This window comes from Phenylobacterium sp. (assembly GCF_046291545.1).
In the GTDB taxonomy this organism is placed as follows: Bacteria; Pseudomonadota; Alphaproteobacteria; order Caulobacterales; family Caulobacteraceae; genus Phenylobacterium.
Window position 1 is genome coordinate 52,630 of sequence record NZ_JBKBSM010000007.1, and the last position, 53,102, is coordinate 105,731.

Consider the following 53,102-nt stretch of genomic DNA (forward strand, 5'->3'; position numbering starts at 1 on the left):
CGTCCACCGTGGCCCACAGCGCCGCCTCGGCCAGCAGAATCGACTCCAGTCCGGCGTCCAGTTCGTCCTCGTGCAGGATCAGCCGGGGATCGGGGGCCACGCTCACGCTTCAGAGTCCATTTTGTTTGACGTGGCGCGCCCGCGGGTCTGTAAGGGGGGCGCATTGAAAGGAGGCTTTTCGCCTATGTCTCTCGTTCCCTTCGACGATCGCGACGGTTGGATCTGGCTGGATGGCCAGTTCGTGCCCTGGCGCGAGGCGAAGGTGCACGTATTGACCCACGGCCTCCACTACGCCTCGGCGGTGTTCGAAGGCGAGCGGATGTACGGGGGCGAGATCTTCAAGCTGACGGAGCATACCGAGCGTCTGTTCAAGTCGGCCGAAATCCTCGACTTCAAAATCCCGTTCACGGTGGCCGAGATCGACCAGGCCTGCAAGGAGACCTGCGCCCGCAACGGCCTGACCGACGCCTACATCCGCCCCATCGCCTGGCGCGGCAGCGAGATGATCGGCGTCTCCGCCCAGAACACCAGGATCCATGTGGCGATCGCCGTGTGGGACTGGCCGAGCTACTTCAGCCCCGAGGAAAAGGCCAAGGGAATCCGTATGTGCTGGGCCAAGTACAAGCGGCCCTCGCCGGAGACCGAGCCGGTACACGCCAAGGCCACGGGCCTCTACATGATCTGCACCATCTCCAAGCACGCCGCGGAGAAGGACGGGTACACCGACGCCATGATGCTCGACTACCGCGGCTACGTGGCCGAGAGCACCGGGTCCAACGTGTTCTTCGTGAAGGACGGGGTCCTGCACACGCCGACCCCCGACTGCTTCCTGAACGGGATCACGCGCCAGTCGGTGATCGCCCTGGCCCGCTCCAAGGGCTTCGAGGTGGTGGAGCGGCACATCAAGCCGGAGGAGCTGGCCGGCTTCTCCGAATGCTTCGTGGTCGGCACCGCCGCCGAGGTGACCCCGGTCGCCGAGATCGGCGAGTACCGCTTCAAGCCGGGCGACATCTCGCTCAGCCTGATGGACGACTACGCCAAGATGGTCCGCCGCGAGCTCGTGGCCGCCTGATCGGCGCCTAGTCCCTGCAATCGAGGGCCGCCGGCGACGGCGGCCCTTTTTGCGGTCCGGCCCCGGCGGCGGTCCGGCGCAGGAGCAGGTAGAGGGCGCATCCGGTCAGGATCGCGATGGCGATCGGCACGGACTTCAGCTTGGTCAAGAGGGCCAGGACCGGGACCAGCCAGAGCAGGAGCGCCGGGATCGGCGCCAGGGGCGTGACCGCGCCGGGCCGCGGCGGGCCCAGGAACACGGCGGCCATCACCGGGGCGGCGATCGCCAGGTCGTAGTAGTTCGCATAGGGCTGGGCGACGAGCAGGGCCAGGAGCGGGGGCAGGAGGTCCGCGGGCTCGCCGCCGCCGCCGCGCAGCCGGCGCGCGCCCAGCCAGACGACGGCGGCGCTCACCGCGTACTGCAAGGCCCAGCTCAGATCGGAGCCGAGGCCGATCCGGCGGAACCCGAGATAGGGCGACAGGGCCGTGCTGAGGTTCTGGAACACGAAGTTCGACAAGAGCGAGGTCTGGTAGGGCAGGATCTGGGCGACATAGCCCCGCCACAGGTCCAGGCCGAACAGGGCCACCGACAGGCCCAGCAGGGCCAGGCCCGGCGGGATCGACCACAGGACCGCCCGCCAGCGCCCGGCCAGCAGCAGCATCAGGCCGAGCGCCACCGCCATCTGCGGCTTGACCGCGATCAGCGCCAGGCACAGGCCCGCCCGGGCCGGCCGCGCCTCGGCGTACTTCAGGGCGTAGGTCGCGCCGAACGCCAGGAACCCGCCGAACTGGCCGGCGACCACCATGATGGCGGCGGCCGGGGAGATGCAGGCGGCCAGGGCGATGCGGTTGTCGGAGGTGACCAGCCGCGCGCTCGCCCAGAGCGCCGCCAGGTTCAACCCCGTCCAGGCCAGCAGGGCCGGCGCATAGGGCAGAGCGCCGAAGGGGGCCAGCAACGGCAGGATCGGCGGCGGATAGGAGAAGACGAACAGGTCGTCGGTGAAGTGGAAGAGCGCCCGGGCGGCCTCGTCGTAGCGGGCCAGGTCGACGAGCACCTCCGCCCGTCCCTCCAGGGCCACGCGCCCACCCATCCAGAAGTTCAGGAAGTCGCGGCCGAACGGCAGCACCACGGCGAAATCGGGGGTGGTGAGGAGGATGCCGGCGTAGGCCATGGCGCTCAGCAGCACGCCGAGCGCCACCAGCATGATCCGGTCGGTCCGTCCGAACTCTGCGTTCCGCGCCACTGCCGTCTCCGGGCGGTGAGAAGGCGGCGACCCGGGGCCGTCACGCCGCGGGCCCCCGGTCAGGACCCGCAGCCCAGGCGTACGGCCGAGCTCTTTAGCAAGGGTTGATGAAGCGCCCCGGCGCTACGCTAGATCAGCCAGGTTTCCGGCCGCGGATGGGCCTCGTCCCGCGCCAGATAGATCACGCCGATGACGCAGCGGACGATGAACCACACGCCGACCAGGCTCAGGATCAGCCCGCCCAGGAGCAGCGGCGGAATTCCCACGAGGACGAAGGACAGCGGAATCCCCACGGCGACGAGCAGGCCGCCGATGACGCACCAGGCCAGACCCATCCAGAAGGTGCGGATGAGGAAGTCGTAGTGGGTGCGCATCTTCGGCCCGGCCCCGTCCTTGCTGACGTAGGCCAGGATCAGGCCGAGCACGACGGTCAGCCCGTTGGAGACGCCCACCAGATAGAGGGCGTAAACCACGGCCGGCAGGATCTTGTCCTCGCTGGCCGTCTGCGGCGCGGGATCGGCGGCGACCGGATCGCTCATGGGGCCCTCCTTCTGGAAACCACGCCCATGATGTGGACGGTTTTTCCGTGAGCGCCAGTTTAATTCGAGTCCATGTTGCGCCGGCGGGGCGACCGAAGCGGCCCCTTCAGCCCCGAACGACGGTGATCTCGACCCCCGCCGCCGCGGCGTCGGGCGCCAGGGCCAAGGGCTTTTCCACCCGCACGCGGGCGCGGGTCACCCGCGGGTCGGACAGGCACGAGCGGGCCAGGCGCTCGGCGAAGGTCTCGACCAGGGAGATGTGGCCGGAGGCGGCGATCTGGCGGGCCGCCTCGGCGATGGTCTCGTAGTTCACCGTCTCCGCCAGGCGCTCGGCGCCGGCGGTCGGCACGTCCAGTTCGGCGTCGATCACCAGGGGCTGGCTGCGGCCCATCTCGCGGTCGTAGACGCCGATGTTCGCCTCGACCCGCAGGCCGGTGACGAACACCTTGGTCATGACCGTGTGGATCAACGCCGCCGCCATCTCCGCCTCCTCGGCGGCGCGGAGCGGGGCGCTCACGGCTGACCCCAGTGTTCGGGCGGCAGAAGGTCGTTGAGGCTGGGGTCGGCCCGGCGGGCCCAGGCCCCCGGCGCCCAGCCGCCGCCGTCCGCCTCCCAGTCGGCGGCGCAGAGCACGACGCGGTTGGTCGGCGTCTCCTGGATCGCCACCCGCTCGGCCGTGAACACACCGCCGTCGGCCGCCAGGAACGCCTGCAGCTTCAGCAGGAAGGCCACGGCCAGGGCCTCGGTGGTCGGATCGCCCTCGAACACCATCAGCCGCTTCACGAGGTCCGGCTCATGCTCGCGGAAATGGCCGATCAGCGGATCGGCCGCGTTCACCTGGAAGGCGTGGTCGACCTGGCCGTCGATCCAGCGGTGCCAGCGGCCCTTGGCCAGTTCGAAGGAGGCCGCCATGTTGGAGCCGCCCAGATCCAGCGGCCGCGCGGGCTTCAGCCGCACGGTCACGACCTCGTCGTGGCCATGGGGCGTGCGGCACTTGGACGTGGGATCGCCAAGCAGGCGGTGCGCCATCGAATAGCGCCGCGAGAACTCCAGACGAACGACCATGTCGGGCTCAGGCGCCGGAGGGCGAATCGGGGGCGGCGGACAAGAAATCGGCTCCTACGCACGCCGGGCCAGGTGCTGACCGGCGTCGACGGCGATCATCTGGCCCGTCACCGACGTAGCGTCAATGAGGTAGCGGAGCGCATGCCCGATCTCGGCGGGATCGACGCTGCGCTGCAACAGGGTCGAGGCGACCTCGCGCTCGAAATCGTCACCCTGCTGGTGGATCGAGGGCAGGGTCGGGCCCGGCCCGATGGCGTTGACCCGGACCCGCGGCGCCAGGGCCTGGGCCATCATCTGCGTCGCCGCCCACAGCGCCGCCTTGCTCACCGAATAGCTGAAGAACTCCGGCGTCGGCCGCCAGACCCGCTGGTCCAGGATGTTGACGATCAGCCCGGTGCGCCCGGCCGGCACCCGCCGGGCGAAGGCCTGGGCCAGGATCAGGGGCGCGCGCAGGTTGGTTTCCAGGTGCGCGTCCCAGGACGCCCGGTTCATGGTGGCGAAGGCGTCGTCCTCGAACACCGACGCCGAATTGACCAGCAGGGTGACGGGGCCAAGCTCGGTCTCGGCGTTGCTGACGAGCGGGGCGGTGGCCGCCTCCTGGCGCAGGTCGCAGGCCAGAAGCGTGGCCTTGCGTCCGCGCGCGCGGACTTCCGCCGCGGCGGTCTCGGCGTCGTCGTCGATCATGCGGCAGTGGATGGCGACGTCGAAGCCTGCGTCGGCGCAGGCCAGCACCATGGCGCGGCCCAGGCGTCGCGCGCCGCCGGTGATCAGGGCCGCGCCCCGCTCCCGGTCAGGCAACGGAGCCGCACCCTGCCGGCGGCGGGGCCCGCCGCATGGACTCAGTCGAGCCGGCCAAACTCATAGAGGTTCAGCGCGCCCATCACGACGAGGAAGGCGAGGACGATGAGGATCGCGTTCACGAGCGGCTCCCTGAAGGTTTCGCCTGGGCTTTAGCGAGGGTTTCCGCTCGCGGCAAGCTTGTCGAAAGGCCGCCCGGCGGGCCAAGGTTCCCGCCAGACGCCCCAAGGCGCACGCGAAGGAGGACGCCCATGCCGCTCGCCGCCATCCCAACGGCCGAGATCCAGAAGATCGCCGTCGGCGTCGACCGGCCCGAGGACGTCGTCGTCGGTCCAGACGGTCGAGTGTTCGCCGCCGACCACCAGTGCGCCGTCGCCGAGATCTTTCCGGACGGCTCGTTCAAGCGTCTGGGCCCCCAGCGGGGCGCGCCGAACGGGATCAACATGGACCGGCAGGGCCGCATCGTCATCGCCAACTTCGGCATCTACGACCGCCAGGAAGGACCGCTCGAGCGTTTCGATCCGGCCACCGGCGCCCGCGAGGTGTTGCTGGACGAGGTGGGCGGGCGGCGGCTCACCTCGGCGAACTATCCGGTGATCGACCGCAGCGGCGCCATCTGGTGCGCCAACTCCACCCATGCAGAGACCTGGCCGCAGGCGCTGGACGGCCGCGCCGACGGCTTCATCTTCGTGCTGCGGCCCGACGGGTCGGCGCAGATCGTCGCCGAGGGGCTGAAGTTCCCGAACGGCATGGCGATGTCGGCGGACGAGCGCTTCCTCTACTGCGCCCAGACGAGCGGCGCGGACGTGCTGCGCTTCCCGATGCTGGAGGGCTGGCGCCTGGGCCCCGGCGAACGCTACGGGCCGGTGCTGGGCAAGCTGCAGAACCCCGCCGAGCCGGGGGTGGACCACAACGAGCTCGGCTACACCGACGGGGTCGGCCTCGACGCCGAGGGCAACCTGTGGGTCTGCCTGCCGGCGGCGAACAAGGTGGTGGCGATCACCCCCTCCGGCGCGGTGACGACGGTGATCCACGATCCGTCGGGGGAGACGGTCAACCATCCGACCAACGTCACCTGGGGCGGTCCGGACCTGAAGGACCTCTACATCGGCTCGATCCGGGCGAATTATGTCCTGAAGGCCCGCAGCCCGGTTGCGGGACAGCCCCACGTGCATCAACTGTAGCGCGGGCAGGGGCTTCCCCCCCTGAACGCTGATAACTAAAATGCTTGTTTGAAGCCGGGCGGGACCTCGCGCCGGTGATCCGAACGAACGAAACGAACCGAAACGGTCCAGGAGGACGTCATGCGCGAGTACCTCAAATTCTACATCGACGGCCAATGGGTCGATCCGGTCGAGCTGAAGACGCTGGACGTCATCAACCCGGCCACCGAAGAGGTCTGCGGCAAGATCGCCCTCGGTTCCGCCGCCGACGTCGACAAGGCGGTCAAGGCCGCCCGCAAGGCGTTCAAGACCTGGTCGCTGGCCTCGCGTGAAGAGCGCCTGGACACGCTCAACCGCATCCTGGCCGAATACCAGAAGCGCTTCGGCGACCTCGCCACCGCCGTGACCGAGGAAATGGGCGCCCCGGCCTCGCTCGCCCAGCGGGCCCAGGTGCCGATCGGCATGGGCCATCTCGGCACCGCCATCAACGTGCTGAAGGACTTCGAGTTCGAGGAGCTGCGCGGCTCCACGATGATCCGCAAGGAGCCGATCGGCGTCTGCAGCTTCATCACCCCCTGGAACTGGCCGCTGAACCAGATCGTCTGCAAGGTGGCCCCGGCCATCGCGACGGGCTGCACCATGGTGCTGAAGCCTTCTGAAGTGGCGCCGTTCTCCGGTCAGATTTTCGCCGAGATCATGCATGCGGCCGGCGTGCCGGCGGGCGTGTTCAACCTGGTCCACGGCGACGGCCTGGGCGTGGGCGTGCCGCTCTCCAGCCACCCGGACGTGGACATGGTGTCCTTCACCGGCTCGACCCGGGCCGGCATCGAGGTGGCCAAGAACGCCGCCCCGACCGTCAAGCGCGTCTCCCAGGAACTGGGCGGCAAGAGCCCGAACATCGTCCTGGACGACTCCGTGTTCGCCAAGAGCGTCGCCCGCGGCGTCGCCACGGTGATGAACAATTCCGGCCAGTCCTGCAACGCGCCGACCCGCATGCTCGTGCCGTCCAAGCGCATGGACGAGGCGATCGCCGTGGCCAAGGAAGCCGCCGCCCAGGTCACGGTCGGCGACCCGAACGGCAACAGCCAGCTCGGCCCGGTGGTCTCCGAGGCGCAGTTCAACAAGATCCAGGGCCTGATCCAGAAGGGCATCGACGAGGGCGCCACCCTGGTCGCCGGCGGCGTCGGCCGCCCCGAAGGCCTCGACAAGGGCTACTATGTGAAGCCCACGGTGTTCGCCAACGTCACCAACGACATGACGATCGCCCGCGAGGAGATCTTCGGCCCGGTGCTGTCGATCCTCGGCTACGACAACCTCGACCAGGCCGTCGAGATCGGCAACGACACCGAGTACGGCCTCGCGGCCTATGTGAACGGGGCCGACATCGAGGAAGCCCGCCGCCTGGCGGCCAAGCTTCGCGCCGGTCAGGTGATCATCAACGGCGCCAGCGACATGATGGCGCCGTTCGGCGGCTACAAGATGAGCGGCAACGGGCGCGAGTGGGGCGACTTCGCCTTCCACGACTTCCTGGAGATCAAGGCGGTCATCGGCTACGCGCCGAAGGAAGCCGCGGAGTAAGACGCTTACCTGCGTCCTGGGCGGGAAGGCCGAAGCGCCTCCCGCCCGGTCCGTACGGGCCGAAGCCCCAACGAGGGCGCAACCGAGGTGGGAGGAAGCGGCCATGGCCGCAGCGATCGAGTGCTTGGCCGACCTGGTCCGCAGGCATGGCGCCGAGAGGCCGAACGCCGAGGCGATGTGGTTCGAGGGCCGCTCGACCAGCTACGCCGAGCTGGACCGCCTGTCCTCCCAGTGCGCCAACGCCCTGATCGCCGCCGGCGTGCAGCCGGGCGAGCGCGTAGGCGTCCTGGCCAAGGGCTCGGACGACTTCTTCGTCCTCTGGTTCGGATGCCTGAAGGCCCGGGCCTGCCTCACCCCGGTGAACTGGCGCCTGGCGCCCCCCGAGATCGCCTTCATCGTCAAGGACGCCGGCTGCAGACTCCTGGTCTGCGGCGCGGACTACGCCGCGGTGGTTGAGGGGCTGGGCGAGGCCTGCCCCGACCTGAAGACCGTGGTGCAGTTCGAATTCGGCCACGCCGCCTGGCCGGCCTTCCGCGACTGGATCGCCGCGGCCCCCGACGGGGACCCCCGGCTGGCGAGCCGTCCCGACGACGACGCGATCCAGCTCTACACCTCCGGCACCACCGGCCTGCCCAAGGGCGTGCAGCTGACCGAGGCCAACTACATGGCGGTCTTCGCCTCGGCCGGCGAGGCCTGGGGCCGGTTCGAGCCGGGCGAGGTGGTGCTGGTGGCGATGCCGCTGTTCCACGTGGCCGGCGCCAACATGGGCATGCTGAGCTTCCTGCACGGAGCCAAGGCGGTGATCCTGCGCGAGGTCGATCCCGCCGCGATCCTGCGCCTGATCGGCGAGCACGGGATCAAGCACGCCTTCCTGGTGCCGGCGCTGATCAACATGCTTCTGCAGCACCCCGACCTTGCGGCCTCGGACCTGACCACCCTGGAGAAGGTCTATTACGGGGCCTCCCCGATCGCCGAGGACGTGCTGCTGCGCGCCCAGAAGGCGTTCGGCGCCGGCTTCACCCAGCTTTACGGCCTCACCGAGACAATCGGTGGCGGCGCCTTCCTGTCCCCCGAGGCGCATGACCCGGCGCTGGGCAAGCTGCGCTCCTGCGGCGTCGCCGCGCCGGGCTACGAGCTGCGGGTGCGGATCGGCGAGCGGGATGCGGGGCCGCACGAAGTGGGCGAAATCCAGATCCGGTCGGCGGGGGTGATGAAGGGCTACTGGAACCGCCCCGACGCCACGGCCGAGGCGATCGACGCCGAGGGCTGGTTCAAGACCGGCGACGCCGGCTTCTTCGACGCCGACGGCTACCTGCACATCCACGACCGAGTGAAGGACATGATCGTGTCCGGCGGCGAGAACGTCTATCCGGCCGAGGTCGAGAACGCCCTGTTCTCCCATCCCGCCGTCGCCGACGCGGCGGTGATCGGCGTGCCCGACGAACGCTGGGGCGAGGCGGTCAAGGCGATGGTGGTCCTGCGGCCGGGCGCCGAGGCCAGCGCCGAGGAGATCATCGCCCACTGCCGCACCCAGATCGCCGGCTACAAGACGCCCAAGACGGTCGACTTCGTCGACGCCCTGCCCCGCAACCCCTCCGGCAAGGTGCTGCGGCGCGAGCTCCGCGCCCCCTTCTGGCAGGGCCGCGGGCGGCAGGTGGCCTGATCCCCGAACTCTTTTCCCACAGACGGATGCACAGATGGACCCGCACCTGAAGGCGATGCTCGACGACCTGGCGGCTCAGGCCGCGGGCCAGGAGATGCCGCTCCTCGACATGATCCCGCCGGCCATGGTGCGGGCCAACTACCAGGCCCAGCGGGTGGCCACCAACCAGGGCGCGCCCAAGACGGTGGCGACCCGGGACATCACCATCGAGGGCCCCGCCGGCCCGATCCCGGCCCGGCTCTACACGCCCCAGGGCGCGGCGGCCGTCACCCCCGGGCTCGTCTACTATCACGGCGGCGGCTTCGTGATCGGCGACCTGGAGACCCACGACGGACATTGCCGGCGCCTGGCCGACTTCGCCGGCGTCCGCGTCCTGGCCGTGGACTACCGTCTGGCGCCCGAGCACCCGTTCCCGGCCGGCCACGACGACGCCCTGGCCGCGGTCAAGTGGGCCTTCGACCACGCCGCCGAGATCGGCTTCGACCCGGCGAAGATCGCCGTCGGCGGCTGCTCGGCCGGGGGCAACCTGGCCGCCTCGGTGGCCATCGACCTGAAGGACGACCCCAAGCGGCGCATCGCCTTCCAGCTCCTGCTCTATCCCGGCATCTGGCCGGAGGAAGAGACCCAGTCGCGCAAGGAGCTGGACGGTCCGCTCCTGACCAAGGAGGTGCTGGCCTGGTTCGAGAAGCATCTGGCCGCTGACGGCCATCCGCAGGTCGCCCGCGTCGCCCTGGGCCGCGTGAAGGACCTCGGCGGCCTGCCGCCGGCGCTGATCGTCACCGCCGGCTACGATCCGCTCAAGGACGAGGGCCGCGACTACGCCGAGCGGCTGAACGCGGCCGGCGTCGCCGCCGCCCACGTGGAGTACCCGGATATGGTCCACGATTTCTACATCCTGGGCGATGTGTCCCCCGCCGTCGTCGAGGCGGCCAAGGAGACGGCGGCGACCCTGAAGACCGCCCTGGCCTGAGGCCGAGGCCGGCGCAGGCGCGTTCGCCGATCAGGCGTCCGCGCTTGCCCCGCCGGTCCGGCGGGCCCATGTGAAGCGATGCCCGTTTCCGCAGCCTATCGCCCCGATCCGCAGTTTCCTGCGCTCGGGCCGGAGTTCGCCGACCCGGTCGCCGCGGCCGATTTTCCGCTGACCATCCTGCGCTACCGCAACGATCGCGCGGCGCGCACCGTGGGTCTGGACACCCTCACCGACGCCGAATGGATCGCCCACTTCGGCCGCTTCCAGCCCCTGCCGGAGAACATCGATCCGCCGCTGGCCCTGCGCTACCACGGCCATCAGTTCCGCGTGTACAACCCCGAGCTTGGCGACGGGCGGGGCTTTCTGTTCGCCCAGATGCGCGAGGCCGGGAGCGGCCGGCTGCTCGACCTCGGCACCAAGGGCTCGGGCCAGACGCCCTGGTCGCGCCAGGGGGACGGGCGGCTCACCCTGAAGGGCGGGGTGCGCGAGGTGCTCGCCACCGCCATGCTTGAGGCCCTCGGCGTCCCGACCTCGAAGTCCTTCTCGCTGGTGGAGACCGGCGAGGCGCTGTGGCGCAGCGACGAGCCGAGCCCGACGCGGGCCGCGGTGCTGACCCGCCTGTCCCACAGCCATGTCCGCTTCGGCTCGTTCCAGCGCCACGCCTATTTCGAGGCGGCCGACCGGATCGGCGCGCTGACCGACTACTGCATCGCCCAGTTCTATCCGCAGCTTTCCGACGCGCCGGACCGGGCCGCGGCGCTGCTGCAGGCGGCGACGGAGCGGATGGCGCACCTGGCCGGCCGCTGGATGGCCGCCGGCTTCGTCCACGGCGTGCTTAACACCGACAACATGAACATCACCGGCGAGAGCTTCGACTACGGGCCCTACCGGTTCCTGCCGCGCAACGACCCCAACTTCACGGCGGCCTATTTCGACCAGACCGGCCTCTACAGCTTCGGCCGCCAGGCCGAGGCGGTGTTCTGGAACCTGCAGCAGCTCGGCGGCGCGTTCACCCTGGTGACCGAGCGCGAGCCGCTGGTGACCGTGCTGAACGGGTTCCCCCCCGCCTATCGGGGGGCGCTGACCAGCGCCATGTTGAACCGGCTGGGCGTGAAGGTCCGCGGCGACGAGCGCGATCCGGACCTGGTGAACGCCGCCTTCCGCGCCCTGGCGTCCGGGGGCGAGCGCCTGCGCTGGGAGCCGTTCTTCTTCGACTGGTTCTGCGCCAACGAGGCCCGGGCGATGGCGGGGCCGAGGGCCGACCTCTACGGCCAGGAGGCCTTCGCCGACTTCCGCCGCCTGCTTGCCCAGGCCGAGCCGGAGCGGCCCGAGCGGCTGCAGGCCGACTATTTCGCCCGTCCGGAGCCGGAGGAACTGCTCTACGACGAGATCGAGGCGATCTGGGCGCCGATCGACGAGCGCGACGACTGGTCGGCGTTCGAGGCCAAACTGGACGCCATCGAGACCGCCCGCCAGGCCTGGGACCTGCGCGACTGAGGCCTGCTCAGGCCCGCCGCCCGCGCGACGCCCACTGGGCCAGGACGACGCCGCTGAGCGCCACGGCGCCGCCCAGCGCCTGCCAGGGCCCCAGCGCCTCGTTGAACAGCATCCAGCCGAGGATCGCCGCCACCACGGGCTGCACCAGCACCACCACCGAGGCGGTGGAGGTGGGCAGCCGCCCCAGCGCCCAGGCGATCGCCCCCTGGCCGGCCACGTGCACGACGCCCAGGCCGACGCACGCCAGCCAGCCGCCGAGGCTGGCCGGCGTCAACCGCTCGCCCAGCAGCAGCGCGGCGGCCAGCAGCATCACCATGGAGGCCAGGGTGGACCAGAACATCACCCGCATGGCCCCTTCGACCTGCCGGGCGCGGCCGATCGCCAGCATGTAGAGCGCATACCAGACCGCGGTGGCCGCCGAGAGCAGGTCGCCCACCAGCGGCGCCTTGCCGGGCGCGTCGCCCTTGGCCGCGGCCATGATCCAGGCCCCGGAGACGGCGACGGCCACCGCCACCAGGAACAGCCGCTCTGGCCGCTGCTTGAAGACCAGCCAGGCGATGCCGGTGACGATCAGCGGCGTCAGGTTGGCCAGCACCGTGGCGTTGGCCACCGAGGTGAATGTGATCCCATAGTGCCAGAACGCTAGGTCCAGCGAGAACATGGCCCCGGCGATCAGAACCGGGCGGCTCGGCGCGGCGAAGGCGTTCGGCGCGGCCCGTGCACTCATCACCGCCAGGATCGGCAGGGCGAAGACCATGCGCCAGAAGCCGGTGGCCGCCGGGCCGGCGTCGGCCAGCCGCACCAGGATCGGCACCGTCCCGATGACGCAGGCGCCGCCGACCAGGGCGGCCAGGCCGGCCCATCGCGCCTGCTGCGGCGTTTCGGCGATCTCAGTCAAAGCCCAGCTCCCTCCGAAGCGCCCGAGGCTGGACGCCCCGCGCCCGAAGCTCCCGCAGGGTCTCGGCCCGGTCGCGCTTGGCGAAGCGCTTGCCGTCGGGCCCGGTCAGCAGCCGGTGATGGCGATAGACCGGCTCGGGCAGATCGAGCAAGGCCTGCAGCAGCCGCTGGACGTGCGCGGCCTCGAAGAGGTCGCAGCCGCGGATCACGTGGGTGACGCCCTGCAGGGCGTCGTCGACGGTGACGGCCAGGTGGTAGGCGACGCCGACGTCCTTGCGCGCCAGCACCACGTCGCCGCCCAGTTCCGGACGCGCCGGGATGAGCCCGTGCTCGCCGTCGGGTCCGGCGCCCTCCTCCACGAAGCTCAGGCCGCCGAAGCCGCCCAGCCGCGCGCGGGCGGCGGAGAGCGACAGGCGCCAGGCGAACGGGGCGCCGGCCGCCAGGCGCTCGGCCTCCTCGTCCGGCGGCAGCGGGGCGCCGGCGAAGGCCTCCATCGCCCCGTGGGGCGCGCTGGCGATCGCCTCGGCCACCTCCCTGCGGGTGCGAAAGCAGCGATAGACCAGACCCTCGGCCTGCAGCCGGTCGAGCGCGGCCATGTAGTCGTCCATGTGCTCGGACTGGCGGCGCACCGGCGTCTCCCAGTCCAGGCCGAGCCAGGCGAGGTCCTCGAAGATCGCCGCCTCGAACTCGGGCCGGCGGCGGGTGGCGTCGATGTCCTCGATCCGCAGCAGGAAGCGCCCGTCCGCCGCGCGCGCGGCCGCGTGGGCGGTCAGCGCCGAAAAGGCGTGCCCCCGGTGCAGAAAGCCGGTGGGGGAGGGGGCGAAGCGGGTGGTGAAGCGGGCGGCCACGCCCTGCGGTCTAGTCGCCCAGGCCGCGGGCGAACAGGCCCATGTGCTCGAAGACGCCGCGCAGGAAGGCTTCCTCTCCGCCCAGGGCGGTCTTCAGGCGCTCGAACTGCTTGAAGCCGGCCATCTCGGCCAGGCCGTGCGCCGCGCACCAGGCCGCGACCGTCGCCAGTTCGATGCCGACCTCGTCGGAAGGATCGGCCCCCGCCGCGATCAGGGTGTCGCGGACCCGGCAATAGGCGCTGTCGTTGTCGGCGTGCAGGTGCTCGGGCAGGTCTTCCTTGTCGCGCGAGCAGTCGTACATCACCCGGTAGAGGGCGGGGTTGTCGCGGGCGAAGCAGACATAGGCCACGCCCAGGGCGGCCATCACCTCGCGCATGGAGTTCGCGCCGTCCCGGGCCGCCGCCAGCGCGGCGTCGAGCATCTCCCAGCCCTCGTGGGCCACGGCGTCGAGCAGTTCGGCCTTGTCCTTGAAGTGATGGTAGGGCGCCGCCGGGCTGACCCCCGCCTCGCGGGCCACGGCCCGCAGCGAAAGGGCCGACGGGCCTTCGGACTCCAGCAGCCGGCGGGCGGCGTCGATCAGGGCGCGGCGGAGGTCGCCGTGATGATAGGGCCGGGATTCGGCGGCTGCAGTTTCTCTCATAGCGGTCACTCTAAATCTCAATCTGGGCGCCGTAAAGATATCTTGACGCCGTTCAGATCATTGCTATCTTAGCATCGTTCAAATGACAAAACCCCTGCTCCCCCTGGGGTTCCAACTAAAAGGTGTGTGTCATGTCTCTCGCTCGTCTCTCCTTCTTCGAACGGCTCTTCGACCGGGCCGCCGCTCCGGTGTTCCTCGCCCTCGGCGCGGCCCTGACGGCCAGCGTGCTGGCCCTCTGAGCCTGTCACAACGAACCCGCCAAGGGGCCCTTCGGGGTCCCTTTTTCTTTGGGCGGAACGCGGGCGAGCGCCCGGCTCCCGGAGCTATTCATTTCTGCATATCGATACAGTGTAAATCTATATCTATACAGTGCTTAGATGTGTGCTATCTGAACGGTGTCCAGATGGACCAGCCCGACGCCGAGGCGTCGATCAACCTTCAGGAGCCGACCATGTCCCGCATCCAAACCCCCCGCTTCGCCGGCCTCATCGACCGCATCAGCCCGGTCGTCCTGGTGTTCATCAGCCTGGCCGTCGCCGGCGCCACCGCCGTCGGCGCCTGAGCCCGTGCCGTCGGGCCGCCTCCAGGGCGCGACAATCGCGCCGGCGCGCGTCGGAGTCATGGAGATGTCGTGGAATCTCTCCTATGTTTCCGACGCGCCGAGGCTCGCAGCCCGCGATTCCCTCGTCCGCCATTCGCGAAGGGGGGGCTGTCTTCAGTCTCTTTGCGTATTCCATAGGGGCCGCGGGCCCCGACCAAGGGGTCGGCCATGCAGGTGCTTAGTCATCCGCCGTCCGGCTGGCCCGCCCTCGTGCTCAACGCCGACTACCGCCCGCTGAGCTACTATCCCCTGTCGCTGTGGCCGTGGCAGGAGGTGATCAAGGCGGTGTTCCTGGATCGCGTCGACGTCGTCTCGACCTACGACCAGGTGGTCCACTCGCCGTCCTTCCAGATGCGCCTGCCGAGCGTGGTTTCGCTCAAGCACTACGTGGCCCAGGACCGGCCGCCGGCTTTCACCCGCTTCAACCTGTTCCTGCGCGACAGCTTCGCCTGCCAGTACTGCTCGGCCGCCGAGGATCTGACCTTCGACCACGTGATCCCGCGCTCCCGCGGCGGGCGCACCACCTGGGAGAACATCGTCACCGCCTGCGCCCGCTGCAACCTGACCAAAGGCGGGCGCACCCCGCGCGAGGCCGGCATGCACCCGTTCGTCCAGCCCCGCCGCCCCTCGGCCCACGAGCTGCAGGACCGCGGCCGCCGCTTCCCGCCGAACCACCTGCACGAAAGCTGGCTCGACTACCTCTACTGGGACATCGAGCTGGAGGCGTAGGGGCGGCCGGGCCGCGACCGGCGCGGAATTTGCTGCGATAGAGGGACCGGCGCATCCGCCGGACGACGCAGGCTCCCCGACCTTTCGATGACCACCTTCCTGGACTACGCCGCGCGCGGCGCGAACGCCTGGTGGCGCTACGCCCTGGGACTTGCGCTGACCTTCGTCTTCGCCATCGGGCTGGGCGCGGTGGTCACCGCCGGGCTGATGGCGGCGCGGGCGCTGCCCGACGACATCGCCGAGCGCATGCTCGATCCCGGCCGGCCCATCGCCTTCTTCCTGGCCACCGGCGTGATGTTCGGCGTGGTCGCCGTCGCCCTGCTGGCGGCGGTGCGCCTCGCCCATGGCAAGCGCTTCGGCGACCTGGTCGGCGCCTGGTCGTGGCGGGCCTGGCTGCGCGGGGCGGGGATCTGGGCGGTGGTGCTCGTCCTCGCCGCGCTCCTCGACTTCGCCATCGCCCCGTCCGGCTTCTCGGTGTCGGCCGATGCGCGCACGCCGATGCTGGTCGCCGTCGCCCTGCCGGCGCTCATGGTGCAGACCTTCGCCGAGGAGCTTCTGTTCCGCGGCTACCTCACCCAGGGCCTGCTGCTGGCCACCCGCCGCCTGGCGCCGACCGCCCTCGTCAGCGGCCTGATCTTCGGCGCCGTCCACATCCCCAACGGCGCGCCCCACGCGGCCAGCGCTACGGTCTTCGGCGTCGTGCTGGCGGTGATCGCCATTCGCACCGGCGGCGTCGCCTTCACCAGCGGCCTGCACCTGGCCAACAACCTCTTCGCCGCGGTGGTGCTGGTCTCCAGCGGCGACACCTTCGCCAGCACGCCCGGACTGTTCACCCAGGCCACGCCGCATCTGATGTGGTGGGACGCGGCCGTGGGGGCGGTGGGGCTCGTGGTGGTGGCGGTCTTCTTCAGCGGGCCGCGGGCCTCGTCCGGACGCTGAGCCGACCGGGCGGCGTCAACCCTAAGCAACCCGTATCACGCCCGAGAATTCATGGTTAACGAGGTATGAATTCGATGGACGAAACCGGCCGCATGGGTCCTTATGTCCTGAATTGGCGAGGGGACGTCGATGCAGAGGCTCAAGCAGGTAGCACCCTTTCTCCTGATCGGACCGATCAGCGGGCCGCTGCTTGCCGGCGCGGTCATTAACTATCGCGAGGGCCGCCCCGTCCTGGGCTCGATGTATTCGATCGCCTTCGTGCAGTACCTGTTCCTGCTGCCGGCCCTGACCGCCAAGCTCGGCGTCAACCTGTTCTAGGCGCCGGCCTCAGCGGAAGGCGTAGAGCCCCGGCCGCGCCTCCGCCTCGCCGCCATCCACGATCTCGAGCCGCGCGCGCCGCGCCCCGCAGGTGCAGCGCAGCCGCGGTTCCAACCGCTCCAGCGGCGCGCCGGCCAGGCCCTGCGCCACCCACGGCGCCAGGTCGACTTCGGCCGCGGCGCCGCAGCCGGGGGTCTCGCACCGGGCCTGCAGCCGCCAGCCGGGTGGCAGGTCATGGGGCAGCACCGGTCCGTTGAAGGCCTTGGGAGCGGAGCCTGTGGTCAGTGATCGATGCAGCATGGTCGCGATCTCCGTTTCCCGAACAAAAGCAGAACATTGGCGCGGCCGCGACTCCGCCCCGGCTGTGGACCTGCCTATGCGCAACCCTGCGGCGGCGGTCCTGGTCGAGGCGAAAGGCGGAGCGCATCGGAATGCGCGGCCATGGTGCGGGGATTCTGGTTCGGCCCGAACAGGCTTCAGCGGCGCCGGCGCCGGGTCCTGACCCAGGTCGACACCTTGTCTTCGACGCTGGGCCAGACCAGCAGGCCCACGAAGAACAGAATGATGGCGTACCAGAACAGCAAGGGGCGTCTCGCGCTAGGAGGGGCGGTCCATGACCCTCATAACGCCCAGACATGTCAAGGCGATGAGCCCGCCGGGCGATTGTTGATCGCGCCTCAGGAGGTCGCGCGTTCCGGGGCGGCCCCGTCCGCGATCACCGCCTCTCCGAGCGGAAGCTTCAGCCGGCAATGCAGGCCCTCGGGCGCGAATTCGCTGTGCACCGATCCGCCGAAGCCGCGCAGCGCCCCGTCCTTGAGGCGGGTGCCGAAGCCGGCCCGGCCCGGGCGTCCGATCGGCGGGCCGCCCCGCTCCACCCAGTCGATCAGCAGCGCGTCCTCGGCGATGCGCCAGTCGATCGACACCGTGCCCCCGTCGCGGGACAGGGCGCCGTACTTGGCCGCGTTGGTCGACAGCTCGTGCAGCACCATCACCATGTTGATGGCCAGCTCCGGTTGCAGCCGCACGGCGAGCCGCGGCCCGGAGGTGCGCACCGCCTCGGTCCTGAACGGCTCCAGCGCCACCTCCAGCACCTCCGACAGGTCCGGCGTCTGCCAGGAGGTGCGGATCAGGAGCTCGTGTCCGCGGGCCAGGGACAGGAGCCGGTCCTGGAACGCCTCGCGGAACTGGCGCATGTCGTTGCGGCTGGCCCGCAGCGTGTGGCTGACGATGGCCTGGACGGTGGCCAGGTTGTTCTTCACCCGGTGGTTCAGCTCGGCCAGCATCAGGTCCTGGCGTTCGCGCGCGTTCACCTGATCGGTGATGTCCTGGGCGGTGCCCAGCAGGCGCACCGGCCGCCCGTCGGCGTCCAGGATCGCCCGCGCCGCGCCGCGCACCCAGCGCGTGCGGCCGTCGCGCGCGACCGTGCGATGCTCGACCACGTAGCTGCCGTCGTTCTCGCCGGCCACCGTCGCCTCATAGGCCGCCCGCACGGCCGGGAAGTCCTCCGGATGGATCCGGCTGGCGTAGGTGGCGAAGTCTATGGGATCGTCGGAGGCCACGCCGAACAGCTGGCGGGTCGGCTCGTCCCAGTCCACCCGATCGGCGCGGATGTCGTACTCCCAGATGCCCAGGCCCGTAGCCTCCAGCGCCAGGGCCAGGCGCGCGCTCTGCGCCTCGGCCAGTTCCTGGGCGCGGCGCTGATCGGTGATGTCCACGATCACGAAGGACAGGCGCGGGCGGTCGCCCGGGATCGGCGAATAGGAGCCGAGGTACCATCCGCGCCGTCCGGCGACGTTGCGCGCGGCGTATTCCACCATCGTCGGGCCGCCGGCGGCGTAGCTCTTGCGCAGGCTCGCCATGCGCGCGGCGATCACGTCCTCGGGAAAGCCGAGGTCGCGGCAGGTCAGGCCGACGAGGCCGCCCTCGGCGAGGCCGTGAAACGCTTCGGCCGTGCGGTTGGCCAGCACGTAGCGGTAGTCGTCGTCCAGCAACTCCACGACGCCGGCGATGACGTTGGCCGAATCCAGCATGGCGCGGAGCGGCGCTTCGCCGCCCGACCAGTCCAACGCGCCGTCCCCGAATTCGGCCATCCGCGTTCCGTCGCCTCGTCCCCTCGCCAGCTTTCCGCTCTTATCGCGCGTGCGCAACCGGGCGTTGCCTTGCGCCGCATTACATCATCACCGGCGAATGTCGCAGAAATTCCGTCGCGCCTTGGCCTGGAAGGCGACAGCGCCGGCCCTGGGCCTCTCAGGACAATTTGTCGCGCCCTTCCGCCCAGCGCCCGGCGAAGGCGTAGAGCGGCGCGAATGCATCCAGGAGTTCCCGGCCCAGGGGGGTGAGCTCGTACCCCGACCCCGCCTGCAACTGGACGAGCCCGGCCTCCCGCAGTTCCGACAGCCGCGCCTGCAGCACCGTGGGCGAGGCCTCGTCGCAGGCCGCCCGCAGGGCCCGGGAGGTGAGCGGCCGCTCGCGCAGCTCCCAGACGATCCGCAGGGTCCAGCGCCGGCCCAGCAGGTCGAGCAGGGCCATGATCTGCCGGCCGGTGGCCGATCCCCTCACGGGGCCTTGGATCTTCGGCACGCCGCCTCCTGCTTGCCATGTGCTACGGAATGTGTAGCAATTGCGCTATCGAAACTGTAGCGAAAAGGCCGCGCCATGCCAAGGATCGCCCCGCTGGAACCGCCGTATGCGCCCCAGATCAAGGCCCACTTCGACGCCATCATGCCCCCGGGCGCCGATCCGCTCGTGCTGTTCCGCACCCTGGCGACGGGCGAGCGCGCCTGGCGCAAGTTCCGCGCCGGCTCGCTGCTGGACCGCGGGCCCCTCGGCCTGCGCGACCGCGAGATCGTCATCGACCGCACGTGCGCGCTCGCGGGCTGCGAGTACGAGTGGGGCGTCCACGTCTCGGCCTTCGCCGAGGCGGCGAGGCTGACGCCGCAGCAAGTGCGGGCGACGGTGCTTTCGCCGCCGGACGACGCCTGTTGGTCCCCAGGCGAACAGGCGCTGATCGCCGCGGTCGACGCCCTGCACGCACGGGCGGCCCTCAGCGACGACGAGTTCGCCGGCCTGGCCGCCCATTACGACACCGAGCAGATCTTGGAGGTGCTGCTGCTCTGCGGCTTCTATCGGACCGTCGCCTATGTCGCGAACGGCCTGGACCTGCCGCTGGAGCCGGGCGCCGCCCGCTTCCCGCCTGGGGTCAGACCTTCTCGCTGATCTTGATGGCCGCGCGGCAGCCGGCGCGGATCACGGCCGACAGCACCGCGTAGCCGGGGGCTTCCCGCGCGCCTTCCTCGACGGCGAGGTCGCGGTGGGCCAGCTCCTCGTCGCGGAAGCGCGAGAGCTCGGCGGCGAGGTCCGGCTCGCGGCCCTCCAGCTCGGCGATCTGGCCGGCGTAGTGGCCCTCGATCACGCTCTCCACCGCCTCGGTGCAGGCGTGGGCGGCCTTGGGCCCCATCAGGGCGGTGCCGGCGCCCAGGGCGAAGGCCGCAAGCCGCCACACCGGCGTCATCGCCGTCGGCCGCACCCCGTGCTCAGTGAGGAGCGCATCGAAACGGGCCAGGTGCACCGCCTCGTGGCCTTCCATCTCGGCGAGCTGGTCGGCGATCCGCTCCTGGCCCTTCGCCTGGCTCAGCACCGCGCGCTGGCCGCGATAGATGTGCACCGCGCCCAGTTCCCCGGCGTGGTCCACGCGCAGGATCTCGGCCAGGCGGGCGGCGACGCCGCCGGGACCGGGGCGGGGAGGGATCGGCGCTTGGCTCATCGCTTGGTCCTTTCACGCAGGACGGCGGCCAGGCTCATCAGGGCCAGGCCCAGGGAAATCACCGCGTTCCAGCCGGCCATGGAGAGGCCGGCGAACACCCAGGGGGCTTCGTCGCAGGCCGGCGGCTTGATCTCGTCGCCCCGCAGGAGTCCGGCCATGGCCTCGGCGCTGGCGCCTCCGCCGGCCGACGCGCAGGCGGTGGGGCCGGGCCAGAACTTCCACTCCGCCCCGGCGTGATAGACGGCCACGCCCATGCCCACCAGGAAGATCAGGCCCAGGAGCGCGTTGAAGCCCAGCCGCCAGCGCTCGCCGCGGGGCAGGCGGGTGACGACCATGCCGGCCGCCGCGACAGCCGCCGCGACCCAGTAGACCTCCCGCTGGCGCAGGCACAGCGTGCAGGGGGCGAGGCCGCCGAAGGTCTGGAAGGCGTGGGCGATCGCCAGCATCGCGGCCGACGCCGCCAGGGCGCTGAGGCGCCAGCGATCGAGGATGGGATTGAGGAGCCTGCGCATCTGGCCTGGATATGAGCGCAAAACGCGCCTCAGCCCAAGAGCTTCACGGCCACGACGGCGCCGATCAGCAGGACCACGCCAACGGCGGTGTAGATGCCGAGCCTGCGCTCGACCTCCTCGCGGATGGCCGGGCCGAAGTACTTGAGCAGGGTGGCGGTCAGGAAGAACCGCGCGCCGCGGGTGACCACCGAGGCCCAGATGAAGGTGAAGAGGTCGAACTGGGCCAGGCCCGAGGCGATCGTCACCAGCTTGTAGGGGATCGGCGTCAGGCCCTTGATCAGGATGACCCACAGCCCCCACTGGGCGAACCAGGCCTGGAACACCTCCGGCCCCTCCGGATGGCCCATCAGCCGCAGCAGGAAGTGGCCGACCGGCTCTAGGTAGAAGCCGATGGCGTAGCCGAGCAGGCCGCCGAGCACCGAGGCCACGGTGCAAAGCCCGGCGTAGAAATAGGCCCGGTCCGGCCGCGCCAGCACCATCGGCGCCAGCATCACGTCCGGGGGCACCGGGAAAAACGAGCTCTCCGTGAACGACACGGCGAACAGGCCGGCGGGGGCGTGGCGCGATCCGGCCAGGCCCATCACCCAGTCGTAGGTCTTGCGAAGCATCGGCGGTCCAGACGAGGGGGAGCTCTCAAATTCCCTAGCTAGAGCAATTTGCGGGCCGGCGTCAGGCCAGAAGCGACGACAAGGGAGCCAGCCGCTCTGGCGCGCATTTAGTTTCATATGATACGAATTGCGCCAAAGGAGACTTGCCGATGAACGTTTCGGTCCAGACGCCCGCCGCGCGCGACCTGTTCGAAAACCCGCTCGGCACCGACGGCTTCGAGTTCGTGGAGTTCACCTCGCCCGAGCCCGAGCGCCTGAAGGGCCTCTTCGAGCTGATGGGCTTCACCGCCGTCGCCCGCCACCGGTCCAAGAACGTGCTGCGCTTCCGCCAGGGCGACATCAACTTCATCCTGAACATGGAGCCGTCGGGCCAGCCGGCCGAGTTCCGCGCCGTCCACGGCCCCTCGGCCAACGCCATGGCCTTCCGCGTGCGCGACGCCGCCCGGGCCCTGAAGCTCGCCGTCGAGCGCGGCGCAAAGCCCGTGCAGGGACCGGTCGGGCCGATGGAGCTGAACATCCCCGCGATCGAGGGGATCGGCGGCTCCAACCTATATCTGGTCGACCGCTACGGAGCCCAGGAAATCTACGACGTGGACTTCGTGCCCATCGCGGGGGCGGACGAGGCCGAGGCGCGCCAGGGGGTCGGCCTGACCTACATCGACCACCTGACGCACAACGTGTTCCGCGGGAACATGGCCACCTGGGCCGGCCTCTACGAGCGCATCTTCAATTTCCGGGAGATCCGCTACTTCGACATCGAGGGCGCCCAGACCGGCCTGTTCTCCAAGGCCATGACCAGCCCCTGCGGCAAGATCCGCATCCCGCTCAACGAGAGCCAGGACGACCACTCCCAGATCGAGGAGTTCCTGCGCGACTACCACGGCGAGGGAATCCAGCACGTGGCCCTGGGGACGGACGACATCTTCGCCGCGGTGGAGGCGATGCGCGAGCGGGGCGTGCGCTTCCAGGACACGCCCGACACCTACTACGAACAGCTCGACGCCCGCGTCCCCGGCCATGGGGAAAACCTGCAAAGGCTGGCCGCCGACCGGATCCTGGTGGACGGCGCGCCCACCGAGGGCCAGGGTCTGCTCCTGCAGATCTTCACGGAGAACATGATCGGACCGATCTTCTTCGAGCTGATCCAGCGCAAGGGCAACGAGGGCTTCGGCGAGGGCAACTTCAAGGCGCTGTTCGAGTCCATCGAGCTCGACCAGATCCGCCGGGGGGTCCTGCCGGCCAAGGACGGCTGATGCGGCGTATCGGGATCGCTCTGGTCTTGGCGGTGGCGGGAATGGCGAGTTCGGGCGGGGCCCAGGCGGCTCCGAAATGGGCGATCGTGGCGCATGGCGGGGCGGGCGTGATCGAGCGCGGCCAGCTCAGTCCCGAGCAGGAGGCGGCCTACCGGCGGTCCATGGCCCTCGCCGCCGAGGCTGGAGCCGTCCTCCTGCGCAACGGCGGCTCGGCCCTGGACGCCGTCGAGGCGGCGATCAAGGTGCTGGAGGACGACCCGCTGTTCAACGCCGGCCGCGGCGCGGTCTTCACCGCCGAAGGCCGCAACGAGCTCGACGCCGCGATCATGGACGGCCGCACCCTGGCGGCCGGCGCCGTGGCCGGCGTCACCCGCACGCGCCATCCGATCGCCCTGGCCCGCGCGGTCATGGAGCGCTCGCCGCACGTGATGCTGCAGGGGGAGGGCGCAGACGCCTTCTCCAGGGCCATGGGGCTGGAGCAGGCCGACCCCGCCTTCTTCTTCACCCAGCGCCGCTGGCGTTCCCTGGAAAAGGCCCTGGGCGCCCAGCGCCTGCCGATCCCCGAGCCGCCCCCGGGCGCCGGCGCTCCGCGGCCGAGCGACGAACTCGTACACGACGAAGGCAAGCACGGCACCGTCGGCGTCGTCGCCCTGGACGTGCGCGGCGACGTGGCCGCCGGCACCTCGACCGGGGGCACCACCGCCAAGCGGTGGGGCCGGGTGGGGGACAGCCCCGTCGTCGGGGCAGGCACCTACGCGTCCAATCGCTCCTGCGCGGTGTCCGGCACCGGCACGGGCGAGTACTTCATCCGCCTGACCGTGGCCCGGGAGATCTGCGCCCTGGTCGAGCACAAGGGCCTCAGCCTGCAGGCCGCCGCCGACCAGGTGGTGCAGCGCGAACTCACCGCTCTCGGCGGCGACGGCGGGGTGATCGCCGTGGCGCCCGACGGCCAGATCGCCTGGAGCTTCAACACCTCGGGCATGTACCGCGCCGCCGCCGCCGAGGGGCGGCCGCTCAGCGTGGGCATCTACAAGGACGAACCGTGATGGCCAACCGCAACTGGATTCCCGTGCGCGGCGCCCAGGGCCGCCATTCGCGCCAGGCGCACGCCGACCTTCCCGACGGCGCCTTTGAGCGGGAGATCTCCAAGGAGGGGTTCTTCGGCCCGGCGGCCTTCATCTACCACCGCCATCCGCCGACCGGCTGGGTCGGCTTCGAAGGGCCGCTGCGCCCGCGCGCCTTCGACCTGAATCGCCTGAACGAGGCCGCGGCCTCGCCCTGGAGCGCCCCGGTGGTGCTGCACAACGCGGCGGTGGAGATCCGCTTCTGGGCGCTCGCCGCCCCCATGCCTTCGCTCGCCCGCAACGCCGACGGCGACCAGCTCCTCTTTATCCACCGCGGGCGCGGCGAGCTGTTCTGCGACTATGGCCGGCTGGAGGTGCGCGCCGGCGACTACCTCTACCTGCCGCGGGGGACCATGTGGCGCCTGGCGCCCGCCGAGCCCATGTCGATCCTGATGATCCAGGCGACCAACACCCACTTCACCCTGCCGGACAAGGGCCTGCTGGGCGGCCACGCCCTGTTCGACCCGGCGCTGCTGGACACCCCCGCCCTGGACGAGGCCTTCCGCGCCCAGCAGGAGGCGCCGGGCGAGCACAGGGTCGAGATCAAGAAGCGCGGCCAGGTCTCGGTCGTGACCTATCCCTACAATCCGCTGGACGCGGTCGGCTGGCGCGGCGACCTGGCGCCGGTGCGGCTGAACGTGGCCGACTTCCGACCCGTGGCCAGCCATCGCTACCACCTGCCGCCGAGCGTGCACACGACCTTCCTGTCGGACCGCTTCGTCGTCTGCACCTTCGCCCCGCGGCCCTTCGAGACCGATCCCGGCGCGTTGAAGGTGCCGTTCTTCCACAACAACGACGACTATGACGAAGTGCTGTTCTACCACGCCGGCGACTTCTTCAGCCGCGACCACATCGAGGCGGGGATGATGACCTTCCATCCGTCCGGCTTCACCCATGGCCCGCACCCCAAGGCGCTGAAGAACATGCTGGTGCAGACCAAACCCGCCACCGACGAATACGCCGTGATGATCGACACCCGCGATCCGCTCGAGGTCGGCGACGCGGCCCAGGTGGTGGAGAACCCCGACTATGTGAACAGCTGGAGGCCCGCCCCGTGACCCTGCTGCGCGCCATGTCCGGACGGCGGGCCTAGCCATGGCCGGAGCCGAATTCCACCAGGACCTGAACGCGGCGGCGGCCGAGGAGCTGGCGCGGGCCTGCACCCTCAGCTGGCGCCAGCTTTCGGAGCTGGCGCCCTGGGGCGATTCCTACGAGGGCTTCACCCCGCTCGGCCGCACGGTGACCTTCGAGCGCAACTACCTCTGGGAAGGCGAGCCCGGCGGCGGCATCCGCATCGAGGTCAACGTCTTCGAGCCCGAGGCCTTTGAGGACGGCGCCCAGGCCACCTGCGTCGTCGATGTTCCCCAAGACGAGATCCGGCAATGAAACTGGCGTCCCTCAAAGGCGGCCGCGACGGGCGGCTGGTGGTGGTCTCGACGGACCTCGCCTGGTGCGCGCCGGCCGATGCGATCGCCCCGACCCTGCAGGCGGCGCTCGACGACTGGGCGCGGTGCGAGCCGCTGCTGCGCGGCCTGTCCGAAAGCCTGGAGCACGGCGCAGTCCCGCGCGAGCGCTTCCACGAGCACGACGCCGCAAGCCCGCTGCCGCGGGCCTACCAGTGGGCTGACGGCTCGGCCTATGTGAACCACGTCGACCTCGTCCGCCGCGCCCGCGGGGCCCAGATGCCCGAGAGCTTCTGGACCGATCCGTTGATGTACCAGGGCGGCTCGGACGGCTTCCTGGCGCCGCGCGACCCGATCCCCCTGGCCGACGAAGCCTGGGGCTGCGACATGGAAGGCGAGGTGGCTGTGATCACCGGCGACGTGCCCCAGGGCGTGACGCCGGAGGCGGCGCTGGACTGCATCCGCCTGGTCCTGCTGTGCAACGACGTGTCCCTGCGCGAGCTGATCCCCGCCGAGCTCGCCAAGAACTTCGGCTTCTTCCAGTCCAAGCCCGCCTCGGCCTTCTCGCCCGTTGCGGTGACGCCCGACGCCCTGGGGCCGGCCTGGCGCGAGGGCAGGCTGCACGGGGCCCTCGAGGTGGAGCTGAACGGCGCACCCCTGGGTCGAGCGGACGCCGGCGTCGACATGACCTTCGATTTCGGCCGGCTCGTCGCCCATGCGGCCAAGACCCGCGCCCTGGCGGCCGGCACGATCATCGGCTCGGGAACGGTGTCGAACCGCGGGGCGGATGGAAGTCCAGGAAAATCAATCGCCGAAGGCGGATTGGGCTATTCCTGCATCGCCGAACTGCGTTCGGTGGAGGCCATTGCCCATGGAGCGCCCACGACCCCGTTCCTGCGGTACGGGGATCGCGTAAGGATTGAAATGCGCGACGCGCGCCGCCACTCAATCTTTGGCGCCATCGAACAGGAGGTCGTTCGGCGATGACCGCTCACCCGCGACCTGCCGACGCCGAGACCGTCCAGTCGGACCTGAAGCTCGACGACTATCTGCCCTACCGGCTTTCGGTCGCCTCCAACGCGGTGAGCAGCCTGATCGCGCGGGCCTACGAGGACCGCTTCGGCCTGACCATCCCCCAGTGGCGGCTGATCTGCGTCTTGGCCGAGGACGGGCCGATGACCCAGGGCGCGATCGTCACCCGCACGGTGATGGACAAGGTGACGGTCAGCCGCGCCGCCCAGGGCCTGGCCCGCCGCCGGCTGATCGAGCGGGCCGAGCATCACGCCGACGGGCGCTCGCACATTCTGGCTCTCAGCCGCGAGGGCGCGCGCCTGCACGGCGAGATCGCCCCCCTGGCCCTGGCCTATGAGGCAGCCCTGATCTCGGGCCTCGCGCCGGCCGAGGTCGCCTTGCTGAAACGGCTGCTCATGCGGCTGCAGGGCGCGGCCAACGCGCTCGCTGGCGAGGGCGGCGTCGTCCGCTGAAGAGGCGGTTCTGGCCTCAGGCGACCGCGTCGACGGGGCGCACGCCCCAGCGATGGGAGCCCTCGCCGAAGCGCAGGTGGAAGCCGTAGGCCTGCCGCCGCGCCTCGTTGCGCCAGTTCTCCTCGAAACTGGAGATCACGGCGGCCTCCAGCTCCTCGGGGATCTGCCTCACGTCGTGGCCCATGGTGCGGGCCACCTGTTCGATGACCACTTGGCGGTGGGCTTCTCCACCCAGCGCAAGCAGCGCCTCACGAACCCGTCTAGCCAGGGCCTGGCGGCCTTGCGACCGCTTGGCGGCAGGCTGCGTGTTGTCCGAGGCTTGATCGGCGATCTTTCTCATGACGCCCCCCAGGTTGCATTTCACCTGATTAGCGTAGGGTTAAGGCGAGAATTAGGCATATTCGGCGCGTTAACCATGATTGCGGGGTGAAATTTGCCCCAAATTGTCGCGGGCAAGCCTCCGCAACCGCTCCCGGAGGCCATCTTAGGATTGCATATCGCCTGCGACGCCCGCTGTGCGTTCACCATGAGGAGCCCCGCGACAGCAAATGTGGCGACTTTGCGCCGGGGCCGGCCGCCGTCAGCCTCCGCCGAGGGCGACGGCGGTCTGGTAGACGATGAGCGAGGCCAGATAGGCCAAGGAGAACATGTAGACGAACATGACCCCCGGCCAGACCCAGCTGTTGGTCTCGCGCTTCACCACGCCCAGGGTCGCGGCGCACTGGGGCGCGAATACGTACCAGGCCAGGAACGACAGCCCCATGGCCAAGGACCAGTCCTGCGCCAGCACGGTGGCCAGGGTCCCCGGCTGGTTCTCGGCGTCGCCCACGGCGTAGAGCGTGCCGAGGGTGGCCACCGCCACCTCGCGCGCGGCCATGCCGGGCACCAGGGAGACGGCCATCTGCCAGTTGAAGCCGATGGGGGCTAGCAGCGGCTGGATCGCATTGCCGATGATCCCGGCGAAGCTGTAGTCGATCGCCGGGTCCGTCGCGCCCTCCGGCGCCGAAGGGAAGGTCGACAGCACCCAGATCACGATGTTGAGCGGCAGGATGATGCGGCCGGCCCGGCTGATGAAGATCTGCGCCCGCTGCAACAGGTTGCGCGCGACGGTTTCGGCGTCCGGAAGCTTGTAGGTCGGCAGCTCCATCAGGAACGGCTCCACCGCGCCGCGCCAGAACACCTTGCGGATCACGAACGAGACGGCGAGCGCGCTGAGGATGCCGGCGGCGTAGAGGCCGAACATCACCAGTCCCTGCAGGTTGACGAAGCCCCAGACGGTCCGGTTCGGGATGAAGGCGGCGATGATGAGGGTGTAGACCGGAATCCGCGCCGAACAGGTCATCAGAGGGGCGACCAGGATCGTGGTCAGCCGGTCGCGCTTGGCGTCGATCACCCGCGCCGACATGATTCCCGGAATCGCGCAGGCGAAGCTGGAAAGCAGGGGGATGAAGGCCCGCCCGTGCAGGCCCGCCCCGCCCATGATCCGGTCCATCAGGAACGCGGCCCGGGCCATGTAGCCGAAGTCTTCCAGGAGGATGATGAACAGGAACAGGACCAGGATCTGCGGCAGGAACACCAGCACGCTGCCGACCCCGGAGATCACCCCGTCGACGATCAGGCTCTGCAGGAGGCCGTCCGGCAGCACCTGCGCCGTCAGCCCGCCGAGGGCGGCGAAGCCGGCCTCGATGGCGTCCATCGCCGGGGTCGCCCAACTGAACACCGCCTGGAACATCGTGAACAGCAGGGCCAGCAGGATCGCCAGGCCCCACACCGGGTGCAGCAGCACCGAGTCCACCTTGCCGGTGAAGGTGTCAGGATGCTCGGGCGGGCGCACGTGGGCGCGCAGGATGCGTTGGGCTTCCTTGTGGGCGTTGCGGATCTCGGCGGCGTCCAGGGCGTGCCAGCGGCTTTCGCCGGCCAGGGCGCCGGACGCGATCAGCTCGTCCACCTGGCGCAGGAGGTCCTCGACCCCGCGCTTGCGCGTGGCCACGGTGGTCACGATCGGCGCGCCGATCTCCCGCGACAGGCCCTCCAGGTCGATGCGCAGCCCCTGGCGCTGGGCGATGTCGTACATGTTGAGCGCCAGGACCAGCGGGCGGCCCACCGCCTTCAGCTCCAGGATCAGGCGCAGCACCAGGCGCAGGTTGGTGGCGTCGGCCACGCAGACCACCACGTCGGGCGGCGTCTCCCCCGCCAGCCGGCCCAGCACCGCATCGCGGGTGACCGCTTCGTCGGGGCTGCGCGCGCGCAGGGAATAGGTGCCCGGCAGGTCCAGGATGTACAGACTGCGGCCGCCGGGGGTGGTGGCCACACCTTCCTTGCGCTCAACGGTCACGCCGGCGTAGTTCGCCACCTTCTGGCGGCTGCCGGTCAGGGCGTTGAACAGCGCGGTCTTGCCTGAATTGGGATTGCCGACCAGGGCGACGCGGGCCGGCGTAAGCACAGCCTCGGTCATGGACGCGGAGCGTCCAGCATCAGCCACACGTCCTCGGCGTCGCGTCGGCGCAAGGCCACCCGCATGTCGTCCAGGCGCACGGCGATCGGGTCGCGGCGGATCGCGCCCTCGTGGATCAGCGTCACCCGCGCCCCCTCCACGAAGCCGAACTCCAGCAGGCGCCGCTGCAGCTCGTGCACGTCCACGCCGTGGTCGGCCGGATGGCTCTCGGCCCGCACCTCGACGATCACGCCGGAGTCGCCCGGCGAGGCCTCGCTCAGGCGCACCAGGACGCCGGCCGGCGTGGCGGCGTCACGGGCCTCGGCGGCGCGCATATCGTTCATCCGGTCGTCCTGAGCTCGGAAGTGGGGAGAATAGCCTGCGAACGATTATCAATTACGGCCTCCGCCGCGGGAAGGCAACCCGGCGATTGGACGCATAGCCGCTGGGGCCGGATCGACGCCTTGCGCTGAATCAAGGCGCGCCTGGGCGCGGGGGGCTATCAAACCCACCGTGGCGCAGCACCTATCGTCGGTATGCGCTTCGAGAGACCTGTCATGACCCCGACCCTCGCCCTGCGTCGCCTGGCCCCCTTCGACCTCGCCCCGCCGGCGTCCCTGGACCTGGACGCCAGGCTCTGCGCGATCTTCCGCCGCATCGGCCGCCGGCGCACGGCCGCCTCCGCGCCGGTCGAGGTGACGCCCGCCCGCCGCCCCACCCGCGAGGAGGTCGTCAGCGCCGCCCAGCGGGGCCTGCCGGCGGCGGTCGATCCGCGCGCCTCCTGAAGGGCCGCCGCCGCGTTGACCCGGCGGCGCGCTTGGCTAGATTGCGCGCCCGCCCTGTGCCCCAGTGGCGAAATGGTAGACGCGGCAGACTCAAAATCTGCTTTCCGCGAGGGAGTGCTGGTTCGAGTCCGGCCTGGGGCACCATGACAGGCTGGCGAGGGCCGATCCGGCTTCAGCCGTCCGCCGGCTCGCCCTCCTCGTTTCCGCCCTCCTCGTTTCCGCCCTCCTCGTTTCCGCCCTCCACCTGCACGTCCTCGCCCAGGGCGTTCTTCAGGTAGAGGACCTTGGTCAGGGTGTGGATCATCACCAGCAGCGGCGTGGCCAGGATGATCCCGGGCGAGCCGAACAGGATGCCGAAGGCGACCACGGCGGTGAGAGTCAGGAACGGCGGCAGGTTCACCGCCCTGCGCTGGATGAACGGATAGATCAGGTTGCCTTCGAGCTGCTGGACGACGACGTACATCAGGATCGTCCAGGCGATCATCTGCGGGCCGAACTGAACCGACAGCAGCACCCCGGGAATCGAGCCGGCGATGGTGCCGACGATCGGCACGAAGGCGGCCAGGCCCGCCAGCAGCCCCAGGGCGCCGGGGGAGGGAAGGCCGATGATCCAGGCGCCCAGGGCCGTCAGCACCCCCACCACCAGCATGTCGGCCAAGGTGCCGACCAGCCACAGCTTCAAGGCCCGGCCGGTGGCGTCCATCGCTTCGCGGGCCGGCGCCCTGGGGCCGTGCGGCAGAAGCCGCAGGAAACCGTCCCGCGCCTGGGCGGGCTTGGCGGCGAGGAACGCGCCGATGACGATCACCAGCAGGATGTTGGCCGTGGCGCCCACCGCGGTCAGCGCCGCGCCGCCGATTCGCCCGGCCACCCCGTTCAGGCTCGAGGCGAGCCACCCGGGCGACTGCAGCTCCTCGGCGATGCGCTCGCCGAAGGGCAGGCTCGCCAGCCGCCCCCGCAACTCCTGCACGGAATTGGGCAGCATGTCCTTCAGGCTGCGCACCTGGTCGGCCATCAGGGCGCTCGCCAGCCAGACCGCCGCGGCGAGCACGGCCACGATCAGCACTCCGGCGCCGGCCAGCGCCAGGCCGCCCTTCAGATGCAGGCGCTGCTCCAGGGGGTCGGCCACGCTGCGCAGGATCACGGCGACGATCACCGCGCCGAAGATCAGCAGGAGCACGCTCGTCAGCTGCCACAGGAGCAGCATGGCCGCGACCACGGCGGCCACGAACAGGGTGCGGGCGACAAAGCGGCCGTCGAGTCCGTCGGCGGCCATGGCTCAGGCCGTCTGGGGGCTGGGGAGCGGACCAGGGCTCCGCGGCTGGCGGTCCGGCTTCGGGATCGGTCTGTGGATCGGCGCCATGTCTTCCTCTCGCCCGCTCGCCGGCGGCCCGGCGGCTTCGAGGACCGGAACACCGGCGCCGGAGGCCGGTTCCGGCAGGCGCCGGGAAGTCAGTCGGCTTCGATGATGGCGCGGATGCGTGCGGCCAGCTCGTCGATGGCGAACGGCTTGCTGAGCACGTGCATCCCCGGCTCGAGCTGTGTGTGGGACAGGCTGGCGTTTTCCGCGTAGCCGGTGATGAAAAGCACCTTCAGCCCGGGCCGAAGGGCCCGCGCCGCGTCGGCCATCTGCTTGCCGTTCATGCCGCCCGGCAGGCCGACGTCGGTGATCAAGAGGTCGATGTCGACGTCCGAGGCGAGCACCTTGAGCCCGGCTCCGGCGTCGGGGGCCTCGATGGCCTTGTAGTCGAGCTCGGCCAGGGTGTCGCCGACCAGCATGCGGACCGTCGCCTCGTCGTCGACGATCAGCACCGTCTCCCCGTCCTTGGCCTTGGGAAGCAGCCGGCGGGGGCGGGCGGCGGCCTCCGCCTCCGCCTCGCCGTGGTGGCGCGGCAGGTAGATCGAGACGGTCGTTCCCAGACCGGGCTCCGACCTGATCTGCACCTGGCCGTCGGACTGCTTGGCGAAGCCGTAGATCATCGAAAGCCCAAGGCCCGTGCCCTTGCCGGGGGGCTTGGTGGTGAAGAACGGGTCGAAGGCCCGCGCCAGGACGTCGGGCGGCATGCCCGCGCCCGTGTCGCTCACGCTCAGCACCACGTATTCGCCTTCAGCCATGTCGAGCATCGCCGCCGCCGCGGAGTCGATGGCCGCGTTGGCTGTCCGGATCACCACGGCGCCGCCGTCGGCCATGGCGTCGCGGGCGTTGAGGCACAGGTTCAGCACCGCGTTCTCGAGCTGGTTCGGATCGCAGAAGCAGGTCCAGAGCCCCGCCTCGAAGGCGGTCTCGATCTCCACCTGCGGCCCGACCGAACGTCGCAGCAGGTCCTCCAGCCCGACCACCAGGCGGCTGGCGTCGACCGCCTTGGGCTCCAGCGTCTGGCGGCGGGAAAAGGCCAGCAGCCGGTGGGTCAGGGTCGCCGCGCGCGAAGCGGCGCCCTGGGCGGCGGAGATGTAGCGGTCCAGCTCGTCGTAGCGCTGCTGGGCCAGCCGGGTCTTCATCAGGTCCAGGCTGCCGGTGATGCCCGTGAGCAGGTTGTTGAAGTCGTGCGCCAGGCCGCCTGTGAGCTGGCCGACGGCCTCCATCTTCTGGGCCTGGAACAGCGCCTGCTGCGAGCGTTCCAGCTCGAGCTGCGCCTCGCGCCGCTCGGTCAGGTCGCGGGTGACCTTGGCGAAGCCGATCATCCGGCCGTCGTCGTCGTGGATCGCGTCGATCACCACGCCGGCCCAGAAGCGTGTGCCGTCCTTGCGCCGCCGCCATCCCTCGGCTGTGAACCGGCCTTCCCGACGCGCCGTCTCCAGCGCCCGCTCGGGCGCGCCGGCGGCGGCCTCCTCCTCGGTGTAGAAGCGCGAGAAGTGCTCGCCCAGGATCTCGCTGGCCGTGTAGCCCTTAATCCGCTGGGCGCCCGCATTCCAGCTCTCCACCCGTCCGTTGAGGTCGAGCATGAAGATGGCGTAGTCGCTCACCCCCTGGACCAGCAGCCGGAAACTGCGCTCGTACTCCAGCGCCTCCAGGGCGGCGGCGTGCTGGTCGGTCATGTCCCGGGTGATCTTCGCGAAGCCGACGGTTTCGCCGTTCTCGCGGATGGGATCGATGACCACGGCGGCCCAGAACCGGCTGCCGTCCTTGCGTAGGCGCCAGCCCTCGGCGATGAAGCGGCCGTCCTGGGCCGCGCGCTCCAGGGCCTTCTGCGGCAGCCCCGCCTCGCGGTCTTCAGGCGTGTAGAAGCGCGAGAAGTGCGAGCCGATGATCTCGGCGGCCGAATAGCCCTTGATCCGTTCGGCGCCGGGGTTCCAGCTCGAGACCCGCCCGTCGAGGCTGAGCATGTAGATGGCGTAGTCGACCACCGACTGCACCAAGCGCTCGTATATGTTCACGTCCAGCGTGCCGCGTCCCTGTTCGATATCCGCCAACACGCTCTGCTCTGTCCTGAACTTGCCGCCACCCTGCTTCTCGCGAACGTGGCGGCGGACAATTGGTTTCCGCGCCGCTGCGGCCATCCCCACTATTTCGCGAATCCCGCGCGCCTACAACTCGAGCGCCCAGTGCGGCGCGATGCGGCGAAGGCCTGTATGATGCCGCGCTGGCGGCCGTGGAATCGGGTTGAATTTGAGCAAGGACAAGCCCCTGTCTCGTTGGATTCGCCGCGCGGCCCGTTTCCCGCGGCTCGGTCCGGGCCTCATCACCGGCGCGGCCGACGACGATCCCAGCGGCATCGCCACCTATTCGCAGGCGGGGGCCCAGTTCGGCCTCAACATGCTCTGGACCATCCCCCTGACCTATCCGCTGATGTCGGCGATGCAGATGGCCAGCGCGCGGATCGGCAGGGTCACCGGCCGGGGACTGGCCGCCAACCTGCGGCGGATCCTGCCGTCCTGGGCGGTGACCGCCCTGGTGGGCCTGCTGTTCGTGGCGAACACCATCAACATCGGCGCCGACCTCGCGGCCATGGGCGCGGCGGCCGAACTGGTCCTCGGATGGGGCCAGTACGTCTTCACCCTGGGATTCGCAGCCTTGTCGCTGGGCCTGCAGATCCTCGTGCCCTACCACCGCTACGTCCGCTTCCTGAAGTGGCTGACGCTGGCGCTGTTCGCCTATTTCGGCGTGGTGCTGAGCATGAACATCGACTGGGGCGAGGTCGCCGCCCGGACGGTGGCGCCGCGCCTGGAGCTGACCGCGGCCACCGCCACCGTCGTCGTGGCGGTCTTCGGCACCACGATCAGTCCCTATCTGCTCTTCTGGCAGGCTTCGGAGGAGGTGGAGGAGGGCGAGGGCGACCCCACCACCGGCCCGCTGCTGGAGCATCCGGAGGATGCGCCGGAACAGCTCAACCGTATCCGGTGGGACACCTACCTGGGCATGGCCTTCTCCAACCTGGTCGCCTTCGCGATCATGCTGACGGCCGCCGTCACCCTGCATGCGGCGGGCGCCGCCGGCATCGAGACCTCGGCGGACGCGGCGCAGGCGCTGCGCCCGATCGCCGGCGACTTCGCCTTCGCCCTTTTCAGCCTGGGCGTCATCGGCACGGGCCTCCTGGCGGTCCCGGTCCTGGCCGGGTCGGCCGCCTACGCCGTCTGCGAGGCGCGGGGATGGAAGATCGGGCTCGAGCACAAGCCGCGGGAGGCGGTGGGCTTCTACACGGTGATCGGCCTGGCCGTGCTGGTCGGGGTGCTCGTGGTCTATTCGCCCGTCACGCCCATCCAGGCCCTGTTCTGGAGCGCGGTGGCCAACGGCGTGATTTCCGTGCCGCTGATGGCGGCGATGATGGTCGTGGTCTCGCACCGCGGCGCTATGGGCCGCTTCGTCGCCCCCGCGCCCCTGGTGGTCACCGGATGGGCCGCGACCGCCTGCATGGCCGGCGCGGTGGTCCTGATGTTCGTGCTGCGCTAGGCCCTCGTCAGCCGGCCCCAACGCGCAAAACCCCCGGCGCCGGGGCGCCGAGGGCGGATGCGTCGGGCCTTGGGCCGATGCTTAGTCGAAGACCTGCAGGTTGGTCGCCGAGGTCTTGCCGGTGCGGCGGTCCTGGGTCAGCTCGAAGCTGACGCGCTGGCCTTCGTTCAGGCCGCGCAGGCCGGCCTGCTCCACCGCCGAAATGTGCACGAAGACGTCGCCGCCGCCGCCCGACGGCTGGATGAAGCCGAAGCCCTTCACCGGGTTGAACCACTTCACCACCCCTTCGCCGGCGCCCAGGCTCGGGCCGCCGCCGCCGCCGCCGCCGCCGCCGCCGTAGGACGAATCGCGGTCGAAGCTGCGCTGCGGGCGATCGAACGAGCGTTGCGGGCGCCGGGCCGGGCCGCCCGAGGCGAGCACGCGCAGGTCGGTCGCGGCCATCTTGCCGGAACGGCGGTCCTGCTCGAGTTCGAAGGAAACTTGATCGCCGTCGTTCAGGCCCTGGAGGCCCGACCGTTCCACGGCCGAGATATGCACGAACACGTCAGCGCCGCCGTCGTCAGGGGAGATGAAGCCAAACCCCTTGGCGCTATTGAAGAATTTGACGGTGCCGGTAGCCATGCCTTCATTCCACTTGAGCCAGCCGCGGCTGGCGTGCGTTCAAACTGACGTGCTGATTACAGGCCGCAGCGCTTGCGCACCAGAGGGTATGCGCTGGCGCGCCCCCAGAAACGTCACAGTCGATGCATGCGGGGCGCCCTTTGTCTTCTTCGAAAAGCTGGCGATGTTCGGCTAAGCGAAGCAATGCCGCCGCTCATCCTGGCGGCGGCGGAACAGGTCCACATCCCATGTCGCGTCGCGCCAAGTCCCCATCGGCCGAAAGGCCCGCCGCCAGCCGGCGTTCGATCTTCCTGGCCACCCCCTGCTACGGGGGCATGGCCAGCATCAACTACATGCGCTCGGTGCTGGACCTGCAGGCCGCCTGCGCGGAGCGGGGCGTGGGCCTGGAGGTGTTCCTGGGAGGCGGCGACGCCCTGATCACCCGCGCCCGCGGCATGATGGCCGCCAAGTTCCTGAACGAGACGAAGGCCACGCACCTGTTCTTCGTGGACGCCGACATCGGCTTTCGACCCGAGCAGGTCTTCCGCCTGCTGGACCACGACGCCGACGTCGTGGGCGGGGTCTATCCCACCAAGCGGATCGACTGGGACAAGGCCCGCGCCGCGGCCCAGGCGGGCCTGAAGGACCTGCAGGCCGCCTCCCTCGGCTATGTGGTGCGCTTCATTCCGAGCCCCACCAACAGCGTCGAACTGGATGACGACGGCTTTGGGCCGGTGTCCTACGTCGGCACCGGCTTCATGATGATCCGGCGCGAGGCGATGGCGCGGGTCTGCGCCGCCCATCCCGAGCTGCGCGCCAGACACGGCGACATGACCGGCGCGACCGCCGCCGAGGCGGTGATGGTGTTCGACACCATGATCGAGCCCGAGACCGGCGAGTATCTCTCGGAGGACTACGCCTTCTGCCGCCGCTGGCGCGACCTGGGCGGGGAGATCAAGGCCGACTTCAGGAGCCGCCTCACCCACGTCGGCCATGCAGCCTATTCAGGCAGTCTGATCGACGCCCAGGCCCGCTGATCGCCCACGCTTGCCTCGCCGCGCCCGGCGGCTAGGGAAGGGGACATGCAGAGCCACGCCTTCACCCACCGCCACGCCGTCGCCGCCGACATCGCCGCCATCACGCCCCTGATGGACGCCGCCATCCGCGACCTGCTGCGGCCCTACCTGCCGGCCGAGGGCGTCGCCGCCTCGTTCGAGATCATGGGGCTGGACACCCAGTTGATCGCAGACGGCACCTATCACGTGGTCGAGGCCGAGGGGCAGGTGGTCGGCTGCGGCGGCTGGAGCCGGCGGGCCACCCTGTTCGGCGGGGACCATAGCGCCGGTCGCGACGCGGCCCTTCTGGATCCGGCGCACGAGCCGGCGCGGGTCCGCGCGATGTACACCCACCCGGCGTGGACCCGGCGGGGGATCGGCCGGCTGATCCTGGACCTGTGCGAGGCCGAGGCCGCCGCCGAGGGCTTCGCCGCCTGCGAACTGGCCGCCACCCTGGCGGGCGAGCCGCTTTACCGCGCCTGCGGCTACGTCGAGGTGGAGCGCTTCTCGGCCGACACCTCTACCGGCGTCGCCGTACCGCTGATCCGCATGCGCAAGGCGATCTGAGCCGACGAAAAAGGGGCGGCCCGAAGGCCGCCCCCGCTCGAGCGCGCGCGCTGGAGGCTCAGAACTTCGCCGCGACCTTGGCGTAGTAGAAGCCCCCCTGCCAGTCGACCAGGGAGTCGGACCGGTAGATCCGGCCGTTCGTCCCCGACTCGCCCGTGGCGTCCGGCGCCGGGTACTCGTCGAAGATGTTCCGCGCCCCGACCGTGAGCGTGTAGGTGTCGTCGATGTCCCAGGTGACGTCGAGGTCGAACTGGACCTCCGGATCCCACTCCTGGATGATCGGGTTGCTGACGCTGAACATGTTCTTGTACGGGCCGTAGATGTTGGCCCGGCCCAGGATCGTCACCGGGCCGATGTGGTGCGTCGCCGACAGCACGCTCTTCCAGTACGGGTCGGCGTGCTTGAAGTCGTAGACGTACTCGCCGTCGAAGAACACGCGGGTCTGGCCCGTGGAGTCGACGAACTGCTTCACCGTGTCGACGATCTTCTGATTGTAGTTGAACGAGGCCGAGAAGTCGGTCGTCTGGCCGTTCGCCCACTCGTGCTGGTAGGTCGCCACGATGTCCAGGCCGGCGACCTTGGCGTCGAACGCGTTCTGGAAGAACGTGATCTGGCCGATGGTGTCGGCGCCGGGAATGCCGGCGGCGATCATGGCGGCCTGGATCGACGAGGTCACGGTGATCGGGGTGATCCCGTAGAACATGTCGTCGATGGTGATGTAGTAGGCGTCGACGGTCAGGTCCAAGCCGAAGGGCAGGCTGGAGGTGATCCCGAGGGTCACGCTCTTGGCCTTTTCCGGGTCGAGTTCCTTGGCGCCGAGGTACTGGGCGACCGGGTTGGTCGCCGGGAACAGGCCCTGGGCCACCGGCTGGCCGTTGTTCACCACCGTGGACACCACCGTCGTGAACTGCTGGCCCGGCGTGGGGGCGCGGAAGCCCGTGCCCACCGAGCCGCGGAGGGCGAAGGCGTCGCTGAACTCGAAGCGGCCGGCCAGCTTGAAGTCGACCGTGGAGCCGAAGTCGGAGAAGTTCTCGCCGCGCAGCGAGGCCTGCACGAACAGCCTATCGGTCACGTCGGCGCTGGCGTCGACATAGGCCGCGTAGCTGTCGCGCTCCAGGCTGCCCGAATAGAGCGGGGGATAGCCGGGGAAGCCGTTCGAGCCGACGCCGAGGACCTTGTAGACGGGGTCGGAGGCGCTGGCGCAGTTGATGCCCATGTTCTGCGGCGCGGTCGACCGAAGCGTCCGCTGCGAGACGGTCGCCTCGTTGGTGCAGAAGTCATAGGGGTCGGCCACCGCGTAGACGCCGGCGATGTAGGAGTCGGTGTCGCCCGTGACGATCTCATACCCCTCGTTGCGGTACTCGGCGCCGAAGGCGATGAACACCGGCTCGGAGGTGAACCCGGTCTTCCACTCGTAGGTGAAGTCGGCGTTGACCGCGTATTCGTCCGCGATCAGGTCGCCGGGATGGAACTCGGTCGGCGAGGCTGGGCCCATGGAGAAGTTGACCGTGTCGGTCAGCTTGTACTCGATCTTGTTGTTGCCGTAGCGGGCGCTCAGGTCATAGCCGAGGCCCTCGCCGATCGTGCCCTTGTAGCCGGCCGTCAGGCTGTAGTCGGTCACATCGCCGAAGAACTGGGGAGTGAAGCCCAGCGGGAAGATCGAGTTGGCGCGCCAGAGCGAGCCGTCCGCCAGGCGCACGTAGTCGTCCAGCTGGTTGGTCGAGGCGCCGACGTCGATCGGGTTGCGGTAGTTGAAGTCTTCCTTCTGGTGGCTCTGCGAGTAGTTGGCGAAGGCGTAGAGCTCCGAGCCGTTGCCGAAGGTGTAGCCGCCGTTGACGAAGCTGCGGAACGCCTTGGTGTCGAGCTGGCCCCACTTCTGCAGGACGCTGGGCTTGGTCGGGTCCCAGCCGACGGAGGCGGCGTAGGCGGCCGTCGCGGCGTTGGTGCCGAAGGTCTGGGCGCAGAAGCCGACCGACTGGTTCGGGATGCCGACGTTGCAGTACTGGCGGCCGCGGGAGGTCGGCTGTTCGGTGATGTACTCGAACGAGGCGCTGAGGAAGCCGGAATCGCCCAGCTTGAAGCCCTTGTTGCCGGTCACCGTGATCAGGTCGCCGTCGCCTTCATAGTACTGGCCGGCCATGACCGACAGCGAACCGCCGCTGTCGTTGTCCTTCAGGATGAAGTTGATGACCCCGGCCACGGCGTCCGAGCCGTACTGGGCGCCGGCGCCGTCGCGCAGCACCTCGACCGACTTCAGGGCCGATGAGGGGATCACCGCCGCGTCGGCGGCCTGGGAGCCCGACCCGCCCGTGGGCACCAGGGCGGCGCGGTGGCGGCGCTTGGAGTTGACCAGCAGCAGGGTCTTGTCGCCGGGCAGGCCGCGCAGGGAGGCCGGGCGGATGAAGCTGGAGCCGTCGGAGATCGGCTGGCGCGCCAGGGTGTAGGAAGGCACCAGGGTCTTCAGGACGTCCATGGTGTCGGACACGGCCACGGAGGAGATCTCCTCGGCGCCGTAGGCGTCGATCGGGACAGGGGAGTCCTGGACGGTGCGCGGCTTGGAGCGCGACCCGGTCACCACCAGTTCCTCGAGTTCGGACGTCGCGGCGGCCGTCGTCTGTGCGCTGGCTACGCCCGCCACCAGCATCGCCGAGAGCGAAATCCCCGCGAACAGCAGGGACCGTTTAATCGTGATCTGCATGATACCCCCTTCTTCTTGTCGGATGCAGAAGTCGTATTGGCTGTACCCGCTCGCAGAACTGACCTCTTTACCGGGAGCGGAATTACAATTGTCGTGTATGTATTGAGTTCTCTTTCTGGTATTAGGCATGACTTGTCCCTGCGCAGAGCCGTGGCCCTGCGTTGAAGGACTTCGAATTCAGGTCTAGATGTGACGCCTAGGCGATGTGGCGGTCAGGCCACACGTCTATACGCCTCAATATCGTCGGCCGTGTTCGTGAGCCGAGGCTCGAACGGGCTGTAGTCTGAGATAGAAGGACAAGTGCATGCTTCCCTACGCTCACATTCCTGGAGAGCGCCCGGCCAGAAAGTTTCCTCGCCACATGTGATACGCGTCTTGTGATCTTGAGCACTTTGCGGCGACGGCCTCTCAATCCGTACATCGCAGTAACAGGACCGGACGGATTTGAATGTCTGTCAATCTGGCTGGGGTCGGCCCGTCGACATTTCGGTCGATACCTGTCGAAATGGCGCGCAGGTGCATCCAAAATAGGCGAGAAGCTCACGGAGCCGGCCAAGATTCGGGTGGATCACCCTGTGTTTGCCGGCGCCAACTTGAAGTTGCGATTCAGTACTGCGGAATAACTAGGCTGACGGCGCCCAGGCCTTGATCAACCGCCGGGGCCCGGGCGCCCGCGGATCGAACGGGCTTGAAACCGCAGCCGTATCGACCGGTTCTGGCGCCGCGCTTGGGGACACGGCCGCACCTGTCGCGCGTCCTTCGCGTCCCGAGATTCTGTGGCAACATCGAAGCGATCACCAATGGAGACCAAGATGCGCAAACTCATCGCCGCCGCCCTCGCGTCGGCCGCCCTGCCCGTGGCGCTGGCCGCCGGTCCCGCCGCGGCGGAAGTCGTCCACATCGGCGCGCCGAGCTCGGCGATCTCCAGCGCGGTCTACGTCTCGGCGGATCACGACATCCTCTACGTCAGCGGCATCACCCCGCCGCAGACCAACCCCGACGCCCCGGCCGGCACGCTGGCCGAGTTCGGCGACACCAAGACCCAGACCATCGGCATCCTCAAGCGCATCGAAGGGATCCTGAAGGACCAGGGCCTGACCATGGGCGACGTGGTGATGATGCGCGTCTATCTCGTGGGCGACCCGGACAAGGGCGGCAAGATGGACTTCGCCGGCATGATGGAGGGCTACAAGATGTTCTTCGGCACGCCCGAACAGCCCAACAAGCCGGCCCGCGTGACCATGCAGGTCGCCAGCCTGGTGGCGCCCAAGATGCTGGCCGAGATCGAGGTCCAGGCGGCCAAGAAGAAGTAGTCGTCGACCTTGCGCGCCGGGGGGCGGGCGCCTCCCGGCCGCAGCCCGAGCCAGGGCTTGCCTCGGGCGGCCATCGGCGCCTTAAGGAGCGCCGCTCCGGAGCCCGCCTTGCCGCCCCAGTCCCATCCCGACCACGCGCCGGTCCAGCGCATCGGCGCCGGCATCCTCTGCCGCGTCGGCGCCGTGGCCTGCATGGCCGGGCTGTTCGCCATGGTGAAGTGGGCCTCCCTGCACGGGGTTCCGGTCTTCCAGACCCTGTTCTTCCGCAACGCCTTCGCCTTCGTGCCGCTGGGCCTCTACATCGCCCGCACCAGCGGCCCCTCGGTGCTGCGCACGTCGCGGCCGGGGGGACACCTGGTGCGCGCCGCCGTCGGCCTCACCGGCATGACCTGCGGCTTCATGGCCGTGGCCCACCTGCCGCTGACCGAGGCCACGGCCCTGTCCTTTTCCGCGCCCCTGTTCATGACCGCCATGTCGGCGCTGATCCTGCGCGAGCACGTGGGGCCCCACCGCTGGGCGGCGGTGGCGGTGGGCTTCATCGGCGTGCTGATCATGGTGCGGCCCGACCCCACCCGGATGATGGCCTCGATCGGCACCATCTACGGGCTGATCGGCGCCGTCGGCTCGGCGGGCGCGATGACGGCGATCCGCGAGATCGGCCGCACCGAGCCGGGGCCGCGCATCGTCTTCTACTTCACCCTGGCCGGCGCGGTGGCGGGGCTCCTGAGCCTGCCGTTCGGCTGGGTCATGCCCGACCCCCTGACCCTGGCGCTGCTGGTCTGCGCGGGCCTCCTCGGCGGGGTGGGCCAGCTCCTGCTCACCGAATCCCTGCGCCTGGCGCCCATCGCGGCGGTGGCGCCGTTCGACTACACCCAGCTCCTGTGGGCGGGGCTGATCGCCTTCTTCGTCTGGGGCGAGACGCCGCGCCTGGGCATGCTCGCCGGCGCGGCCGTGGTGGCCGCCAGCGGCCTTTACATCGTCTATCGCGAAACCCGCCGCAGCGCCGCCGCCCGCCGCGCCGGCTGAGGCGTTCGGCCCGCGTTGACAGAACGCCGGTACGGGCGGAGGCTTCCGCATCGCCGGGCGTCCAGTCCGGGCGGCCCGGCGCCATGGAGGCGAAACATGATCAAGGCGGCGACAGCCTTAGTCAGCGCCGCCCTCTTCCTGGGCGCGGCCGGCGCGGCGCAAGGCGCGGTCACGGTGCTGGGCGGCGGACTGGCCGAAGAATGCTCGAGGGCGGCGGTGGCGGGCGAGACGGATTCCCGCTTCGACGACGTCTGCACCCTGGCCCTGGAGACCGAATTCCTGAACGCCCGTGACCGGGCCGGCACCTATGTGAACCGCGGGGTCTTTCGCCTGCGCCGGGCGGCCTTCAGGACCGCCGAACGCGACTTCGACATGGCCATCAAGGCGGCGCCCGACCTGGGCGAGGCCTATGTGAACCGCGGGGCGGCCTATATCGGCCAGCGGCGCTACGCCGAGAGCATCGGAGAGATCAACCGCGGCCTGGAGCTCGGCGTCGAGGAGCCGGCCAAGGCCTATTACAACCGCGCCCTCGCCTACGAGGGCCTGGAAGACGCCAAGTCCGCCTATTTCGACTACCAGAAGGCCATCGAGATCGAGCCGGAGTGGGCGGCCCCGCGCGAGCAGCTCACCCGCTTCACCGTGACGCGGCGCTGAGCGGGAGCCGGGCGGGCGTTCGGGCGTTGACGAGCCTATGTACGCTCCCATGCGCGCAGCGCTCCTGCTGATCCTCGCCGGCCTCGCCGCCTCTGCTGCGCCCGCCGCGGCCCAGGCGCCGGGGGGCTACATCCCGGGCTACGTCACCGAGGGCGAGGCGGCCGCCGCCGAGGCCGCCGCCCGTCAGCGCCAGGTCGACCTGGAGAACCGTCTCAACGCTCTGGAGGCGGCCCGTCGCGCCGACGAGGCGGTTCGCACCCTTCGCGAGCAGAGCGCGCGCTCGACCCTGTCCTTCGCGCCGCCGCCCGGGCCGCGGGCCGTTCCAGAGGGCCTGGCGACGATCCCGGACGAGCGGCTTGCCCGGTCCAACCAGCGGGTCCGCGAGGCGGCGGCCAACCGGCGCTGACAGGCTCGATTTCGGCCCGGCGGACGCGATAAGCTGGCGCCGCTGAACGGAGGCAGGCATGCGCTGGCAGGGCGGACGACGGTCCGGCAACATCGAGGACCGCCGCGGGATGTCGCCCGTGGTCGGCGGCGTCGGCGCCGGCGGCGTCATCCTGGCGCTGATCGGCTATTTCGTCTTCGGCATAGATCCGCAGACCACCATGCAGGTGGTGAGCGGCGCCGCCGCTCCTGCCCAGCAGCAGAGCGTGGCCGAAGGCACGCCGCAGGACGAGGCCGGCCAGTTCGTCGACGTGATCGAGACCTCCACCAACGACGTGTGGACGCCGATCTTCCGCGCCTCGGGACAGGCCTACCGCCCGCCGGCCGGGGTCGTGCTCTACGACCAGGCGACCGGCACGGGCTGCGGGGCCGGCCAGGCCGCCATGGGGCCGTTCTATTGCCCCGCCGACCAGAAGGTCTATCTGGACCTGTCGTTCTGGCAGGAGCTGGAGGGGCGCTTCGGCGCCCAGGGCGAGGCGGCGCGCGCCTATGTCATCGCCCACGAGATCGGCCACCACGTGCAGCACCTGACCGGCCAGACGGCCCGCGCCGAGCGGATGGGCGCCAAAGGCGCCGACTCCGGCTCCGTGCGCCTGGAGTTGCAGGCCGACTGCTACGCAGGCGTCTGGGCGGCCCACGCGGCCGAGGCCTCGGGCGGCGCCGTGGCGCTCGACCCGCGCGACATCGAGGATGGGCTGCGCGCCGCCGCGGCCGTCGGCGACGACACCCTGCAGCGCCAGACCCAGGGCCGCGTCGTTCCGGACGCCTTCACCCACGGCTCGAGCGAGCAGCGCATGCGCTGGTTCCGCCGCGGCGTGGACACGGGCGATCCGGCCGCCTGCGACACCTTCGAGGCCGCGCGGCTCTAGGGCCTAGGGGCGCAGCTTCTCGGGGATCGCCTTCGCCTGCTCGGCGCTGAGGCGCGCGATGGAGGAGACGATGCAGGGCGTCACCATCCCCGCGCCCGAGCGGATCTTCAGGTCCAGGTCGATCGGGCGGCAGATCAGGTCGGCGCCGGCCGTCGTGGAGATGATCAGGGTGTCGTTGCGCAGGGCGCCCGCCCCGCAGGCGCCGGCCGTGGTCACCTGATAGACGTCGTCGGAGCCCACCCGCACGTAGATCGTGTTGTCCCCGGCGATGCGGTGCCCGCGGATCTGCGTCATGCGGAAACAACTGCTGCTGGACGCGGACGCCGTCGCATTCACCCCCGCGGCCGCCTGGGCGCCCACGGCCGGAGACGGCGCGCCCGGCGGCTGGCCGGCGCAGGCGGCGGCGGCCAGGGTGGCGGTGAGGGCTGCGGCGAGCAGGATCGGCTTCATGGCGCGGGTTCTCCCCTGGGTGGCGGTGGTCCGGTCCCCGCGGACCCGGTCACCCTACAGCCGCTCCCAGCCCTTGCAAACCGCCACGCAGCGCCGCGCCAGGGCGGCGGAGCTGTCGATCAGCGGGCAGCCGAGGTCCTGCGGCCCGATCACCAGCGGAACCTCGGTGCAGCCGGCGATCAGGGTGCGCGCGCCCGCGGCGACGAGGTCCTGGGCCAGGGCCCGCATGCCGGTGCGGACGTCGTCGCCAAGGTCGCCGCCCTTGATCCTGTAGAGCAGATCCATGAACGCCGCCTGGCGTTCCGCCGGCAGGAACACGGCCGAGAGCCCGCGGGCGGCCAGGTGTTCATGATAGAGCCGCAGGGCCTGCTTGGTGCCGAGCACCCCGACCCGCTGCTCGCCAGTGGCCTGGGCCTCGCCGGCGGCGCATTCGATCATGTCGATCAGCGGCAGGCCGGCGGCCTGCTGGACATCGCGGGCATGGGCGTGGGCGGTGTTGCAGGCGATGGCCAGCACCTCCGCCCCGGCCCCCGCCAGGCCCTGGGCCATGTCCGCCAGTTCCAGGCCCGCCGCCGTCGAGTCCGTGTTGCGGTCCGGCGCCTGCGGATTGAGGTCGACCAGAACGCGGATGTGGTCCTGGTCGCGCTCGGCCGGGGTGAGGGCCTGCAGCTTGGCCAGGAAGTCGACGGTGGCGGCGGGTCCCATGCCGCCCAGCAGGCCCAGGACCAGGCTCACGGCAGATAGGCCTCAAGTTCGCTGTGATAGCCGAACAGGCCCTGCGAGCCGCCGGTGTGCAGGAACACCACGGTCTCGTCCTTGAAGGCGCCCTGTCGCGCCAGGGAGATCAGGCCAAGCATGCCCTTGCCGGTATACACCGGATCGAGCAGCAGGGCTTCCGTGCGAGCGGCCAGCTTCAGGGCCTCGGCGACCTTCTCGTCGAACAGGCCGTAGCCGGCGCCCACGTAGTCGCAGTCGGCGACGACCATCTCGCGCGTCACCCGGTCCTCGTGGCCGAGCAGGGCGGCGGTCTCGCGCGCCAGCTTGAAGACGTTGGCCTCCTGCTGGGCCTTGGGCGCGCGCACGCCGACGCCGAGCACCGGGATGTCGGCGCCCATCACCGCCAGGCCGGCCACCAGGCCCGCGTGGGTGCCGGCGCTGCCGGTGGCGGTGACGATGCGGTCGATCTTCAGGCCGCTTGCGTTGGCCTGGGCCACCAGCTCGAAGGCGCAGTCGACGTAGCCGAGGGCGCCGACGGGGTTGGAGCCGCCGCCGGGGATCACATACGGCTTGCCGCCGCGGGCCCGAACCTCCTCGGCCACCGCCTCGAGCGCGGCGTTCATGTCGCTGCCGCCGGGGGTGAAGCGGATCGCCCCGCCCAGCAGCTTGTCGAGCAGGACGTTGCCCGAACCGACGTAGTCGGCGGCCTTGGAGCCGGTGCGCTCCTCCAGGATGATCTCGCAGGTGAGGCCGAAGCGGGCCGCGGCGGCGGCCGTCTGGCGCACGTGATTGGACTGCACCGCGCCCTGGGTGATCAAGGTGTCGGCGCCCTGGGCCAGGGCCTCGCCCAGCAGGAACTCCAGCTTGCGGGTCTTGTTGCCGCCCCCGGCCAGCCCCGTGCAGTCGTCACGCTTGACGAACAGGTTCAGGCCGCCGAGCGCCGCGCCCAGCCGCGGCGCGGCCTCCAGGGGCGTGGGCAGGTGGGCGAAGCGGGCGCGGGGGAAGCGGGACAAAAGCATGGTGAAGGCACTCCTCTGGCGGAGGCCCTAGCACAGGCCACGGGCCGGGCGCATCGGCCGGGCCGTCATCCCCCGCGATTTGCGTCAGTCGGCGGGGCGATCGGCTCGCCGGAACACCATCAGGGTCTCATCTTCGCGAGCGTAGTTCTTCCACATCAGCTGGCCGGGGTGGAGGGATTCGCGATAGCCGCCCTGCAAGGCGCCGGCGCGAACAGCCGCCAGGTCGGCCGGCGTCATGTTCATGCGCGAGACCACCACCAGCCCATAGCCGTCGGCGAAGGCGCGCAGGGCCTCCCGTCGCGCGTAGGCGGTCCGCCAGTTGTGGCCCCCGTTCCAGAGCACATAGGCCGGGGAGGGGGCGCCGCCTTCGTAATTGGCGAAGACGTTCGCGGAGAAGCCCGACTGCACCGAGAAGGCCTTGAAGCCGGCCACGGCGACGCGGCCGTCCTGCGGCTGCGTCCGGCGCCAGGCGGCGATGGCGTCGGCCACGGCCAGGCCCGGCGAATAGGTGGCGCGCAGGTCCCAAAGGCCGGTCATGGCGGCCTGGCCGGTCTGTACGGCCAGCACGGCGGCGAGGGCGGCCGTGACCAGCGGACGGATGCGGTCGGCCTCGCGCAGGCCCGGCCAGGAGATCCAGAGCAGGAAGACCCAGGCCAGGAAGAACAGGCCCGCGTGCCAGACCGCCGAGTGGACCAGCACCGAGAAGGCGAGAAGCCCGCCCAGGACGGCGGTCGCGAGCAGGCCCCGTCCTGCGCGCACGAGCGCCGCCCAGGAGATCGCCAGCGCGGCCAGGCTGAGGCCGAGCCCCTGCAGCACGTCCCCGGTCCGCGGCGCGTCGCGGGACAGGAACAGCGGCCGGTCGATCAGGGCCTCGGCCAGATAGCGCGCGCCGATCGCAACCGGGGGCTTCTCCTGGCCGGTGATGGCGAAGCCGTTGTCCGCCGGCTGCCAGGCGCTCGCCGCCGCCAGAAGTCCAAGGCCGCCGGCCAGCGCCAGCGCGCCCCAGCCCCGGCGGGCGCGCAAGGCGCCCGAACGCAGCAGCGTCCAGGCGAACTCCAGGCCGAGCAGGCCGGCGATGACGAAGCTGTGGGCGTTGCTGAGGGCCAGGAGCCCGATCAGGCCCGCGTAGGCGAGCGGACGGTCCTTGCGCGCCGCGAACAGGCTCGCCAGCGCCGGCAGCAGCAGCAGGTCCAGCGCATAGCTGCGGGCGACGACGGCGAACTGGTAGGCGGGGAAATAGGAGGCGACGAGCAGGACGCGCAGCAGGGGCGGGAACGGGGCGCGCCAGAGGATGATGGCCGCGCCGCCCAGGGCGCAGGCGCTGGAGACCAGGTGGATCTGCTCGTAGGCCAGGCCGCCGCGGATGCAGAGCCACAACACAAGGTGCCAGAGCGGCGGCGTGCCCTCGTAGCGCACCCGCGTGGCCAGCAGCTCGACCAGGCCGCTGTCGCGCGCCAGAAGCCAGGCCTGCGCCTCGTCGGCCCAGGGCTCGTGGCGCGCGCCGACCGCCAGCAGCCAGACGGCGAGAAGGACCAGGACGGCGGGCTTCCACAGCCGCCGCGCCGCCTGCGGCGTCATGAAACCCACTTGAGCACGCGGATGACGCCCATGCGGGCGGACTGGCGATGGGCCGACACGTCCTTGCGCCCGGCGATCTCGCGCCGGTTGGCGTGGTAGTAGCGGTAGGCCTTGAGCAGCATCTCGCCGTTGGTCAGGGTCGGGCGCCAGTCGAGCGTCGCCTTGATGCGGCTGGTGTCGAACACGAAGTCCGAGGCGATCATCCGGTAGTGGTAGGGGCCCAGCGGCGAGATCCGCAGGACGTGGGCCAGGCGCATGGCCGCCAGGGTCGGCGCCTTGGGCAGCACGCCGATGCGCGCGTCCGCCCCGGCGCCCGCGATCACCTCCTCGAAGGTTTCGCGCAGGGTGGTCACGTTGTCCGAACCGATGCCGAACACGCCCCGCGCCGAGGCGCGCCAGGCCTTGAGCATCGCCTCGATCAGGTCGGCGGCGTAGATGAACTGGTAGCGGTTGCGCCCGCCGCCGACGGTCCAGACCCGGCGGCCCTCGGCGATGAACTCGAACAGGATGGCCAAGAGGCCGAGCCGGCCCTCGTCAATGATGGTCGGGCAGCGGATCACCGAGGCGGTCAGGCCGGCGGGATGATCCAGGAGGATGGTCTCGCCCTCCCATTTGCTGCGGCCGTAGAGCTCCACCGGGGCGGGCGGCTCGTCCTCGGTCACCGGGTGGTCGAAGCCGTGGCCCCACAGGCAGTTGCTGGAGGTGTAGACGATGCGCGACACGCCCGCCGCGGCCATGGCGTCGGCGAGAACGGCCGTGCCCTCGACATTGGAGGACCACACCTGCCGCTCGTCGATCCGGCCGTGGGCCAGGAGGGCGGCGCAGTGGAACACCACCTCGGGCCGCGCCCGGGCGAACAGGGCGTCGAGGGCGCGGCGGTCGCGGATGTCGCCGACGACGGCCTCCAGCCGCGGATGAGCCACCGGATTGGGCAGCAGGTCGATGCTGACGACCTCGTGGCCGTCATTCAGCAGCCGCTCCACCAGCAGCGAGCCGAGAAAGCCCGAGCCGCCGGTCACCATCACCCTGGCCATCGGCCTCTCCATCGCTCGGTCGGCCGCTCAGGCTCAACCCCTGATGGTGGGATGGATAGGGCTTGCCCCGTTAAAGATGTCTGACGCGGCGGCCCGATCAGGCCGTGAGCACCGGGATCGCCGTCATCACGAGGCCGGCCAGGCTGACCAGCCAGACCAGGGAGCGGATGTTGCGCACCCCGAAGGCGTAGAGCGGCACATAGGCGACCCGGCCCCAGAAGTAGATCTGCGCGCCCAGGGCGGTGTTGGCCGTGTGGATTCCCGCCACGTGGCCGATCAGGATGAAGCCGGCGAACAGCGGCAGGGTCTCGAACAGATTGGCCTGGGCGCGGCTCAGCCGCTCGGCCCGGGCCGAGAGCGGCGGCATGGCCTCGTCGCGCGGGCCGGTGTTCCACTTCAGGCCGTACTGGCTGGTGCGGGCCACGTCGAACAGCAGGATCTGCACGAAGGCCAGGACCAGGGTCCAGGCCAGCATCTTCAGTTCAATGGTCATGGGCGCCCCCCTTAGGCGTTCATTCTTGCGTAACCGCGTTACCGGAGGGCGCCGGGGCGCGCCCGTCAAGTTGACCAAGGCGCATGCGGCGACGCTTTCATTGGCTCGCATTCGCGCCTAGTGTTCGCCCATCCTCGGGGGGCCGCGCCGGAGCGGCTGAGAGGCGGGTGAGCCCGCGACCCGTAGAACCTGATCCGGGTCATGCCGGCGAAGGGAAGGACGGGGGCGCCCCCGGGCGCCCGCTTTCCATCGCAAGGTGGTCCCGGCCGAGCCGCAAGGAGCCCGCCCGGTGAACATCCAGACGCCTATCGACAACGCCATCCCCACGGGCGAGCGCCCGGGTTCGAAGAAGGTCTTCCAGCCCGGCGTCCTGTGGCCAGACATCCGCGTGCCGTTCCGCGAAGTGGCGGTGCACCCGAGCGCGGGGGAGCCGGCGCTCACCCTCTACGACTCCTCGGGGCCCTACACCGACCCGGCCGTGAAGATCGACATCGAGGCGGGCCTGCCCAGGACCCGCGAGCCCTGGGTCGTTTCCCGGGGCGACCTCGACCTCGTGGCCGAGCCGCGGCAGGTGAAGCCGGAGGACAACGGCTTCGCCCAGGGCAAGCACCTGGCCCCGCAGTTCACAGCGCCGCGCCGGGTCTATCGCGCCAAGGCCGGACGGGCGGTGACACAGATGGCCTATGCCCGGCGCGGGATCGTGACGCCGGAGATGGAGTACGTGGCGATCCGCGAGAACCTGCGGCGCGAGCAGGGCCAGGCCTTCATCCGCGACGGGGAGGGCTTCGGCGCGGAGATCCCCGACTTCGTCACGCCGGAGTTCGTGATGGGCGAAGTGGCCCGCGGGCGCGCCATCATCCCGGCCAACATCAACCACACCGAGCTCGAGCCGATGGCGATCGGGCGCAACTTCCTGGTCAAGATCAACGCCAACATCGGCAACTCGGCCGTGCTGTCCCAGGTGGCCGACGAAGTGGACAAGATGGTCTGGGCCATCCGCTGGGGCGCTGACACGGTGATGGACCTGTCCACCGGGCGCAACATCCACAACATCCGCGATTGGATCATCCGCAACAGCCCGGTGCCGATCGGCACGGTGCCGATCTACCAGGCCCTCGAGAAGGTGGGCGGGGTGGCCGAGGACCTGACCTGGGAGGTCTTCCGCGACACCCTGATCGAGCAGGCCGAGCAGGGGGTCGACTACTTCACCATCCACGCCGGCGTGCGCCTGCCGTTCATCCCGCTGACGGCGAAGCGGACCACCGGCATCGTCAGCCGCGGCGGCTCGATCATGGCCAAGTGGTGCCTGGCCCACCACCGCGAGAACTTCCTCTACGAGCGGTTCGAGGAGATCTGCGAGATCATGGCCGCCTACGACGTCTCGTTCAGCCTGGGCGACGGCCTGCGCCCCGGCTCGATCGCCGACGCCAACGACGAGGCCCAGTTCGCCGAGTTGCGCACCCTGGGCGAGCTGACGAAGATCGCCTGGAAGCACGACGTGCAGACCATGATCGAGGGCCCCGGCCACGTGCCGATGCACAAGATCAAGGCCAACATGGACGAGCAGCTCAAGCACTGCGGCGAGGCGCCGTTCTACACGCTCGGCCCGCTGACCACCGACGTGGCGCCCGGATACGACCACATCACCAGCGCCATCGGGGCGGCGATGATCGGCTGGTTCGGCACGGCGATGCTCTGCTACGTCACCCCCAAGGAGCATCTGGGCCTGCCCGACCGCGAGGACGTGAAGGCCGGGGTGATCACCTACAAGATCGCCGCCCACGCCGCGGATCTGGCCAAGGGCCATCCGGCCGCCCGCACCTGGGACGACGCCCTGTCGCGGGCGCGCTTCGAGTTCCGCTGGGAGGACCAGTTCAACCTGGGCCTCGATCCGGAGACGGCGCGCGAATACCACGACGAGACCCTGCCGAAGGAGGCGCACAAGACCGCCCACTTCTGCTCGATGTGCGGGCCCAAGTTCTGCTCGATGAAGATCAGCCAGGACATCCGCGACGCCGCGCGCGCCCAGAACGACGTCGCTGAGGCCGGCATGGTCGAGATGGCCCAGAAGTTCCGAGAGGTCGGCGAGATCGACGTGCCGGTGAAGTAGGCCGACCGCCCCGCCGGGGGCGCCCGCGGCGTCCCCGGCGCAGTTGATCTACGGTCAAGCTTAAATCCCACGTTGTGTAACGAGAATCGGCGAACTAAGGTCGTGCAATCTGAGATAGCGCCGCACCTGCGCGCGGCGCTTCGGCGCCGCCCTTGGGCGGGCGCGGCGTACCTGTAGGTTTGCGTAAACCTCTTACTGCGACGGGGGTTCTGGGATGTTTTCGCGTGCACGGCGCCGCATGGGCGCCGCCTTTCAGGCTGGGGTGAATCTTTTTCGGGTGCCGCGGGTGTTCGAGCGCTTCCAGCTGCTGGTCTTCACCGGCCACATGTCGCCGGTCGATCGGCATGTGACCTTGAGCCTCGCCACCCGCGACGACGCCATCTTCGCGGTCAGCTACGCCGACTGGCGCACCAAGCGCATCAACAAGCTCCTTGAGCTCTACGGTGTCGACTGGTTCGCCGGCAAGCGGGTGCTGGAGCTGGGTTCGGGCCTGTCTGACATCGGCGCCTTCTTCGCCGACCTCGGCGCCGAGGTGGTCTGCCTGGAGGGCCGCCAGGAGACGGTGACCTTCGCGCGGCTGAAGCACCGCGACGTGCCGCGCCTGACGATCGCCCAGTGCGACCTGGAGGGCGACTTCTCCCAGTACGGCCGCTTCGACCTGATCATCCACTTCGGCCTGCTCTACCACATCCGCGAGGTGGACGCGCACATGGCCCGCTGCTTCGACCTGGCCGACGAGGTCGTGCTGGAGTCGGTGGTCTGCGATTCCACCGACCCGGAGCGCATCCTCTATGTGCCCGAGCCGGCGCAGGTGGCCGAGCAGTCGCTGCACGGCGTCGGCAGCCGGCCCTCGCCCTTCTATGTGGAGCGGCTGGCGGCCGAGCGCGGCTTCGCCGCCGACCGGCACTTCACCGCCGATCTGAACCACAAGAACATGTACATCTACGACTGGCCCCATCGGAACGACGAGAGCCACGGCGACTGGCGCAAGCGGCGCTTCTGGCGATTCCACCGCGGGGCGGCCGAATCCAGCATGAGCGAGCCGCGCGCCATAGAGGCGGCGGCCTAACGGACCAGCCCCGCCGAGCGGGGCGCGCAAGGGAGGCGCCTGATGCAGGTTCTGGAGCGTACCCACGAGACCGCAGACGCCGAAGGGGCGGCCGAGGCGCAGGCCCTGGCCCAGGCCTGCCGCAAGCGGTCCTTCCTCAAGCTGCCGCTGGAGGTGGACACCCCGCGGCTGCTGGCCGAGTTCGCCGCGATCCCGCCGGAGGCCTGGGGCGCCAGCCACTGGGACGTGCACTGTTCGGTGGACATGGTGCTGCTGCGCGGCGGCCAGAACGGGCGCAAGGACGACTTCACCACCGAGGCCGTCGCCAACAGCCCGGTGCTGGAGCGCCTGCCGTACATCGCCTCGCTGCTGGCGCCGGAGGGGCCGCTGGGCGGGGCGGTCTACGCCTTCATCTTCCGCACCAAGCCCTACGGCATCACCCGCCAGCACGTGGACGACCGCGAGGCCTGGGTGCGCACCGTGCGCATCCACATCCCCCTGGTGACCAATCCCGAGGCGGTGCTGCTGTCGGAGGGACGCTCCAAGCACCTGGAGGTCGGCGAGGCCTGGACCTTCGACAACCAGGTCATCCATTCGGTCTCCAACGGCGGGCAGAGCCGGGTGCACATGATCATCG

Annotated in this window: 57 protein-coding genes, 1 tRNA gene, 1 pseudogene and 1 riboswitch (2 of these 60 only partly in view); of the genes and pseudogenes, 30 read left to right on the top strand and 29 right to left on the bottom strand. The window is 70.2% G+C overall.

Annotated elements, in window-relative coordinates:
• Positions 1-106, bottom strand: partial view of a MarR family winged helix-turn-helix transcriptional regulator gene (locus ACK4YQ_RS14800; protein WP_409612197.1) — the beginning only. 377 nt of this gene lie to the left of the window's left edge; the window shows 106 of its 483 coding nt (coding positions 1-106); the start codon lies at positions 104-106; its stop codon lies beyond the left edge, outside the window.
• A gap of 78 nt (positions 107-184) precedes the next feature.
• Between ACK4YQ_RS14800 and ACK4YQ_RS14805 the strand changes: the two genes are divergently transcribed.
• Complete coding sequence (locus tag ACK4YQ_RS14805) at positions 185-1,072, top strand: branched-chain amino acid aminotransferase (protein ID WP_409612199.1); 888 nt, start codon at positions 185-187, stop codon at positions 1,070-1,072.
• Between the two features lie 7 nt (positions 1,073-1,079).
• On the opposite strand, the gene ACK4YQ_RS14810 is transcribed toward ACK4YQ_RS14805, so the two are convergent.
• From ACK4YQ_RS14810 to ACK4YQ_RS14830, 5 genes are all read right to left on the bottom strand, one after another.
• Positions 1,080-2,294 carry a glycosyltransferase family 87 protein gene (locus tag ACK4YQ_RS14810; RefSeq protein WP_409612201.1) on the bottom strand — a complete coding sequence of 405 codons (1,215 nt, stop codon included), beginning with the start codon at positions 2,292-2,294 and terminating at the stop codon, positions 1,080-1,082.
• Positions 2,295-2,422: 128 nt separating this feature from the next.
• A complete protein-coding gene (locus tag ACK4YQ_RS14815) occupies positions 2,423-2,833 on the bottom strand; it encodes a DUF4870 family protein (RefSeq protein ID WP_409612203.1) in 411 nt (136 codons plus the stop codon).
• Between the two features lie 106 nt (positions 2,834-2,939).
• On the bottom strand, positions 2,940-3,287 hold the full coding sequence (folB, locus tag ACK4YQ_RS14820) for a dihydroneopterin aldolase (protein WP_409612342.1): 348 nt from the start codon (positions 3,285-3,287) through the stop codon (positions 2,940-2,942).
• A 59-nt stretch (positions 3,288-3,346) separates the two neighbouring features.
• Positions 3,347-3,898, bottom strand: a complete 552-nt coding sequence (locus tag ACK4YQ_RS14825) for a 6-pyruvoyl trahydropterin synthase family protein (protein WP_409612205.1) — start codon at positions 3,896-3,898, stop codon at positions 3,347-3,349.
• 54 nt (positions 3,899-3,952) lie between these two features.
• Complete coding sequence (locus ACK4YQ_RS14830) at positions 3,953-4,696, bottom strand: SDR family oxidoreductase (protein ID WP_409612207.1); 744 nt, start codon at positions 4,694-4,696, stop codon at positions 3,953-3,955.
• Between the two features lie 251 nt (positions 4,697-4,947).
• Between ACK4YQ_RS14830 and ACK4YQ_RS14835 the strand changes: the two genes are divergently transcribed.
• The 5 genes from ACK4YQ_RS14835 (at position 4,948) to ACK4YQ_RS14855 (ending at position 11,567) form a co-directional block, all read left to right on the top strand.
• The gene (locus tag ACK4YQ_RS14835) at positions 4,948-5,880 is read left to right on the top strand and encodes an SMP-30/gluconolactonase/LRE family protein (protein WP_409612209.1); all 933 of its coding nucleotides are present in this window, start codon (positions 4,948-4,950) and stop codon (positions 5,878-5,880) included.
• A gap of 120 nt (positions 5,881-6,000) precedes the next feature.
• Positions 6,001-7,437: an aldehyde dehydrogenase family protein gene (locus tag ACK4YQ_RS14840; protein ID WP_409612211.1), complete on the top strand. Its 1,437-nt coding sequence runs from the start codon at positions 6,001-6,003 to the stop codon at positions 7,435-7,437.
• A 103-nt stretch (positions 7,438-7,540) separates the two neighbouring features.
• The gene (locus ACK4YQ_RS14845; RefSeq protein WP_409612213.1) at positions 7,541-9,100 is read left to right on the top strand and encodes a long-chain-fatty-acid--CoA ligase; all 1,560 of its coding nucleotides are present in this window, start codon (positions 7,541-7,543) and stop codon (positions 9,098-9,100) included.
• Positions 9,101-9,134: 34 nt separating this feature from the next.
• A complete protein-coding gene (locus tag ACK4YQ_RS14850) occupies positions 9,135-10,070 on the top strand; it encodes an alpha/beta hydrolase (protein WP_409612215.1) in 936 nt (311 codons plus the stop codon).
• A gap of 78 nt (positions 10,071-10,148) precedes the next feature.
• On the top strand, positions 10,149-11,567 hold the full coding sequence (locus ACK4YQ_RS14855; RefSeq protein WP_409612217.1) for a protein adenylyltransferase SelO: 1,419 nt from the start codon (positions 10,149-10,151) through the stop codon (positions 11,565-11,567).
• Between the two features lie 7 nt (positions 11,568-11,574).
• Here the strand turns inward: ACK4YQ_RS14855 and ACK4YQ_RS14860 are convergent, their stop codons facing one another.
• The 3 genes from ACK4YQ_RS14860 to ACK4YQ_RS14870 are packed head-to-tail and all read right to left on the bottom strand — an operon-like array spanning position 11,575 to position 13,952.
• A complete protein-coding gene (locus ACK4YQ_RS14860) occupies positions 11,575-12,465 on the bottom strand; it encodes a DMT family transporter (protein WP_409612219.1) in 891 nt (296 codons plus the stop codon).
• Positions 12,458-13,312, bottom strand: coding sequence for a tRNA glutamyl-Q(34) synthetase GluQRS (gene gluQRS / locus ACK4YQ_RS14865; protein ID WP_409612221.1), 855 nt, complete (start codon positions 13,310-13,312; stop codon positions 12,458-12,460). The genes ACK4YQ_RS14860 and gluQRS overlap by 8 nt, the downstream gene beginning before the upstream one ends.
• Before the next feature lie 10 nt (positions 13,313-13,322).
• On the bottom strand, positions 13,323-13,952 hold the full coding sequence (locus tag ACK4YQ_RS14870; RefSeq protein ID WP_409612223.1) for a TetR/AcrR family transcriptional regulator: 630 nt from the start codon (positions 13,950-13,952) through the stop codon (positions 13,323-13,325).
• Between the two features lie 403 nt (positions 13,953-14,355).
• On the opposite strand from ACK4YQ_RS14870, the gene ACK4YQ_RS14875 reads away from it, so the two are divergent.
• The 4 genes from ACK4YQ_RS14875 (at position 14,356) to ACK4YQ_RS14890 (ending at position 16,539) form a co-directional block, all read left to right on the top strand.
• Positions 14,356-14,514, top strand: a complete 159-nt coding sequence (locus ACK4YQ_RS14875; RefSeq protein WP_409612225.1) for a hypothetical protein — start codon at positions 14,356-14,358, stop codon at positions 14,512-14,514.
• A gap of 207 nt (positions 14,515-14,721) precedes the next feature.
• Positions 14,722-15,282: an HNH endonuclease gene (locus ACK4YQ_RS14880; protein WP_409612226.1), complete on the top strand. Its 561-nt coding sequence runs from the start codon at positions 14,722-14,724 to the stop codon at positions 15,280-15,282.
• Positions 15,283-15,369: 87 nt separating this feature from the next.
• The gene (locus ACK4YQ_RS14885) at positions 15,370-16,221 is read left to right on the top strand and encodes a CPBP family intramembrane glutamic endopeptidase (protein ID WP_409612228.1); all 852 of its coding nucleotides are present in this window, start codon (positions 15,370-15,372) and stop codon (positions 16,219-16,221) included.
• A gap of 129 nt (positions 16,222-16,350) precedes the next feature.
• Positions 16,351-16,539 carry a hypothetical protein gene (locus ACK4YQ_RS14890; RefSeq protein ID WP_409612230.1) on the top strand — a complete coding sequence of 63 codons (189 nt, stop codon included), beginning with the start codon at positions 16,351-16,353 and terminating at the stop codon, positions 16,537-16,539.
• A gap of 9 nt (positions 16,540-16,548) precedes the next feature.
• Here ACK4YQ_RS14890 and ACK4YQ_RS14895 read toward each other — a convergent pair whose 3' ends face one another.
• The 3 genes from ACK4YQ_RS14895 to ACK4YQ_RS14905 form a co-directional block, all read right to left on the bottom strand.
• Complete coding sequence (locus ACK4YQ_RS14895) at positions 16,549-16,839, bottom strand: hypothetical protein (RefSeq protein ID WP_409612231.1); 291 nt, start codon at positions 16,837-16,839, stop codon at positions 16,549-16,551.
• 377 nt (positions 16,840-17,216) lie between these two features.
• Positions 17,217-18,629 carry a sensor histidine kinase gene (locus tag ACK4YQ_RS14900; RefSeq protein ID WP_409612233.1) on the bottom strand — a complete coding sequence of 471 codons (1,413 nt, stop codon included), beginning with the start codon at positions 18,627-18,629 and terminating at the stop codon, positions 17,217-17,219.
• Between the two features lie 157 nt (positions 18,630-18,786).
• Entirely contained in the window at positions 18,787-19,119 is a 333-nt protein-coding gene (locus tag ACK4YQ_RS14905) for a winged helix-turn-helix transcriptional regulator (protein ID WP_409612234.1), read from the bottom strand.
• 75 nt (positions 19,120-19,194) lie between these two features.
• Here ACK4YQ_RS14905 and ACK4YQ_RS14910 point away from each other — a divergent pair, with 75 nt between their 5' ends.
• Positions 19,195-19,755 carry a carboxymuconolactone decarboxylase family protein gene (locus ACK4YQ_RS14910; protein ID WP_409612235.1) on the top strand — a complete coding sequence of 187 codons (561 nt, stop codon included), beginning with the start codon at positions 19,195-19,197 and terminating at the stop codon, positions 19,753-19,755.
• Here the strand turns inward: ACK4YQ_RS14910 and ACK4YQ_RS14915 are convergent.
• The 3 genes from ACK4YQ_RS14915 to ACK4YQ_RS14925 are packed head-to-tail and all read right to left on the bottom strand — an operon-like array spanning position 19,739 to position 21,422.
• Positions 19,739-20,302, bottom strand: a complete 564-nt coding sequence (locus ACK4YQ_RS14915; RefSeq protein WP_409612236.1) for a demethoxyubiquinone hydroxylase family protein — start codon at positions 20,300-20,302, stop codon at positions 19,739-19,741. The two genes, ACK4YQ_RS14910 and ACK4YQ_RS14915, sit on opposite strands and share 17 nt — an antisense overlap.
• Positions 20,299-20,814, bottom strand: a complete 516-nt coding sequence (locus tag ACK4YQ_RS14920; RefSeq protein ID WP_409612237.1) for a disulfide bond formation protein B — start codon at positions 20,812-20,814, stop codon at positions 20,299-20,301. Before ACK4YQ_RS14920 ends, ACK4YQ_RS14915 begins: the two co-directional genes overlap by 4 nt.
• Positions 20,815-20,843: 29 nt before the next feature.
• Positions 20,844-21,422: a YqaA family protein gene (locus ACK4YQ_RS14925; RefSeq protein WP_409612239.1), complete on the bottom strand. Its 579-nt coding sequence runs from the start codon at positions 21,420-21,422 to the stop codon at positions 20,844-20,846.
• A gap of 149 nt (positions 21,423-21,571) precedes the next feature.
• On the opposite strand from ACK4YQ_RS14925, the gene hppD reads away from it, so the two are divergent.
• Genes hppD through ACK4YQ_RS14955 form a run of 6 tightly spaced genes read left to right on the top strand, consistent with a single transcriptional unit; the run spans position 21,572 to position 26,686 of the window.
• Positions 21,572-22,675 carry a 4-hydroxyphenylpyruvate dioxygenase gene (gene hppD, locus ACK4YQ_RS14930; protein WP_409612241.1) on the top strand — a complete coding sequence of 368 codons (1,104 nt, stop codon included), beginning with the start codon at positions 21,572-21,574 and terminating at the stop codon, positions 22,673-22,675.
• Positions 22,675-23,721 (top strand): isoaspartyl peptidase/L-asparaginase family protein, encoded by a 1,047-nt coding sequence (locus ACK4YQ_RS14935; protein ID WP_409612243.1) that lies wholly within the window; start codon positions 22,675-22,677, stop codon positions 23,719-23,721. The genes hppD and ACK4YQ_RS14935 overlap by 1 nt, the downstream gene beginning before the upstream one ends.
• Positions 23,721-24,857: a homogentisate 1,2-dioxygenase gene (locus tag ACK4YQ_RS14940; protein WP_409612245.1), complete on the top strand. Its 1,137-nt coding sequence runs from the start codon at positions 23,721-23,723 to the stop codon at positions 24,855-24,857. Before ACK4YQ_RS14935 ends, ACK4YQ_RS14940 begins: the two co-directional genes overlap by 1 nt.
• 37 nt (positions 24,858-24,894) lie before the next feature.
• Positions 24,895-25,185: a hypothetical protein gene (locus tag ACK4YQ_RS14945; protein ID WP_409612247.1), complete on the top strand. Its 291-nt coding sequence runs from the start codon at positions 24,895-24,897 to the stop codon at positions 25,183-25,185.
• The gene (locus ACK4YQ_RS14950) at positions 25,182-26,189 is read left to right on the top strand and encodes a fumarylacetoacetate hydrolase family protein (RefSeq protein WP_409612249.1); all 1,008 of its coding nucleotides are present in this window, start codon (positions 25,182-25,184) and stop codon (positions 26,187-26,189) included. The genes ACK4YQ_RS14945 and ACK4YQ_RS14950 overlap by 4 nt, the downstream gene beginning before the upstream one ends.
• Entirely contained in the window at positions 26,186-26,686 is a 501-nt protein-coding gene (locus ACK4YQ_RS14955) for a MarR family winged helix-turn-helix transcriptional regulator (protein WP_409612250.1), read from the top strand. The genes ACK4YQ_RS14950 and ACK4YQ_RS14955 overlap by 4 nt, the downstream gene beginning before the upstream one ends.
• Before the next feature lie 16 nt (positions 26,687-26,702).
• Here the strand turns inward: ACK4YQ_RS14955 and ACK4YQ_RS14960 are convergent, their stop codons facing one another.
• From ACK4YQ_RS14960 to ACK4YQ_RS14970, 3 genes are all read right to left on the bottom strand, one after another.
• Entirely contained in the window at positions 26,703-27,026 is a 324-nt protein-coding gene (locus tag ACK4YQ_RS14960; protein ID WP_409612252.1) for a hypothetical protein, read from the bottom strand.
• Positions 27,027-27,266: 240 nt separating this feature from the next.
• Positions 27,267-29,141 (bottom strand): ferrous iron transporter B, encoded by a 1,875-nt coding sequence (locus tag ACK4YQ_RS14965; protein WP_409612254.1) that lies wholly within the window; start codon positions 29,139-29,141, stop codon positions 27,267-27,269.
• Positions 29,138-29,464 (bottom strand): ferrous iron transport protein A, encoded by a 327-nt coding sequence (locus ACK4YQ_RS14970; RefSeq protein ID WP_409612255.1) that lies wholly within the window; start codon positions 29,462-29,464, stop codon positions 29,138-29,140. Before ACK4YQ_RS14970 ends, ACK4YQ_RS14965 begins: the two co-directional genes overlap by 4 nt.
• Positions 29,465-29,677: 213 nt before the next feature.
• On the opposite strand from ACK4YQ_RS14970, the gene ACK4YQ_RS14975 reads away from it, so the two are divergent.
• Both ACK4YQ_RS14975 and ACK4YQ_RS14980 read left to right on the top strand, forming a co-directional pair.
• On the top strand, positions 29,678-29,905 hold the full coding sequence (locus ACK4YQ_RS14975; protein WP_409612256.1) for a hypothetical protein: 228 nt from the start codon (positions 29,678-29,680) through the stop codon (positions 29,903-29,905).
• A 58-nt stretch (positions 29,906-29,963) separates the two neighbouring features.
• Positions 29,964-30,049, top strand: a tRNA-Leu gene (locus tag ACK4YQ_RS14980).
• 28 nt (positions 30,050-30,077) lie between these two features.
• Here ACK4YQ_RS14980 and ACK4YQ_RS14985 read toward each other — a convergent pair.
• Both ACK4YQ_RS14985 and ACK4YQ_RS14990 read right to left on the bottom strand, forming a co-directional pair.
• Entirely contained in the window at positions 30,078-31,178 is a 1,101-nt protein-coding gene (locus tag ACK4YQ_RS14985; protein ID WP_409612257.1) for an AI-2E family transporter, read from the bottom strand.
• A gap of 176 nt (positions 31,179-31,354) precedes the next feature.
• Positions 31,355-33,313 carry a PAS domain S-box protein gene (locus ACK4YQ_RS14990; RefSeq protein ID WP_409612259.1) on the bottom strand — a complete coding sequence of 653 codons (1,959 nt, stop codon included), beginning with the start codon at positions 33,311-33,313 and terminating at the stop codon, positions 31,355-31,357.
• A gap of 196 nt (positions 33,314-33,509) precedes the next feature.
• On the opposite strand from ACK4YQ_RS14990, the gene ACK4YQ_RS14995 reads away from it, so the two are divergent.
• Positions 33,510-34,790 carry an NRAMP family divalent metal transporter gene (locus tag ACK4YQ_RS14995; RefSeq protein WP_409612344.1) on the top strand — a complete coding sequence of 427 codons (1,281 nt, stop codon included), beginning with the start codon at positions 33,510-33,512 and terminating at the stop codon, positions 34,788-34,790.
• Between the two features lie 81 nt (positions 34,791-34,871).
• Here ACK4YQ_RS14995 and ACK4YQ_RS15000 read toward each other — a convergent pair whose 3' ends face one another.
• Positions 34,872-35,090: a cold-shock protein gene (locus ACK4YQ_RS15000; RefSeq protein WP_409612346.1), complete on the bottom strand. Its 219-nt coding sequence runs from the start codon at positions 35,088-35,090 to the stop codon at positions 34,872-34,874.
• Between the two features lie 135 nt (positions 35,091-35,225).
• Positions 35,226-35,411, bottom strand: a pseudogene (locus tag ACK4YQ_RS15005) (cold-shock protein); the annotation flags it as partial.
• A 227-nt stretch (positions 35,412-35,638) separates the two neighbouring features.
• Here ACK4YQ_RS15005 and ACK4YQ_RS15010 point away from each other — a divergent pair.
• Together ACK4YQ_RS15010 and ACK4YQ_RS15015 are read left to right on the top strand one after the other, a co-directional pair.
• Positions 35,639-36,427: a hypothetical protein gene (locus ACK4YQ_RS15010; RefSeq protein ID WP_409612261.1), complete on the top strand. Its 789-nt coding sequence runs from the start codon at positions 35,639-35,641 to the stop codon at positions 36,425-36,427.
• Between the two features lie 45 nt (positions 36,428-36,472).
• Positions 36,473-37,012 carry a GNAT family N-acetyltransferase gene (locus ACK4YQ_RS15015; protein ID WP_409612263.1) on the top strand — a complete coding sequence of 180 codons (540 nt, stop codon included), beginning with the start codon at positions 36,473-36,475 and terminating at the stop codon, positions 37,010-37,012.
• Between the two features lie 58 nt (positions 37,013-37,070).
• Here the strand turns inward: ACK4YQ_RS15015 and ACK4YQ_RS15020 are convergent, their stop codons facing one another.
• A complete protein-coding gene (locus ACK4YQ_RS15020) occupies positions 37,071-39,710 on the bottom strand; it encodes a TonB-dependent receptor plug domain-containing protein (protein ID WP_409612265.1) in 2,640 nt (879 codons plus the stop codon).
• Between the two features lie 812 nt (positions 39,711-40,522).
• Here ACK4YQ_RS15020 and ACK4YQ_RS15025 point away from each other — a divergent pair.
• The 5 genes from ACK4YQ_RS15025 (at position 40,523) to ACK4YQ_RS15045 (ending at position 44,016) form a co-directional block, all read left to right on the top strand.
• Positions 40,523-41,023, top strand: a complete 501-nt coding sequence (locus tag ACK4YQ_RS15025; RefSeq protein ID WP_409612266.1) for a RidA family protein — start codon at positions 40,523-40,525, stop codon at positions 41,021-41,023.
• A 108-nt stretch (positions 41,024-41,131) separates the two neighbouring features.
• Entirely contained in the window at positions 41,132-42,049 is a 918-nt protein-coding gene (locus ACK4YQ_RS15030) for a DMT family transporter (protein WP_409612268.1), read from the top strand.
• A gap of 96 nt (positions 42,050-42,145) precedes the next feature.
• The gene (locus ACK4YQ_RS15035; RefSeq protein WP_409612270.1) at positions 42,146-42,703 is read left to right on the top strand and encodes a tetratricopeptide repeat protein; all 558 of its coding nucleotides are present in this window, start codon (positions 42,146-42,148) and stop codon (positions 42,701-42,703) included.
• A gap of 49 nt (positions 42,704-42,752) precedes the next feature.
• Positions 42,753-43,109 carry a hypothetical protein gene (locus tag ACK4YQ_RS15040; RefSeq protein WP_409612271.1) on the top strand — a complete coding sequence of 119 codons (357 nt, stop codon included), beginning with the start codon at positions 42,753-42,755 and terminating at the stop codon, positions 43,107-43,109.
• A gap of 58 nt (positions 43,110-43,167) precedes the next feature.
• A complete protein-coding gene (locus ACK4YQ_RS15045; RefSeq protein WP_409612273.1) occupies positions 43,168-44,016 on the top strand; it encodes a neutral zinc metallopeptidase in 849 nt (282 codons plus the stop codon).
• 3 nt (positions 44,017-44,019) lie between these two features.
• Here ACK4YQ_RS15045 and ACK4YQ_RS15050 read toward each other — a convergent pair whose 3' ends face one another.
• The 6 genes from ACK4YQ_RS15050 to ACK4YQ_RS15075 form a co-directional block, all read right to left on the bottom strand.
• Positions 44,020-44,466, bottom strand: a complete 447-nt coding sequence (locus ACK4YQ_RS15050; protein WP_409612275.1) for a DUF6491 family protein — start codon at positions 44,464-44,466, stop codon at positions 44,020-44,022.
• Positions 44,467-44,520: 54 nt separating this feature from the next.
• The gene (locus ACK4YQ_RS15055) at positions 44,521-45,201 is read right to left on the bottom strand and encodes an aspartate/glutamate racemase family protein (RefSeq protein WP_409612277.1); all 681 of its coding nucleotides are present in this window, start codon (positions 45,199-45,201) and stop codon (positions 44,521-44,523) included.
• Positions 45,198-46,202 (bottom strand): D-cysteine desulfhydrase, encoded by a 1,005-nt coding sequence (locus ACK4YQ_RS15060; protein WP_409612279.1) that lies wholly within the window; start codon positions 46,200-46,202, stop codon positions 45,198-45,200. Before ACK4YQ_RS15060 ends, ACK4YQ_RS15055 begins: the two co-directional genes overlap by 4 nt.
• A gap of 84 nt (positions 46,203-46,286) precedes the next feature.
• A complete protein-coding gene (locus ACK4YQ_RS15065; protein ID WP_409612280.1) occupies positions 46,287-47,780 on the bottom strand; it encodes a hypothetical protein in 1,494 nt (497 codons plus the stop codon).
• Positions 47,777-48,814: an NAD-dependent epimerase/dehydratase family protein gene (locus tag ACK4YQ_RS15070; RefSeq protein ID WP_409612282.1), complete on the bottom strand. Its 1,038-nt coding sequence runs from the start codon at positions 48,812-48,814 to the stop codon at positions 47,777-47,779. Before ACK4YQ_RS15070 ends, ACK4YQ_RS15065 begins: the two co-directional genes overlap by 4 nt.
• A gap of 97 nt (positions 48,815-48,911) precedes the next feature.
• Complete coding sequence (locus tag ACK4YQ_RS15075; RefSeq protein WP_409612284.1) at positions 48,912-49,307, bottom strand: MAPEG family protein; 396 nt, start codon at positions 49,305-49,307, stop codon at positions 48,912-48,914.
• A 131-nt stretch (positions 49,308-49,438) separates the two neighbouring features.
• A riboswitch (TPP riboswitch) is annotated at positions 49,439-49,527 on the top strand.
• A gap of 69 nt (positions 49,528-49,596) precedes the next feature.
• Here ACK4YQ_RS15075 and thiC point away from each other — a divergent pair.
• The 3 genes from thiC to ACK4YQ_RS15090 all read left to right on the top strand — a co-directional run.
• Entirely contained in the window at positions 49,597-51,417 is a 1,821-nt protein-coding gene (gene thiC, locus ACK4YQ_RS15080) for a phosphomethylpyrimidine synthase ThiC (protein ID WP_409612286.1), read from the top strand.
• Between the two features lie 262 nt (positions 51,418-51,679).
• Positions 51,680-52,486 (top strand): class I SAM-dependent methyltransferase, encoded by an 807-nt coding sequence (locus ACK4YQ_RS15085; RefSeq protein ID WP_409612287.1) that lies wholly within the window; start codon positions 51,680-51,682, stop codon positions 52,484-52,486.
• A 42-nt stretch (positions 52,487-52,528) separates the two neighbouring features.
• A protein-coding gene (locus ACK4YQ_RS15090) for an aspartyl/asparaginyl beta-hydroxylase domain-containing protein (RefSeq protein ID WP_409612289.1) crosses the window boundary here: on the top strand, positions 52,529-53,102 show its 5' portion. Its footprint extends 488 nt past the window's final position; the window shows 574 of its 1,062 coding nt (coding positions 1-574); it begins with the start codon at positions 52,529-52,531; the stop codon falls past the right edge of the window.

Excerpts from the sequence above, each read along its gene's own strand:
- ACK4YQ_RS15045 (WP_409612273.1), top strand. The coding sequence starts at position 43,168 with ATGCGCTGGCAGGGCGGACGACGGTCCGGCAACATCGAGGACCGCCGC.
- ACK4YQ_RS14850 (WP_409612215.1), top strand. The coding sequence starts at position 9,135 with ATGGACCCGCACCTGAAGGCGATGCTCGACGACCTGGCGGCTCAGGCC.
- ACK4YQ_RS14845 (WP_409612213.1), top strand. The coding sequence starts at position 7,541 with ATGGCCGCAGCGATCGAGTGCTTGGCCGACCTGGTCCGCAGGCATGGC.
- ACK4YQ_RS14900 (WP_409612233.1), bottom strand. The coding sequence starts at position 18,629 with ATGGCCGAATTCGGGGACGGCGCGTTGGACTGGTCGGGCGGCGAAGCG.
- ACK4YQ_RS15075 (WP_409612284.1), bottom strand. The coding sequence starts at position 49,307 with ATGACCATTGAACTGAAGATGCTGGCCTGGACCCTGGTCCTGGCCTTC.
- ACK4YQ_RS15065 (WP_409612280.1), bottom strand. The coding sequence starts at position 47,780 with ATGACGCCGCAGGCGGCGCGGCGGCTGTGGAAGCCCGCCGTCCTGGTC.
- ACK4YQ_RS14935 (WP_409612243.1), top strand. The coding sequence starts at position 22,675 with ATGCGGCGTATCGGGATCGCTCTGGTCTTGGCGGTGGCGGGAATGGCG.
- ACK4YQ_RS14890 (WP_409612230.1), top strand. The coding sequence starts at position 16,351 with ATGCAGAGGCTCAAGCAGGTAGCACCCTTTCTCCTGATCGGACCGATC.
- ACK4YQ_RS14925 (WP_409612239.1), bottom strand. The coding sequence starts at position 21,422 with ATGCTTCGCAAGACCTACGACTGGGTGATGGGCCTGGCCGGATCGCGC.
- ACK4YQ_RS14960 (WP_409612252.1), bottom strand. The coding sequence starts at position 27,026 with ATGAGAAAGATCGCCGATCAAGCCTCGGACAACACGCAGCCTGCCGCC.
- ACK4YQ_RS14975 (WP_409612256.1), top strand. The coding sequence starts at position 29,678 with ATGACCCCGACCCTCGCCCTGCGTCGCCTGGCCCCCTTCGACCTCGCC.
- ACK4YQ_RS14945 (WP_409612247.1), top strand. The coding sequence starts at position 24,895 with ATGGCCGGAGCCGAATTCCACCAGGACCTGAACGCGGCGGCGGCCGAG.
- ACK4YQ_RS14835 (WP_409612209.1), top strand. The coding sequence starts at position 4,948 with ATGCCGCTCGCCGCCATCCCAACGGCCGAGATCCAGAAGATCGCCGTC.
- ACK4YQ_RS14885 (WP_409612228.1), top strand. The coding sequence starts at position 15,370 with ATGACCACCTTCCTGGACTACGCCGCGCGCGGCGCGAACGCCTGGTGG.
- ACK4YQ_RS14940 (WP_409612245.1), top strand. The coding sequence starts at position 23,721 with ATGGCCAACCGCAACTGGATTCCCGTGCGCGGCGCCCAGGGCCGCCAT.
- ACK4YQ_RS15015 (WP_409612263.1), top strand. The coding sequence starts at position 36,473 with ATGCAGAGCCACGCCTTCACCCACCGCCACGCCGTCGCCGCCGACATC.
- ACK4YQ_RS15010 (WP_409612261.1), top strand. The coding sequence starts at position 35,639 with ATGTCGCGTCGCGCCAAGTCCCCATCGGCCGAAAGGCCCGCCGCCAGC.
- ACK4YQ_RS14855 (WP_409612217.1), top strand. The coding sequence starts at position 10,149 with ATGCCCGTTTCCGCAGCCTATCGCCCCGATCCGCAGTTTCCTGCGCTC.
- ACK4YQ_RS14805 (WP_409612199.1), top strand. The coding sequence starts at position 185 with ATGTCTCTCGTTCCCTTCGACGATCGCGACGGTTGGATCTGGCTGGAT.
- ACK4YQ_RS14870 (WP_409612223.1), bottom strand. The coding sequence starts at position 13,952 with ATGAGAGAAACTGCAGCCGCCGAATCCCGGCCCTATCATCACGGCGAC.
- ACK4YQ_RS14920 (WP_409612237.1), bottom strand. The coding sequence starts at position 20,814 with ATGCGCAGGCTCCTCAATCCCATCCTCGATCGCTGGCGCCTCAGCGCC.
- folB (WP_409612342.1), bottom strand. The coding sequence starts at position 3,287 with ATGACCAAGGTGTTCGTCACCGGCCTGCGGGTCGAGGCGAACATCGGC.
- ACK4YQ_RS15060 (WP_409612279.1), bottom strand. The coding sequence starts at position 46,202 with ATGCTTTTGTCCCGCTTCCCCCGCGCCCGCTTCGCCCACCTGCCCACG.
- ACK4YQ_RS15070 (WP_409612282.1), bottom strand. The coding sequence starts at position 48,814 with ATGGCCAGGGTGATGGTGACCGGCGGCTCGGGCTTTCTCGGCTCGCTG.
- ACK4YQ_RS14875 (WP_409612225.1), top strand. The coding sequence starts at position 14,356 with ATGGACCAGCCCGACGCCGAGGCGTCGATCAACCTTCAGGAGCCGACC.
- ACK4YQ_RS15020 (WP_409612265.1), bottom strand. The coding sequence starts at position 39,710 with ATGCAGATCACGATTAAACGGTCCCTGCTGTTCGCGGGGATTTCGCTC.
- ACK4YQ_RS15050 (WP_409612275.1), bottom strand. The coding sequence starts at position 44,466 with ATGAAGCCGATCCTGCTCGCCGCAGCCCTCACCGCCACCCTGGCCGCC.
- ACK4YQ_RS14950 (WP_409612249.1), top strand. The coding sequence starts at position 25,182 with ATGAAACTGGCGTCCCTCAAAGGCGGCCGCGACGGGCGGCTGGTGGTG.
- ACK4YQ_RS14910 (WP_409612235.1), top strand. The coding sequence starts at position 19,195 with ATGCCAAGGATCGCCCCGCTGGAACCGCCGTATGCGCCCCAGATCAAG.
- ACK4YQ_RS15035 (WP_409612270.1), top strand. The coding sequence starts at position 42,146 with ATGATCAAGGCGGCGACAGCCTTAGTCAGCGCCGCCCTCTTCCTGGGC.
- ACK4YQ_RS14955 (WP_409612250.1), top strand. The coding sequence starts at position 26,186 with ATGACCGCTCACCCGCGACCTGCCGACGCCGAGACCGTCCAGTCGGAC.
- ACK4YQ_RS14965 (WP_409612254.1), bottom strand. The coding sequence starts at position 29,141 with ATGACCGAGGCTGTGCTTACGCCGGCCCGCGTCGCCCTGGTCGGCAAT.
- ACK4YQ_RS15040 (WP_409612271.1), top strand. The coding sequence starts at position 42,753 with ATGCGCGCAGCGCTCCTGCTGATCCTCGCCGGCCTCGCCGCCTCTGCT.
- ACK4YQ_RS15025 (WP_409612266.1), top strand. The coding sequence starts at position 40,523 with ATGCGCAAACTCATCGCCGCCGCCCTCGCGTCGGCCGCCCTGCCCGTG.
- ACK4YQ_RS14970 (WP_409612255.1), bottom strand. The coding sequence starts at position 29,464 with ATGAACGATATGCGCGCCGCCGAGGCCCGTGACGCCGCCACGCCGGCC.
- ACK4YQ_RS14815 (WP_409612203.1), bottom strand. The coding sequence starts at position 2,833 with ATGAGCGATCCGGTCGCCGCCGATCCCGCGCCGCAGACGGCCAGCGAG.
- ACK4YQ_RS14880 (WP_409612226.1), top strand. The coding sequence starts at position 14,722 with ATGCAGGTGCTTAGTCATCCGCCGTCCGGCTGGCCCGCCCTCGTGCTC.
- hppD (WP_409612241.1), top strand. The coding sequence starts at position 21,572 with ATGAACGTTTCGGTCCAGACGCCCGCCGCGCGCGACCTGTTCGAAAAC.
- ACK4YQ_RS14840 (WP_409612211.1), top strand. The coding sequence starts at position 6,001 with ATGCGCGAGTACCTCAAATTCTACATCGACGGCCAATGGGTCGATCCG.
- ACK4YQ_RS14915 (WP_409612236.1), bottom strand. The coding sequence starts at position 20,302 with ATGAGCCAAGCGCCGATCCCTCCCCGCCCCGGTCCCGGCGGCGTCGCC.
- ACK4YQ_RS14895 (WP_409612231.1), bottom strand. The coding sequence starts at position 16,839 with ATGCTGCATCGATCACTGACCACAGGCTCCGCTCCCAAGGCCTTCAAC.
- ACK4YQ_RS14985 (WP_409612257.1), bottom strand. The coding sequence starts at position 31,178 with ATGGCCGCCGACGGACTCGACGGCCGCTTTGTCGCCCGCACCCTGTTC.
- ACK4YQ_RS14825 (WP_409612205.1), bottom strand. The coding sequence starts at position 3,898 with ATGGTCGTTCGTCTGGAGTTCTCGCGGCGCTATTCGATGGCGCACCGC.